This is a genomic window from Dongia sp. P2_B8 (assembly GCF_056404715.1).
Window position 1 is genome coordinate 395,910 of record NZ_JBFUDM010000002.1, and the last position, 56,252, is coordinate 452,161.

The 56,252-nt window shown below is 61.6% G+C and carries 53 protein-coding genes and 1 tRNA gene (2 of these 54 cut by a window edge); 34 read left to right on the forward strand and 20 right to left on the reverse strand.

From position 1 onward, the window contains the following. Positions 1–570, reverse strand: partial view of a quinone-dependent dihydroorotate dehydrogenase gene (locus AC1DWZ_RS06705; RefSeq protein ID WP_477168278.1) — the 5' portion only. It extends 513 nt beyond the left edge of the window; 570 of the gene's 1,083 nt are visible here — the first part of the coding sequence; it begins with the start codon at positions 568–570; its stop codon lies off the left edge, out of view. Between the two features lie 550 nt (positions 571–1,120). On the opposite strand from AC1DWZ_RS06705, the gene AC1DWZ_RS06710 reads away from it, so the two are divergent. The 3 genes from AC1DWZ_RS06710 to AC1DWZ_RS06720 all read left to right on the forward strand — a co-directional run bounded on the left by AC1DWZ_RS06710 (position 1,121) and on the right by AC1DWZ_RS06720 (position 3,602). Next, complete coding sequence (locus tag AC1DWZ_RS06710) at positions 1,121–1,837, forward strand: S24 family peptidase (RefSeq protein ID WP_477168099.1); 717 nt, start codon at positions 1,121–1,123, stop codon at positions 1,835–1,837. Between the two features lie 116 nt (positions 1,838–1,953). Then, positions 1,954–2,502, forward strand: a complete 549-nt coding sequence (locus AC1DWZ_RS06715; RefSeq protein ID WP_477168100.1) for a hypothetical protein — start codon at positions 1,954–1,956, stop codon at positions 2,500–2,502. 248 nt (positions 2,503–2,750) lie between these two features. Further along, positions 2,751–3,602 (forward strand): branched-chain amino acid aminotransferase, encoded by an 852-nt coding sequence (locus tag AC1DWZ_RS06720; protein WP_477168101.1) that lies wholly within the window; start codon positions 2,751–2,753, stop codon positions 3,600–3,602. 208 nt (positions 3,603–3,810) lie between these two features. Here AC1DWZ_RS06720 and AC1DWZ_RS06725 read toward each other — a convergent pair whose 3' ends face one another. From AC1DWZ_RS06725 to AC1DWZ_RS06735, 3 genes are all read right to left on the reverse strand, one after another. Continuing rightward, on the reverse strand, positions 3,811–4,221 hold the full coding sequence (locus AC1DWZ_RS06725; protein ID WP_477168102.1) for a tellurite resistance TerB family protein: 411 nt from the start codon (positions 4,219–4,221) through the stop codon (positions 3,811–3,813). Positions 4,222–4,303: 82 nt separating this feature from the next. Then, positions 4,304–7,150: an ATP-dependent DNA helicase gene (locus AC1DWZ_RS06730; RefSeq protein WP_477168103.1), complete on the reverse strand. Its 2,847-nt coding sequence runs from the start codon at positions 7,148–7,150 to the stop codon at positions 4,304–4,306. A gap of 172 nt (positions 7,151–7,322) precedes the next feature. After that, positions 7,323–9,113, reverse strand: coding sequence for a putative bifunctional diguanylate cyclase/phosphodiesterase (locus AC1DWZ_RS06735; protein WP_477168104.1), 1,791 nt, complete (start codon positions 9,111–9,113; stop codon positions 7,323–7,325). Between the two features lie 366 nt (positions 9,114–9,479). Between AC1DWZ_RS06735 and AC1DWZ_RS06740 the strand changes: the two genes are divergently transcribed. The 12 genes from AC1DWZ_RS06740 to AC1DWZ_RS06795 all read left to right on the forward strand — a co-directional run bounded on the left by AC1DWZ_RS06740 (position 9,480) and on the right by AC1DWZ_RS06795 (position 18,525). Further along, the gene (locus AC1DWZ_RS06740; RefSeq protein WP_477168105.1) at positions 9,480–10,013 is read left to right on the forward strand and encodes a hypothetical protein; all 534 of its coding nucleotides are present in this window, start codon (positions 9,480–9,482) and stop codon (positions 10,011–10,013) included. Positions 10,014–10,112: 99 nt separating this feature from the next. Beyond that, on the forward strand, positions 10,113–10,445 hold the full coding sequence (locus AC1DWZ_RS06745) for a helix-turn-helix domain-containing protein (protein ID WP_477168106.1): 333 nt from the start codon (positions 10,113–10,115) through the stop codon (positions 10,443–10,445). Positions 10,446–10,528: 83 nt separating this feature from the next. Further along, a complete protein-coding gene (locus AC1DWZ_RS06750) occupies positions 10,529–11,824 on the forward strand; it encodes an AmpG family muropeptide MFS transporter (protein WP_477168107.1) in 1,296 nt (431 codons plus the stop codon). Further along, a complete protein-coding gene (locus tag AC1DWZ_RS06755) occupies positions 11,821–12,111 on the forward strand; it encodes an Rdx family protein (RefSeq protein WP_477168108.1) in 291 nt (96 codons plus the stop codon). Before AC1DWZ_RS06750 ends, AC1DWZ_RS06755 begins: the two co-directional genes overlap by 4 nt. A 159-nt stretch (positions 12,112–12,270) precedes the next feature. Further along, entirely contained in the window at positions 12,271–12,843 is a 573-nt protein-coding gene (locus AC1DWZ_RS06760; protein WP_477168109.1) for a histidine phosphatase family protein, read from the forward strand. A gap of 265 nt (positions 12,844–13,108) precedes the next feature. Continuing rightward, positions 13,109–13,720 (forward strand): 3-isopropylmalate dehydratase small subunit, encoded by a 612-nt coding sequence (gene leuD, locus AC1DWZ_RS06765; protein WP_477168110.1) that lies wholly within the window; start codon positions 13,109–13,111, stop codon positions 13,718–13,720. Positions 13,721–13,883: 163 nt separating this feature from the next. Continuing rightward, a complete protein-coding gene (leuB, locus tag AC1DWZ_RS06770; RefSeq protein WP_477168111.1) occupies positions 13,884–14,999 on the forward strand; it encodes a 3-isopropylmalate dehydrogenase in 1,116 nt (371 codons plus the stop codon). 232 nt (positions 15,000–15,231) lie between these two features. Then, the gene (locus tag AC1DWZ_RS06775) at positions 15,232–16,113 is read left to right on the forward strand and encodes a universal stress protein (RefSeq protein ID WP_477168112.1); all 882 of its coding nucleotides are present in this window, start codon (positions 15,232–15,234) and stop codon (positions 16,111–16,113) included. A gap of 13 nt (positions 16,114–16,126) precedes the next feature. Then, positions 16,127–16,426: a hypothetical protein gene (locus AC1DWZ_RS06780; protein ID WP_477168113.1), complete on the forward strand. Its 300-nt coding sequence runs from the start codon at positions 16,127–16,129 to the stop codon at positions 16,424–16,426. A gap of 120 nt (positions 16,427–16,546) precedes the next feature. After that, a complete protein-coding gene (locus AC1DWZ_RS06785; RefSeq protein ID WP_477168114.1) occupies positions 16,547–16,687 on the forward strand; it encodes a hypothetical protein in 141 nt (46 codons plus the stop codon). A gap of 132 nt (positions 16,688–16,819) precedes the next feature. After that, complete coding sequence (locus AC1DWZ_RS06790) at positions 16,820–17,848, forward strand: aspartate-semialdehyde dehydrogenase (RefSeq protein ID WP_477168115.1); 1,029 nt, start codon at positions 16,820–16,822, stop codon at positions 17,846–17,848. 194 nt (positions 17,849–18,042) lie between these two features. Next, positions 18,043–18,525 (forward strand): N-acetyltransferase family protein, encoded by a 483-nt coding sequence (locus tag AC1DWZ_RS06795; RefSeq protein WP_477168116.1) that lies wholly within the window; start codon positions 18,043–18,045, stop codon positions 18,523–18,525. A gap of 2 nt (positions 18,526–18,527) precedes the next feature. Here the strand turns inward: AC1DWZ_RS06795 and AC1DWZ_RS06800 are convergent, their stop codons facing one another. From AC1DWZ_RS06800 to AC1DWZ_RS06815, 4 genes are all read right to left on the reverse strand, one after another. Further along, entirely contained in the window at positions 18,528–19,709 is a 1,182-nt protein-coding gene (locus AC1DWZ_RS06800) for a hypothetical protein (protein ID WP_477168117.1), read from the reverse strand. Between the two features lie 82 nt (positions 19,710–19,791). Further along, positions 19,792–21,960, reverse strand: a complete 2,169-nt coding sequence (locus AC1DWZ_RS06805; RefSeq protein ID WP_477168118.1) for a hypothetical protein — start codon at positions 21,958–21,960, stop codon at positions 19,792–19,794. Between the two features lie 170 nt (positions 21,961–22,130). Then, positions 22,131–22,976: a pyridoxal kinase gene (gene pdxY / locus AC1DWZ_RS06810; protein WP_477168119.1), complete on the reverse strand. Its 846-nt coding sequence runs from the start codon at positions 22,974–22,976 to the stop codon at positions 22,131–22,133. 116 nt (positions 22,977–23,092) lie between these two features. Beyond that, the gene (locus AC1DWZ_RS06815; RefSeq protein ID WP_477168120.1) at positions 23,093–23,839 is read right to left on the reverse strand and encodes an SDR family oxidoreductase; all 747 of its coding nucleotides are present in this window, start codon (positions 23,837–23,839) and stop codon (positions 23,093–23,095) included. A 90-nt stretch (positions 23,840–23,929) separates the two neighbouring features. On the opposite strand from AC1DWZ_RS06815, the gene AC1DWZ_RS06820 reads away from it, so the two are divergent. The 5 genes from AC1DWZ_RS06820 (at position 23,930) to AC1DWZ_RS06840 (ending at position 28,683) form a co-directional block, all read left to right on the forward strand. Beyond that, on the forward strand, positions 23,930–24,991 hold the full coding sequence (locus tag AC1DWZ_RS06820; RefSeq protein ID WP_477168121.1) for a MaoC family dehydratase: 1,062 nt from the start codon (positions 23,930–23,932) through the stop codon (positions 24,989–24,991). A gap of 216 nt (positions 24,992–25,207) precedes the next feature. Next, positions 25,208–25,627, forward strand: a complete 420-nt coding sequence (gene sdhC / locus AC1DWZ_RS06825) for a succinate dehydrogenase, cytochrome b556 subunit (RefSeq protein WP_477168122.1) — start codon at positions 25,208–25,210, stop codon at positions 25,625–25,627. Beyond that, on the forward strand, positions 25,627–26,022 hold the full coding sequence (gene sdhD, locus AC1DWZ_RS06830) for a succinate dehydrogenase, hydrophobic membrane anchor protein (protein WP_477168123.1): 396 nt from the start codon (positions 25,627–25,629) through the stop codon (positions 26,020–26,022). The genes sdhC and sdhD overlap by 1 nt, the downstream gene beginning before the upstream one ends. Before the next feature lie 26 nt (positions 26,023–26,048). Beyond that, complete coding sequence (sdhA, locus tag AC1DWZ_RS06835) at positions 26,049–27,896, forward strand: succinate dehydrogenase flavoprotein subunit (RefSeq protein ID WP_477168124.1); 1,848 nt, start codon at positions 26,049–26,051, stop codon at positions 27,894–27,896. 10 nt (positions 27,897–27,906) lie between these two features. Beyond that, the gene (locus AC1DWZ_RS06840) at positions 27,907–28,683 is read left to right on the forward strand and encodes a succinate dehydrogenase iron-sulfur subunit (RefSeq protein ID WP_477168125.1); all 777 of its coding nucleotides are present in this window, start codon (positions 27,907–27,909) and stop codon (positions 28,681–28,683) included. 142 nt (positions 28,684–28,825) lie between these two features. Here the strand turns inward: AC1DWZ_RS06840 and AC1DWZ_RS06845 are convergent, their stop codons facing one another. The 3 genes from AC1DWZ_RS06845 to AC1DWZ_RS06855 all read right to left on the reverse strand — a co-directional run bounded on the left by AC1DWZ_RS06845 (position 28,826) and on the right by AC1DWZ_RS06855 (position 31,726). After that, on the reverse strand, positions 28,826–30,028 hold the full coding sequence (locus tag AC1DWZ_RS06845) for an adenylate/guanylate cyclase domain-containing protein (protein ID WP_477168126.1): 1,203 nt from the start codon (positions 30,026–30,028) through the stop codon (positions 28,826–28,828). Between the two features lie 5 nt (positions 30,029–30,033). Then, complete coding sequence (locus tag AC1DWZ_RS06850; RefSeq protein WP_477168279.1) at positions 30,034–31,080, reverse strand: pentapeptide repeat-containing protein; 1,047 nt, start codon at positions 31,078–31,080, stop codon at positions 30,034–30,036. Between the two features lie 85 nt (positions 31,081–31,165). Then, a complete protein-coding gene (locus AC1DWZ_RS06855; RefSeq protein WP_477168127.1) occupies positions 31,166–31,726 on the reverse strand; it encodes a histidine phosphatase family protein in 561 nt (186 codons plus the stop codon). Positions 31,727–32,012: 286 nt separating this feature from the next. On the opposite strand from AC1DWZ_RS06855, the gene AC1DWZ_RS06860 reads away from it, so the two are divergent. Next, positions 32,013–32,510 (forward strand): DUF6841 family protein, encoded by a 498-nt coding sequence (locus tag AC1DWZ_RS06860; protein WP_477168128.1) that lies wholly within the window; start codon positions 32,013–32,015, stop codon positions 32,508–32,510. On the opposite strand, the gene AC1DWZ_RS06865 is transcribed toward AC1DWZ_RS06860, so the two are convergent. The 5 genes from AC1DWZ_RS06865 to AC1DWZ_RS06885 form a co-directional block, all read right to left on the reverse strand. Continuing rightward, positions 32,488–33,045 carry an RBBP9/YdeN family alpha/beta hydrolase gene (locus AC1DWZ_RS06865; RefSeq protein WP_477168129.1) on the reverse strand — a complete coding sequence of 186 codons (558 nt, stop codon included), beginning with the start codon at positions 33,043–33,045 and terminating at the stop codon, positions 32,488–32,490. The genes AC1DWZ_RS06860 and AC1DWZ_RS06865 overlap by 23 nt on opposite strands. Continuing rightward, positions 33,045–33,518 (reverse strand): NUDIX domain-containing protein, encoded by a 474-nt coding sequence (locus tag AC1DWZ_RS06870; protein ID WP_477168130.1) that lies wholly within the window; start codon positions 33,516–33,518, stop codon positions 33,045–33,047. The genes AC1DWZ_RS06865 and AC1DWZ_RS06870 overlap by 1 nt, the downstream gene beginning before the upstream one ends. 2 nt (positions 33,519–33,520) lie before the next feature. After that, the gene (gltB, locus tag AC1DWZ_RS06875; protein ID WP_477168131.1) at positions 33,521–38,053 is read right to left on the reverse strand and encodes a glutamate synthase large subunit; all 4,533 of its coding nucleotides are present in this window, start codon (positions 38,051–38,053) and stop codon (positions 33,521–33,523) included. Positions 38,054–38,069: 16 nt separating this feature from the next. Beyond that, positions 38,070–38,693, reverse strand: a complete 624-nt coding sequence (locus AC1DWZ_RS06880) for a sugar phosphate isomerase family (RefSeq protein WP_477168132.1) — start codon at positions 38,691–38,693, stop codon at positions 38,070–38,072. A 92-nt stretch (positions 38,694–38,785) separates the two neighbouring features. Continuing rightward, positions 38,786–40,228 (reverse strand): NAD(P)-dependent oxidoreductase, encoded by a 1,443-nt coding sequence (locus AC1DWZ_RS06885; protein WP_477168133.1) that lies wholly within the window; start codon positions 40,226–40,228, stop codon positions 38,786–38,788. A gap of 330 nt (positions 40,229–40,558) precedes the next feature. On the opposite strand from AC1DWZ_RS06885, the gene AC1DWZ_RS06890 reads away from it, so the two are divergent. After that, positions 40,559–41,377 (forward strand): undecaprenyl-diphosphate phosphatase, encoded by an 819-nt coding sequence (locus AC1DWZ_RS06890; protein WP_477168134.1) that lies wholly within the window; start codon positions 40,559–40,561, stop codon positions 41,375–41,377. A gap of 353 nt (positions 41,378–41,730) precedes the next feature. On the opposite strand, the gene AC1DWZ_RS06895 is transcribed toward AC1DWZ_RS06890, so the two are convergent. Beyond that, positions 41,731–42,465 (reverse strand): type 1 glutamine amidotransferase, encoded by a 735-nt coding sequence (locus tag AC1DWZ_RS06895; RefSeq protein ID WP_477168135.1) that lies wholly within the window; start codon positions 42,463–42,465, stop codon positions 41,731–41,733. A gap of 30 nt (positions 42,466–42,495) precedes the next feature. Then, complete coding sequence (locus AC1DWZ_RS06900) at positions 42,496–43,437, reverse strand: complex I NDUFA9 subunit family protein (RefSeq protein ID WP_477168136.1); 942 nt, start codon at positions 43,435–43,437, stop codon at positions 42,496–42,498. A gap of 189 nt (positions 43,438–43,626) precedes the next feature. On the opposite strand from AC1DWZ_RS06900, the gene AC1DWZ_RS06905 reads away from it, so the two are divergent. The 9 genes from AC1DWZ_RS06905 (at position 43,627) to ptsN (ending at position 51,391) form a co-directional block, all read left to right on the forward strand. Continuing rightward, positions 43,627–43,711, forward strand: a tRNA-Leu gene (locus AC1DWZ_RS06905). Positions 43,712–43,832: 121 nt separating this feature from the next. Continuing rightward, positions 43,833–44,456, forward strand: coding sequence for a ribonuclease D (locus AC1DWZ_RS06910; RefSeq protein WP_477168137.1), 624 nt, complete (start codon positions 43,833–43,835; stop codon positions 44,454–44,456). A 304-nt stretch (positions 44,457–44,760) separates the two neighbouring features. Beyond that, a complete protein-coding gene (locus tag AC1DWZ_RS06915; RefSeq protein WP_477168138.1) occupies positions 44,761–45,732 on the forward strand; it encodes a KpsF/GutQ family sugar-phosphate isomerase in 972 nt (323 codons plus the stop codon). Positions 45,733–45,738: 6 nt separating this feature from the next. After that, positions 45,739–46,425 (forward strand): LPS export ABC transporter periplasmic protein LptC, encoded by a 687-nt coding sequence (gene lptC, locus AC1DWZ_RS06920; RefSeq protein WP_477168139.1) that lies wholly within the window; start codon positions 45,739–45,741, stop codon positions 46,423–46,425. Further along, on the forward strand, positions 46,422–47,387 hold the full coding sequence (locus AC1DWZ_RS06925) for an LptA/OstA family protein (protein ID WP_477168140.1): 966 nt from the start codon (positions 46,422–46,424) through the stop codon (positions 47,385–47,387). Before lptC ends, AC1DWZ_RS06925 begins: the two co-directional genes overlap by 4 nt. Positions 47,388–47,512: 125 nt before the next feature. Beyond that, positions 47,513–48,277 carry an LPS export ABC transporter ATP-binding protein gene (lptB, locus tag AC1DWZ_RS06930; protein WP_477168280.1) on the forward strand — a complete coding sequence of 255 codons (765 nt, stop codon included), beginning with the start codon at positions 47,513–47,515 and terminating at the stop codon, positions 48,275–48,277. Positions 48,278–48,289: 12 nt separating this feature from the next. Continuing rightward, positions 48,290–49,882 carry an RNA polymerase factor sigma-54 gene (gene rpoN, locus AC1DWZ_RS06935; RefSeq protein WP_477168141.1) on the forward strand — a complete coding sequence of 531 codons (1,593 nt, stop codon included), beginning with the start codon at positions 48,290–48,292 and terminating at the stop codon, positions 49,880–49,882. 384 nt (positions 49,883–50,266) lie between these two features. Continuing rightward, on the forward strand, positions 50,267–50,863 hold the full coding sequence (gene hpf, locus AC1DWZ_RS06940) for a ribosome hibernation-promoting factor, HPF/YfiA family (RefSeq protein ID WP_477168142.1): 597 nt from the start codon (positions 50,267–50,269) through the stop codon (positions 50,861–50,863). A 60-nt stretch (positions 50,864–50,923) separates the two neighbouring features. Next, entirely contained in the window at positions 50,924–51,391 is a 468-nt protein-coding gene (gene ptsN, locus AC1DWZ_RS06945; protein ID WP_477168143.1) for a PTS IIA-like nitrogen regulatory protein PtsN, read from the forward strand. A gap of 84 nt (positions 51,392–51,475) precedes the next feature. Here the strand turns inward: ptsN and AC1DWZ_RS06950 are convergent, their stop codons facing one another. Next, a complete protein-coding gene (locus tag AC1DWZ_RS06950) occupies positions 51,476–51,709 on the reverse strand; it encodes a DUF1150 family protein (RefSeq protein ID WP_477168144.1) in 234 nt (77 codons plus the stop codon). A gap of 5 nt (positions 51,710–51,714) precedes the next feature. Next, a complete protein-coding gene (locus AC1DWZ_RS06955) occupies positions 51,715–52,197 on the reverse strand; it encodes an Hsp20 family protein (protein ID WP_477168145.1) in 483 nt (160 codons plus the stop codon). A gap of 242 nt (positions 52,198–52,439) precedes the next feature. Between AC1DWZ_RS06955 and AC1DWZ_RS06960 the strand changes: the two genes are divergently transcribed. The 3 genes from AC1DWZ_RS06960 to AC1DWZ_RS06970 all read left to right on the forward strand — a co-directional run. Then, on the forward strand, positions 52,440–52,982 hold the full coding sequence (locus AC1DWZ_RS06960) for an ankyrin repeat domain-containing protein (protein WP_477168146.1): 543 nt from the start codon (positions 52,440–52,442) through the stop codon (positions 52,980–52,982). A gap of 420 nt (positions 52,983–53,402) precedes the next feature. Continuing rightward, entirely contained in the window at positions 53,403–55,085 is a 1,683-nt protein-coding gene (locus AC1DWZ_RS06965; protein ID WP_477168147.1) for a methyl-accepting chemotaxis protein, read from the forward strand. A 165-nt stretch (positions 55,086–55,250) separates the two neighbouring features. Further along, positions 55,251–56,252: the 5' portion of a methyl-accepting chemotaxis protein gene (locus tag AC1DWZ_RS06970; RefSeq protein WP_477168148.1), read on the forward strand. Its footprint extends 690 nt past the window's final position; only the first 1,002 of its 1,692 coding nucleotides appear in the window; its start codon is at positions 55,251–55,253; its stop codon lies off the right edge, out of view.

Genomic DNA, 56,252 nt, shown 5'->3' on the forward strand with positions numbered 1-56,252 from the left:
CGCACGAAGGCCCGGCGTGTTGGGCGAGGAGACGTTGATGACGAGGTAATCGGCCAAGGGGCCGAGCTTTGCCACGCCCAGTTCGTAATCGGCAGCGGCATCAACCGTATCCTTGTTCTTGCCAAGATTGACGCCGACGATTCCGGCGATCCCGGCCCTGCGGTCGCGCGCGACGAGGCGCGCCGCCACGGCTTCCATGCCGTCATTGTTGAAGCCCATGCGGTTGATGACCGCGCGGTCCGCTATCAGGCGAAACAAGCGCGGGCGTGGATTGCCGGCCTGTGGCCGGGGGGTGACGCTGCCGATCTCGACAAAGCCGAACCCCAGGCCCAAGGCGCCGCGATAGCATTCCGCATTCTTGTCGAAGCCCGCGGCAAGACCGATCGGGTTAGGGAAATCCAACTGCCACAGGGTTTGTTGCAATTGCGGGCTCGATGCGCGCGCTGGTGTGCCGCCGAACAGACTGAGGGCGAACGGGCTGAGGCCGAGCAGGCGCACCGCCAGGCGATGGGCATCTTCCGCGTCGCGCGAAAACAGGATGGGCCGGAGAAGCCGATAGAGTTGATCGATGAAGGCCATGATGCCGAAAACCTGGATGGTCAGAGATGCCGGTACCGAGGGGAGGGGCCCCGCGCAGTCACCCGAGCTACAGGCTCCAGCCGGAATGGACAAGAGCCAGCCCCCAAATCACCGGCAGATTGCCCGGTAAGTCATTGGGGCAAGTCATTGGGGAATCCCTGTTGACCCGCAGCAACCTGCCCCACCGTTCATATAACCTGGGCGCTTTGATAGCTAGTCGATACGAATGACCTGAAATAATGGACGCAATTACTGCCGTAATTCTGTCTTCATCTCAACATTCGGCATTCATTCTCATTTTCATTGAGAACTGTTCTGATCTAATTATTTGTAAATGAGAGGTTCTTTCCTTGGGTTTCCTGCGCTAAAATGATTACTGTCATCGCTAGGAACGCATGGTCTTCGGGGGGAGATTATGCACCGGCGGAACATGGTCCTGGATCAGGAATGATTCAGGTCTCTTCGGATAGATAAAGGAGACGCTTCGTCCTGGGGCTGCGGCAAGCGCGTCGTATTGGCTTGAATTTTAGGAGAAGCGATCGTGTCAGTTCCCATGTTGCAGCATGCCGATGTCTGGCGTGGTATCGATAAACTCGCTGCCAAGCACGGTCTCTCGGCCTCGGGTCTCGCGCGTCGCGCCGGCTTGGACCCGACCGCCTTCAATCCCTCGAAGCGCATCACCCGCGAAGGCCGCCCGCGCTGGCCCAGCACTGAATCTCTGTCCAAGATTCTCACCGTCACCGGCGAGCCTTTCGTTGATTTCGTGCTGCTGACCGGTGCCGGCGGTGGTGAAGCCCTGGGCAACGGCCATGGCGGTGCCAGTGGCTTCGACCAGCCTGTGAGCGGCGGACGCGTCATCCCCAAGCCGCAAGCCCGCACCATTCCGGTCATTGCGCTGGAACGGCTTGCCGTCGGCGATTGCTTTGACAGTGCCGGTGTTCCCGTGGGCGCTGGCTGGGGGCATCTCGATTTTGCCGGCACCGTCGGCCGCGAAACCTTCGGCGTCGAAATCAGCGGCAGCGATTTGGACCCGGTCTATCGCGACGGCGATACGCTGGTGGTATCGCGCTCGGCGGAGATCCGCCGCGGCGACCGGATCATCATCGGCACCAGTGCGGGGACGGCCCTCGTCCGCAAGGTCGTGCGCCATGACGCCGACGGCTATTACGTCGAGGCGATCCGCCAGGCCAGCCAGCCGCAATTCGTGCCCCAGGACCAGGTCCGGTTTGCCGCCCGCATTCTCTGGGTCAGCCAGTAAGCGCCCGCGCGATCATCAGACGAGACAAAATGTGACGGGCGCCCCTTGCCCAAAGGATGCTTGATTCCCATATATGTTCCTGATATGTTCTCATGGAACACGACAGGAGCAAGGTCATGGCGCGGAACGCCGGCAGCGACCAGCAGACGATCAGCGAAGATGGCCAGGTTCAGGCTGCCTTCGATTTCATGCCGCAGGAAATGCGCCACCGGCTGCGGTTCGGCGACGTGTTGCGGGCCGGCCGCGCCGATTTGCGCAACCAATCCTGGATGATCGACCGGCAGGTCGTGGGCATTGGCTCGCGCATCGCCGCCGCGCGCCTGCGCGAGATCCTGCGGCCCGCTTCGGACTATGGGGCCGCAGCTTATGAGGCCACAGCTTATGAGGCCGCAGCTTATGAGGCCTCTGAGGCAGGCATGGACTCGTCCCATCAGATGGCGCGGGAGGCATCACAGGATCTGGCGCAGCAGCGCGAGATCCTGCGCGAGATCGGCACGGCGGTGTTTTACTTCCGTGATGAAGAGGAAACACCCGCCGACATCGCCGTTCAATCGCAGCGCCTGCACCCGCGGCCCTTGCCGGCGCGCTACTATGGCGCACCGCCGCAACAGGCCGGCGCCGGCTCGCAGCCGGACCCTTGCCTGTCTCAGCGCAAGATTGCCTAACCGGAATTACCTGACCGGAAGAATATCTGACCGCAAGAGGGGCTGAGCTGCCGCGCGCCTGCGACGCGTTGCGGTGGGCTGCAAATCGACTGATGCGCGCAGCGTGCAGCGCGGATTGTCGCAGCTGCGGCATGCCACGGACCTTGACGTGCCGGGAAGAAGCGTCCTAGCGTTTCACTCTGGTATCCGATGATCCCCCAAGAGGCGCCGACGGCGCGGGCGGGATCCTCCAGAGAGTGAGGCTCGCCATGGAACAGTGGCATTTCGTTGACGGCAAATGGGTGACCGGCAATCCGCCCTTGATGCGCGCGTTCGATCACGCGACCTGGCTGATGGGTGGCATCTTCGATGGTGCGCGCGCCTTTGACGGTGTCACGCCCGATATCGAACTGCATTGCCGCCGCGCTGTCCGCTCAGCCACCAATGTCGGCCTGCGCTCGCCCTTGTCCGCAGGCGAGATCGAAGAAATCTGCCGCGATGGCATCGCGCGTTTCCCGCGCGGGAGCCATCTCTATATCCGTCCCTTCATGTGGTCCGAAGATGGCTGGATGGCGCCCGATCCCGCCAGCACGCGCATCTGCATCTCCGTCGTGCTGACGCCGATGCCCGAGCCGACCGGCGCCAGCGCCATGATCTCGCGCTTCCGCCGCCCCTCGCCGGAAACGGCACCGACCGACGCGAAGGCCGTCTGCCTCTACGCGCAGGCCGGTCGCGCTTCGGCGGAAGCCCGTGCGCGGGGCATCGACGAAGCGGTGATGCTGGATCCCCTCGGCAATGTCGCGGAATTCGCCTCGGCCAATCTGTGGATCGCCAAGGATGGCTGCGCCATCACGCCGGCCGCCAGCGGCTGCTTCCTCAACGGCATCACGCGCCAGCGCCTCATTCGCCTGTTCAACGCGGCGAAGATTCCAGTCTATGAAAAGACACTGACGCCCAAGGACATTCTGGAAGCGGACGAGCTGTTCTCGTCGGGCAATTTCGGCAAGGTGATGCCGATGAGTTCGATCGAGGATCGCAAGCTGGATATCGGGCCGATCTACCGCCGCGCCCGCGAACTCTACATGGACTTCGCCCACGGCAGCCTGCGCTCGGCAGCGTAGCTCATCAGTTGTTCACGAGTAACGCGTGTTGATTTCTTGAAACGCCGAGCTTGATCGTTCCATACCCCCCTCTCCAACTCTCCCCCTCAAGGGGGGAGAGGATTGCTGCGAGGATGTCGCTACAGCTTGCTTCTCTTTCCCTCCCCCCTTGAGGGGGAGGGTGGGGAGGGGGGTGGTGTGCGACTGGGCTGAATGCCCGATCAGAAAACTAGAGCGTCAAATGGCGGGCGCGGGCGCCGCGTTCGATGGCGGCGGCGACCAGTTTGCCGATCTTCAGTTCGAAGCGGATGAGCTCGAGGAGGCGCGCTTCTTCCTCGGTCATCTTGCTGTCGGCGGCGGCCACATCGCAGGCCAGCGCATAGGCGGTTTCGCGCAGCTTTTCCGGCAGGCCTTCGCTGATCTTCTTCAAGACCGCATCCAGCCCATCCGTCCCGCTCAGCACATCGACGCAGGAGGCAGCTGTCTTGGCGATCTTGGCGCGGTCGTAATCGCGGAACACCGGCAGATGGCCAACCATGTCGCCGATCGACGACATCTCTGCGTCCGACATGTCACGGTCCGCCGCGGCCATTAGCACCATGGTGTAGATGAGCGCGGAATGATGATTGAGAGCAGCCATATTGATCAGATCCTATTTCTTAACGAATGAACAGGCGGGACGCCCGAAATCGCCGGAACAATAGCGGTGGCGGCTCGACCGCTCAACCCCCTGGGGATGACGGCAAAAGTTGAGTGTTTTCAGCGAGAAACGCCGCGGTTTGTTCCAGGACCGCCTTGAGGCCGATGCGCTCGACCGTCACATCCGCCGGAAAGGCGGAGAGCAGGCGCGAGGGCATCGCCTTGTCGAGCAGCACGAAGACCCCGTGATCGTCGGCGCGGCGGATGAGGCGCCCGAACGCCTGCTTGAGCTTGAGGCGGGTCAGCTGGTCCTCATAGGCGCTGCCGCCGAACGCCTGTTTGCGGGCGCGGTGGAGAAGGTCGGGCCGCGGCCAGGGCACGCGGTCGAAGACGATGAGGCGCAGCGCGTTGCCTGGCACATCGACGCCGTCGCGCACAGCGTCCGTCCCCAGCAAACAGGCATCGACATCGCCGCGGAAAATGTCGATGAGCGTCGCATTGTCCATGGCATCGACATGCTGGGCGAGGAGATTGAGCCCGGCACCTTCGATCGCGGGGGCGATGCGTCGGTGCACCTCGCGCAGACGCTGGATCGCGGTGAAGAGGCCCAGGGCACCACCGCGTGCCGCCAGGAACAAGGTGCGATAGGCGGAGGCCACCTGCGCCATGTCGTCCTTGTCGAGATCGGTGACGATGAAGACCCGGGTCTGCTTGGCGTAATCGAAGGGCGAGGGGACACGCAGGCGATAGGCCGGCAAGGGCAGATGATTGGTCCCGGCGCGGACCTCGGCACCCATCCAGGATTGTTCCGAGCCACTGCCATCGGTCAGCGTCGCCGAGGTGACGACGATGCCATGAGCCGGCTTCATCACCGCCTCGGCGAAGGGGCGGGTGGGATCGAGGAAGTGACGGTACATACCGACATCAAGCTCGCGTCCCTCGACGCGCTCCAGGCCGAACCAGTCGACGAACATCGGCGCGTCACTGAGCGGGTCCGGCAGCTGGTTGGTCGCCAATGCCTTGAGCATTGCCCGCCAGGCGCCGATTTCCAGATCGCCGCGCCGCTGCAGCCCGCGCGCCATGGCATCGATGCGTTGGCGCTGTGCGCTCTCCAGATCCTCGGCCTCATCATCCAGGCGCCGCATCAATTTAGCCGCCAGCGCCAGCATCGGTTCCATCAACGCGCTGAGCGCGCGGTCAAGGGCGACACTCGCCAAGGCAACGTCGGGCTCCAATGGCCCGCAGGCGCATTCCAGGCTGTAGCCGCTGCGCGGCGCCGTCGCCCGCGCCAGCACCTGGTGCCGCACGGTGATAAGAAACTTCTCGGCAGCTCCCCCCGACTGATTCCCTGGGGGCAGATTGTCAGCAACGCGCTGCTGCCAGCCTTCGCCGGCCAGTGATTTCGCGGCGGCTAGGACAGCATCGACCAGGCCCGGCATGTCGGGATCGTCGAGAATGAGATCGTCGAGCCGGCGCTTCAAGCCGCGGGCTCGGCTGGAGCGGCCACCTTCTGCGCCCAAGAGCCAGCGCCGCAGGTCCGACATCTCCTGGCCCGTGAGATGTGCTGCGAAGGCGCCATCGGTGGCACTGAACAGATGATGGCCTTCGTCGAACACATAGCGGGTGGGCAGGCGCTGGTCTTCACCGCCACCCATCGCTGCCTGAATCATCACCAGCGCATGATTGGCGATGACGATCTCGGCCTTTTTGGCGCGGCGTGCCGACCGTTCGATGAAGCAGCGCGTATATTGCGGACAGGCGGCATAGATGCATTCGCCGCGGCGGTCGGCGAGCGCGAAGCTGCGATTATGGCCGATGAGGTCCGGCAGCCAGCCGGGAAAATCACCGCCCACCATGTCGCCGTCGCGCGTCTGCATCGCCCAGCGTGCGACGAGGCCGAAGGCGATCGCATCCGTCGGCCGGCCGGCAAGCTGGCCGCCCATTTCGGAGAGATTGAGCAGGCAGAGATAATTCTCGCGCCCTTTGCGGATGACGACCTTCTGTGCCTTCTGTGCCGGGTTGGGATAGAGGCGGTCGAGCTCGCCATCGATCTGGTGCTGCAGATGGCGGGTATAGGTGCTGATCCAGACCGGTCCCTGATTGCGCGCGGCCCAGACGCTGGCTGGTGCGATATAGCCCAACGTCTTGCCGACACCGGTGCCGGCTTCGGCGAGCACCACGTTGGGGGCGCCTTCCTCCGAGCGCGGGATGAAGGCCGGGGTGAGGCCGGCCGCGAAATCGGCTTGTGCCGCGCGCTGCTCGGCGTTGGCGCCGATGAGGTCGGCGAGGCGCCGGCGCGTTTCCTCGGCGGTGATGGGGAGATGATCCGGCTCCGGCGGCGGCGCGCCGTCGGCCCATTCCGGCAAATCGTCCCAAACGCCAATGCCCGGTGCGTTCACCCCACCCTCGGCTTGAAAATCGAGAGCACGCAAAACGAACGGTCCCCATAGCCAGCCCGCCTTGGCCATGGCCCAGGCGAGACCGATGGTGCGGCGACGCTGGCGGCTTTGTGCCGACAGCTCGACCAGCAGCAGCCGTGCGATCTCATGAAGGAGTCTCGCTTCGAGGAGCGGATCGTGATGCGCCGGCACGGTGACGCCCAGTACTTCGGCCATGCCCTTGGGCGTCGGCAGGCAGAAGCTCGCCGGCCGAACAAAGGCGTAGAGCTCGAGGAGGTCGAAGGCCGCAAAGCGCTCGACCTTCAGGCGCCGGGCGGTGGCCGGCGCATGCACCAGCAGCGCCGGCCGCGACCGGCCGGACAGAGCTGCCGTCGGATGGCTCACGCGCTGCGGCGCCGCCTCGGCATGGTCCGCCCATGCCGCTTCGGCATGGAAGGCGACCAGAGCCGGCAGATCGGCAAGCGCCCGGGGACCAAGCGCCTGGGGAACAAGCTTGGGGGGGAGCGGGGAAGATGTACCGGTTTCGTTCATCACGCCGCTTTATGGACCAGCGGCGGGCCGGGATCAATGCAACATGTATTCGTCATCCCCGGGGCAAAGACCCKGGGATCCACGGGTGCTTTGGCGAGTGTGGATGGCCCGGCCATTCTTAGTACAAGAGTGGGCCCGGGCATGACGACTTCGTTAAGGGGATAAAGGGAACTTACGCCGACAGGATGCGGCTGCCGATGGCCCAGGGGCGGTCGAATTGCGGGCGGCCGTAATGATAGCCTTGCAGGTAGTGGACGCCGGCATCGATGAGGACCTTGGCATCGGCTTCGTTCTCAACGAATTCGGCGACGGTCTCCAGGCCGAAGGTGCCGGCAAGGCCCATCAGATTGCGGATGAACAGCTGCTGGTCGACATTGTTGGCAAGGTTGCGCACGAAAGAACCGTCGATCTTGACGAGGTCCACGGTGAGCGCCTTCAAATGCCGGAAGCTGGTGAAGCCGGCACCAAAATCGTCAATGGCGACACGGCAGCCGACATCGCGCACCACGTTCACAAAGCGCGCCGATTCCTCGATGTCATGGAGCGCTGCCGTCTCGGTGATCTCGACAATGAGGCGCGGGGCGATGCCCGGGCTCGACTTCACGGCGGCGATGAGCGCGCGCAGCCAGGATTGATCGGTGGCGGTGAGGCCGGAAATGTTGAGCGACAGCACCGCTGCTGGATCGCGGCGCAGTTCGGCAACCGTCATGTCGAGCACATAACGGTCGAGGAGCCGCGTCATGCCCAATTGTTCGACCACGGGAATGAAGGCGCCGGCAGGCAGGATCTGGCCCTCGAGATCCTTCATGCGAATGAGGCATTCATATTTCGAGACCGTCATGGTCTGGGCGTGGATGATCGGCTGATAGGTGAAGATCAGGCGCTGGTCGCGCATCGCCTGCTGTACCTGGGTCCCGATATCCATGGCGCGCCGGTGCAGCAGGGTCTGCTGTTCCGAGGGGCGATAGACATTGTAGCAGCAGCGACCGGCCTTCTTGGCATAGGTGAGTGCCGATTCCGCCTTGGTCATGACCTCATAGGCGGTGTTCACCAGACCCGGGAACAGGACGCAGCCGACGGAGACCGTGATGGGGATCGACTGGCCGTTGATCTCGATCGCCTGGTCGCGCATCGCCTCGATGATGCGGTCCATGCAATTGACGATGCAATTCTCCGGGCAATTGGTCAGTAGCACGCCGAAGCGATCACCACCCAAACGGCCGATGACATCGCTGGCGCGCAGGGTGCGATCCAGGCGCTGGCCGATCGCCACCAGGACGGCATCGCCGATCTCATAGCCATAGGCGTTGTTGACCATGGCGAGCTTGTCGACGCCGATGACGAGGAAGGCGCCTTCGACCTTGAAGCGGCGGCTGAAGGAGAGCGCCTGTTCCAATTCATCGCGCAGGCGCGCACGGTTGAAATGGCCGGTGAGTTCATCGTAATTGGCGATGCGCTCGAGCCGCGCCTCGTTCTGCTTACGCTGCGTGATAATGCGCATGGCGCCGGACATCGCGACCGGCATGCCATTGGCGTCGATCTCGACCCGGCCGCGATCATGCACCCAGATGACGACGCCCTGGCCGTTGCGCACACGGTATTCGCAATCGTAATTGTCGCCCTGGCTGAAATGGTCGGAGAGCGCTTTGAGGCGCCGCGGCAGATCTTCGGGATGGATGCGGTTGTTGAAGCCATGGCCGCTGGCGATGGCGTTCTCGCCTTCGCCCAGCACTTCCTCGATCTCGCCCGCCCAGATCAGGCGGTCGGAGAGAATGTCCCATTTGTAAAGAATATCGCCCGAAGCGCCGATGGCCGTGCGGACCCAGTCGGGGGTGCCTGTTGGCGTCACAGCCGAGCTGGCATGAGCGGAAACCTGCCCCGTTTCCGGGGTCAGGCCACTCAGTCCTTGCTCGTTCCTCAACGCCGTCACGAGCGCTCCTGTGTCGCCGCCACCCGGTACCATCTGGTGACCCTAGCGCCAGAGTCTAAACAAAGTCCTAAAAGCTGACTGTTCGGTCCTTTTTCGAGGCGAAAGTCGGGCGCCGGGCGGCGAGATACAGGGCGGCTGGGGATGACTTTGTGGATAAGTCCGCCGATCAGGTTGATCATGGTAAATGACTGGTCAATTTGAAGAAATCCGTCTCTTTCACACACGTTGATGTGGCGAGAATCAGGCGGATGCCCCTTGAATCGGCTTGTCCCTAGCTCCAATTTATCTAAAATTCTATCTATTCTTGGGATCCGGGGTAATGCCGGTCGCATTGCGCCCGAATAAGCGTCTGAAGCCGCCGCCGTTACCATCGCTCGATAGTGGGGAAGCCCAAACCGCATGGCCGATATCGGTCGCATTCTGCTCCTGCCGCCGCCGGCCGTCCCAGGCCGGAACGCGCCCGCGCGCGTGGGGGCAGGGCGGGATGAAGCGGGGGCCAGCGCCGGATCCGGTGACGAGCAGGGAATCGCCACCAGGGTCGACGAGACCGCCGATTCAACCAGCAATGCCCGGAACAAGCAGTTCCGCTTCCGCGTGGTGGATGGCGGGCGCAGCGATTCGCTCGGCAATGCGGAAGTGCCGGCCCGCACAGACCCCAATGCCACGGACCAGAATGCAACGGCTGCCCGCGATGCCCTTGGCTTTCAGGCCGCCGGCAACCGCGGCACCGCCAGCGGCAACGGTAAGGGCGGTGTGCCGCTCGGCACGCCGACGGCGACCTTCCTTGCGCAATTGATCGCCCAGGAGCAGTTGCCCCAGGGTCTTTACGACCCGCCGGTGAAGGCTGCCGACCGCGCCTATCGCCAGGCCGGCGGCGAACCGGCACTCACCGACGGCGGCACGGCGACCGCGCATTTCCGTATCGCCGTATAACCGGCACGGTCGCCGCCCAGGAAGTGGCGGCATAAATAATTGCGGATATAGGGCTGCGTTCTTTAAGCTCCGGCCGGCATGACACCCTTTGGACAAAAATTGCGCGACCTGCGGCAGGTACAAGGCCGGCAGCTCAAGGACATGGCCAAGGCCCTGAAGGTCAGCTCGGCCTATCTTTCCGCCCTGGAACATGGCCACCGCGCGCGGCCCAAGACCGGCTTCGTGCAGCAGGTGGCGGCCTTCTTCAACCTTGCCTGGGAAGAGGTCGACGAACTTCAATCCCTCGCTGATCTCTCCGATCCCAAGATCACGATCGACACTGGCGGCCTCTCGCCACTCGCCACCGAACTCGCCAACCGCCTCGCCAAGCGCATCGGCGATCTCGACGCGACCGCCCTGGCAGCGCTCAACGAGCAACTGAAGCCGAAATAGCCGCGCATTGCCCAGCACCTCAAGATGATTCAGCATGGCGCTGAAACGCCCGAGTCGGGGCGATCTGCACTGAAGGAATGACAATGGCTGCGGAACGAACAACCGGATGGGCGCAGGCCACGGGTGTCTATTTCACCTCGCACCAGCTGATCATTCTGGTCATGGGCTTTGCCAGCGGCCTGCCCTTGCTGCTGACACTCTCGACATTGTCCTTCTGGCTCTCGAAGCTCGGCGTCGACAAGACCACCATCGGCCTTTTTGCGTTGGTCGGTGCGCCCTATACATTCAAATTCGCCTGGTCGCCCATCATCGATCAGGCGCCGATCCCGGTGCTGACAAAATTTCTGGGGCGGCGCAAAAGCTGGCTGCTGGTTCTGCAGATCGCCCTCGCCGCGGCGATCTTCGGCATGGGCCAGACGGACCCGGTGGCGGCGCCCACGGCGACAGCCATGATGACCATCCTGGTAGCCTTCTTTGCAGCCAGCCAGGACATTGTCATCGACGCCTATCGTATAGAATTGCTGGACGATGAAGAACAAGCGGCGGGTGCGGGTACAACGCAGGTCGGCTACCGTATCGGCATGCTACTGGCCGGCGCTGGTGCCGTGGCCATGTCGGATTTCATCGCCTGGCCAATCATTTTCGCAATCCTCGCCGGCGCTATGCTGCTCTGCGCGATCACAACGCTATTTATTCCGGAGCCGAAGGCCGGCGTGGCCAAAGCCGAAAAGCATGCCCATTATCTCGATTGGATCAAGGACGCCGTCATTCGTCCGTTTGCCGATTTCATCGGTCGGCGCGGCTGGGTCGTTATTCTGCTGTTCATCCTGTTCTATAAATTCGGCGACGCTTTCGGCGGCACCATGGCGACGCCGTTCTATAACGAGCTTGGCTTTACCGGGACCGAAATCGCCGCGATGTCCAAAGTCTACGGCCTCATCGCCTCCTTGGTCGGTGGCGTTCTGGGCGGCCTCGTTGTTGCGCGCATTGGCCTGTTCAAGACCCTGTTGATCGGTGGTGTGTTGCAGGCGATCACCAATTTGCTGTTCAGCTATCTCGCAATGAAAGGCAACAATCTGTTGTGGCTGGGTGTTGCCATCACAGCCGACAATCTTGCCGGTGGGATCGCCGCAGCGGCCTTCGTGGCCTATCTTTCCGGCCTCTGCAATGTCGCCTTCACTGCCACACAATATGCCTTGCTGACTTCGTTTATGGCGCAGGGTCGCACCGTCATGTCGAGCGGCAGCGGCTGGCTTGCCGATCACATGAATTGGATCGACTTCTGGGCACTCACCGCACTGATGGCAGTTCCCGGTCTGCTGCTTCTGCTGTGGATTGCACGGCTTTATCCGCATGGCCTGACATCTAAACAGCAATGACCACCGCCAAGCCCATCGTCGCCATCACCTATTGCACGCAATGCCGCTGGCTGTTGCGGGCTGGCTGGTCGGCGCAGGAGCTCCTGGTGACATTTGAGGATGAGTTGGGCGGTGTCACGCTCATCCCCGGCACCGGCGGTGTGTTCGATGTGACGGTGGATGGCCGGCTCGTCTGGTCGCGCAAGGCCGAGGGACGTTTCCCCGAGATGAAGGAGCTGAAGCAGCGCATCCGCGATGTCATCGCTCCGGAGCGGGACCTGGGGCATTCGGATTACAAGCCGGCATAAGTCTGTGACCTGTCAGCTCGCTGACGGGCCGCTGACAATGTCGTGACCGGAATTCCCTGAATTTTCATAGCGCTGCCCCATTTCCGCCCCGATTGAGGGCGACTCTCCGACCCGTCGCAAGACAGCAGAGAATCGCGTCCAGAGAGAAGGGGAAATCCCATGCCGCTACTTCGCCAAACTTTCTATTTCCTGCGCCATGGCGAAACCGATTGGAACCGCATCGGTCTCGTGCAGGGGCAGGTCAACATGCCGCTGAACGGCACCGGCCTCGCTCAGGCGCGGGCGGCCCGCGATGTATTGGCCCACCAGGGTATCGGCACCATCTGCACCAGCCCCCTCGACCGCGCCTCTCTCACTGCTGACATCATCGCGGCCGGCCTCCACGTGCCGGTGGTCGAGATCGACAATCTCCGGGAATGCGATTTCGGTGCCCGCGAAGGCCATCCCAAGGGCGCCTGGTACGATGCCTGGCGGAACGGCGACACGCCAAGGGGGGCCGAGCGCTTCAGCCATTTCATGGAACGCGCCCTTGATGGCATCAACGAGGCGCTGCAATGCCCCGGCCCGGTCCTCATCGTCGCCCATGGCGGCATCTACTGGGCAATCGAGCGCTTTGCCGGCATCGCGCGGCGCGACCGCATTCCCAATGGCGTGCCCCTGTTCCACGCCCCGCCACCCAAGCCCCTCCTGCCCTGGCACCGGCAGCGCATCGACGGGTTCGCTGCGGCCTAAAAGATAGATATTTATCAATAAGATATTGTCAACGGCACCACAAACCCTCTCCCCTCGCGGGAGAGGGTAGGGAGAGGGGGTCTATCAGCGAGCCTGGTCCATCCACCCCCTCACCCCGGCCCTCTCCCGCGAGGGGAGAGGGGGAAGTAGGGGTGCCCTGCATTCCTGGCAGGCCCCGCAATCTTGCACCTCGCCCCCTCGCGTGACATAACAACCGCCGCCTGTTCCGGCCGCTGCCGGAGCGCCTGAAATAAGTTGGCGGACCATGGACAAATTCACACAGTTGAGCGGGATCGCGGCGCCGTTGCCGATCCGCAATGTCGACACCGACATGATCATCCCGAAACAGTTCTTGAAGACCATCAAGCGCACGGGTCTGGGGAAGAACCTGTTCGACGAGATGCGCTATACGCCCGATGGCAAAGAGATTCCGGATTTCGTGCTCAACAAGCCGCAATACCGGCAGGCGAAGATCCTGGTGACCGGCGACAATTTCGGCTGCGGCTCGTCCCGCGAGCATGCCCCCTGGGCGCTCGCCGATTTCGGCATCCGCTGCATTATCGCCACGAGCTTTGCCGACATTTTCTATAACAACTGCTTTAAGAACGGCATCCTGCCGATCAAGCTCTCCAAGGAAGACGTGGCGAAGCTCATGGATGACGCCGAGCGCGGCGCCAATGCCGTCGTCTCCATCGATCTCGATGCCCAGGAGATCAAGGGCCCGGATGGCGGCACGCTCAAGTTCGAGGTCGATGCCTTCCGCAAGCACTGCCTGCTCAACGGTCTCGACGACATCGCTTTGACGCTTGAGAAGAAGTCGTCCATGGACAGTTTCGAGACGAAGAACAAACTCAGCCAGCCTTGGCTGTGGAACTGACTTAGGTTCCCCTCACCCCGACCCTCTCCCCGCTATCGCGGGGCGAGGGAGTTCCGAGCGAGTTCGCTATGAGCCCCTCGCCCCAACGGGGAGAGGGGTTGGGGTGAGGGGGCTTTCTCCCGCCCCCAAACCTCCACCAACCGCACATTCCGCGAGAAAACACATGTCCAGCAATTCGAAGAAGATCCTGATCCTGGCCGGCGACGGCATCGGCCCCGAAGTCATGGGCGAAGTGAAGCGTACGCTCGGCTGGTTCGAGAAGCGGCGTGGTTCCGGTTTCGAGACGGAAGACGGTCTGGTCGGCGGCTGCGCCTATGACAAGTACAAGACGCCCTTGACCGACGAGACGATGCAGAAGGCGATCGATGCCGATGCGGTGCTCCTCGGTGCAGTCGGCGGTCCGAAGTGGGACAATCTGCCCTTTGCCGACAAGCCGGAACGGGGCCTGCTGCGTCTCCGGAAGGACATGGCGCTCTTTGCCAATCTGCGTCCGGCCCTGGTGTTCGATGCGCTGGCCGAAGCCTCGTCATTGAAGACCGACCTGGTCAAGGGCCTCGACATCATGATCGTGCGCGAGCTCACCGGCGGTGTCTATTTCGGTTCGCCCCGCGGCATCGAGACCCTGCCCAATGGCGAACGTCGCGGTGTCAACACCCAGGTCTATACGACCAGCGAAATCCAGCGCGTGGCGCGCGTGGCGTTCGAGCTCGCCCGCAAGCGCAACAACAAGCTGTGTTCGGTCGAGAAGGCCAATGTCATGGAATCGGGCGTGTTGTGGCGGGAAGAAGTGCAGAAGCTCGGCGACACCGAATATAAGGACGTGCAGCTTTCCCATATGTATGCCGATAACTGCGCCATGCAGCTGGTGCGCCAGCCCAAGCAGTTCGACGTCATCGTCACCGACAATCTCTTTGGCGACCTGCTCTCCGATTGCGCGGCGATGCTCACCGGGTCCTTAGGGATGCTGCCCTCGGCCTCGCTCGGTGCCGCAGATGCCGGCGGCAAACGGAAGGCGCTCTACGAGCCGGTCCATGGCTCGGCGCCGGACATCGCAGGCCAAGGCAAGGCCAACCCCTTGGCCTGCCTGCTCTCGCTCTCGATGATGCTGCGCTATTCGTTCAACCAGGATGAGGATGCGGACCTCCTCGACAAGGCCGCGAACAATGTCGTGGCCAAGGGCTTCCGCACCGGCGACATCATGGCACCCGGCTGCACCTTGGTCTCGACCACGCAGATGGGCGACGAGATCCTCAAGGAACTCGACCGCCTCGGCGCCTGATCGGCCGCGATATTTCTGCAGACACGCCGGGAAGCATCGCTTTCCCGGCGTTTTTGTATCCGCTTGCCACTGCGCAGCAGGCGCCGCATCATCTTGCGCCATGGGAACATTCGCCCCATCTATCTGTTAAGAGAGATAGAATTCCTGTCGGGATTGATCCAGGTCAACCGCCACCGCGTTTGCCCGCGCCACACTATCCGCCGATCTCCGTAACCAATTGGGAGTTTGTGCCATGGCCATCAGACATATCCTCGTTCCCCTGTTCGGCTATGACGGCGACCGCACGTCGCTCGATGCGGCCCTGGTGGTGGCGAAGCGCCACGGTGCCCATATCGCCGCTCTCCATGTCGAAACCGATCCCTTGGAGCAGACGCCGCTCATGGTCGATGTCGGCGTCGCCATCACGGAACTGGTCGAGGCCGCCGAGCGCCACGCCGCGCACCGTGCCAAGAATGCCGCCAAGACCTTTGCCGACTGGCAAGGTGCAACCAATACCACGATCGACCCGGCACCTACCGTGCATCCCGCCGTCACCACCGCTTTCACCAATGTGAAGGGCAATGAGGAAGACCTCATCGGCCGCTTCGGGCGCCTGACCGATCTCGTGGTCCTGGCGCGCCCGAAGAAGAACGAGGCCGCCGATCTCATTGCGGTGCGCATCGAAGATGTGTTGTTTGGCGCCGGCCGGCCGGTGCTCCTGGTTCCCAACGGTATTTCTGCCGATGCCCTGGCGCATCTCGAGGACGGACCGGCGCTCGTCGCCTGGAATGGCAGCATCGAGGCGACACGCGCCGTCACAGCCGGCCTCAGCCTCATCAAGGCGATGGGCAAGGTGCGGGTGATTTCCATCAAGGAAGGCAAGCGCGAAGGCCATCCGGCCACCGACCTCACTCATTTCCTGGCCTGGCATGGTGTTGCGGCCAGCGTCGGCGAGCCGCCCACGGATGGGCACAAGGCGACGGCCGAACATTTCCTCCAGGCCGCGCGCGACGCCAAGGCGACCCTCATCGTCATGGGCGCCTATAGCCATGGCAGGCTCCGGCAGCTAGTCTTGGGCGGCGTCACCAGCCATATGATCGATGCTGCGGATATTCCGGTGCTGATGGCGCATTGATGGAAAGGCGACCATGCGCGGGGGCCTGGGTCTTATCGTTCTGCTAACCGTCCTGGCAGGCCCATCCGGCTTGGCCATGGCCGCCGGCTGCCCCTGCCCGAAATCGCAGATGGTCGAGCTCTACGGGTCGGTTTCCATGTTCCCCAACCAGTTGCCGGGGCCAAGGCTGCATCAGCCTACCCGGAAACAGCCGCTACCCGTCTCGATGACGGCACCGCCCAGCATGGCCGAGGTGGCGAGGTCCCTGAAGACCCCCGCCACCGACCGGGTAGCCAATCCGCTGCTCTGGGACCCGCTGTTCATCGAGAAATAAAGTTGCGCGCCACGCCTGTCCGGCCGGTGTGGCGGCAAAGCCTCTCGACAAGTTGCCGCTCTGCGGTATAAATGGCCCATTTCCGGCGGGAGAAGCTCGCCGGCTTTCAGGATGACGGCGATGCGCTTTGGTGCGGATCAGATGGCGATGAAGACGGACCGGGCGGCGCTGCCGACCGCGGCTGGCTTTGTCATGACCGTCGCCACCACCGCCACCAAAACCACCGGCAAAAAGACCACCAAGAAAACTGCTTGGGGTTGAGACGCGGCCATTTGGGTTCCATCCCAGAACAAAGGCCGCATCCCGATGCGGCCTTTTTGTTTTTGGGCGTTTTGTAGATCGGCGTTGCTGCCCTTTGGTGGGGCGCCATAGCGAGAGAGAAGTGAGGATATCATGGGTTATCGCGTAGCCGTGGTTGGCGCCACGGGCAATGTCGGGCGGGAAATGCTGCAAATCCTGTCCCAGCGCCAGTTCCCCGTCGATGAAGTCATCGCCCTGGCCTCCGAACGGTCGGCCGGCGCCGAAGTCTCGTTCGGCGAGGATGAAGTGTTGAAGGTCCGCCCCCTCGACACGTTCGATTTCAAGGGCACCGACATCGTCCTCTCTTCGGCTGGCGCCAAGATCTCGGCCGCCTTCGCGCCGAAGGCCGCCGCCGCCGGTGCCGTCATCATCGACAATACCAGCCATTTCCGCATGGACCCGGATGTGCCCCTGGTGGTGCCGGAAGTGAATCCGCAGGCGATCGCCGGCTATAAGAAGAAGGGCATCATCGCCAATCCCAATTGCTCGACCATCCAGATGGTGGTGGCGCTGAAGCCGCTCCATGACATCGCCAAGATCACGCGCGTGGTCGTTGCCACCTACCAGTCGGTGTCGGGTGCCGGCAAGGAAGGCATGGACGAACTCTTCAACCAGACGCGCGGCGTCTATATGAACCAGTCGCCCGAGCGCACGAAGTTCACCAAGCAGATCGCCTTCAACGTGATCCCGCATATCGATGTCTTCATGCAGGACGGGTTCACCAAGGAAGAATGGAAGATGACGGTCGAGACCAAGAAGATCCTCGACCCCAACATCCAGGTCGTCGCCACCTGCGTGCGCGTGCCGGTGTTCATCGCGCATTCGGAAGCGGTGCATATCGAGTTCGAAAACGAGATGAGTGTCGAAGCCGCCCGTGCCGCCCTGCGCGGTGCCCCCGGCATCACGGTGGTCGATCACCGCGCCGATGAAGGCTATGTGACGCCCTTGGAAGTGGCCGGTGAAGACAATGTCTATATCAGCCGCATCCGCAAGGACCCGACCGTGAAGCATGGTTTGGCCCTCTGGATCGTCGGCGACAACCTCCGCAAGGGTGCGGCCTTGAATGCGGTGCAGATCGCCGAAGTACTCGCCCAGAACTATCTGAAGCGCCAGGCGGCGTAACGGAGCTCGTTGCAAACGCCCCCTCTCCCTAACCCTCCCCCGCCGTCGGCGAATGCTGACATTCGTCGGCGGGCGGCGGGAGGGAATCCTAGCCAGCTTGATCGCGATGGCTGCGACAACTCGGCGAGCTCCCTCCCCCCAACGTGGGGGAGGGTCGGGGAGAGGGGGAGCAACAACCTCAATATCGGCCCATCATGCCAACCCCACCCATCACCCTCCGCAACGCCACACCCGCAGACCATCCAGTCTTGCGCACCTTCAACGATCGCCTGATCGCTGAAGCAAGCCTCCCCGGCGCCACGCACGCAGACTTTGCAAGATTCCAGGAAACCTTCACCGACACCGCCCTCGCCAACGCCGGCCCCAATACAAAGCTGATCGTGGCCGTCGATGCCACCGGCACCATCCTCGGCTACATCCACCTGCAGCCGACCCACGACGACATCCTCGATCGCGAGATCGGCTATGTCAGCCTCATCGCGGTTGCAGAAAACGCCGCCGGTCAAGGCATCGGCCGTATGCTCATGCAAGCGACGGAAAACTGGGCGCGCGAGATGAGCTATCCCGCGCTGGTACTCGACGTGTTTGCCAGCAATACGCTTGCGCGGAATTTTTATGCGAAGGCCGGATTCGATGAGGATAGCGTGAGACTGCGGAGGACGATGCAGCAAGGATAAATCTACTTTGCGTCCGGCGGCTGCTTGCGACGGACTGCCGGTTTCCGGCGAAGCGCGGCATTGCGCTGTTCAAGCTGCTCGGCACTGACATATGCAGCTTCTCCCATCTCTGCGTACCGCCTAAGAGATTCCTGAGCCCTCCTTTGCTGTTCACTCCAAATATCAGTTTCAGCGAGAACTTTTGGGATAACCGGATCTGCTGGCATCACGAACCCGGGTGTACGCGCCGCGACGTATTCATACATGGCGCGGTTGGCGATCTTATTCTCCTCGACGTGAAAATCATTGGGCACCGCAACGAGATTCGCGCGTGTCCATTTGAGCATTTCATGAGGCCGGAGTTTGGGAATGGACAGCGGAGCCGGCTTTGGTTCCATGGGTAACCCGAGTTCGCGCCGCCATTTCCATCGCTGCGCTGGCGTAGGACCCAAGAAGGCTGGATGGCCTCGATAAGTCCCCAAGAAGTGGTGATAAAGGTGCGGCTCAACGGCGCAACGCTGGCTGAAGCTTTTGCTTATCCGTGGATGCGAGTAGGTAACTAGCGGTTCACCCGTGATCCCGTCGTAGAGACACAGAGTTCTTACGACGACGCGATTGATGATACTCGCGACTGCTTTGACGAAACTGACGACCTCAGGATCGTCTGTGTCGTGCGGCGCTTCGACTTTGAAACCGTCTATTGCACCAAGATAGCGGACAGCCGGCATCCCTCTATGCGGCGTGCCGCAATGAGCAGCCAATAGTTCCGCCGGGGGTTCGATGGTAATGCCGCAGAGAAGCATGTCGCTTTTACTTGAGCGGCTGTCAAAATAGACCGTGCGCCCGAAGCGGCGGAATGCTTCCTTGGAATCGTCGAATGGGCGCCGATGAGGTCGCCCGATCAGGCGTTGCGGGTTCCCAGTCGCGATGTCTTCCGGCCACGGCACGCGGAGAGCGATGGCTCTGCCTGCGAGATATCCGCCTGCAGGGCCGATCTTGGGCAGGAAGTTCTCGATCATATTATCGATGAATTCAGGCTTTCGCGGCTCGTTTCCCAGTTCATGGAAATGATACGATCGCGGAAACATGACCATCGTTGGATACAACCGCCTCAGCTCGGCTTCGATGAGGGCGACATCTTGGTGCGCTAGATAAGGATAGTCCTCTATCCAACTCATGCGGACGAAGGGATTTTTGCGAGTCATACTCTCGTTTTCCAGTGAAGCGATGCAAAGTACCTGAGAAGATCCCATAAAGACGGATTGCCTCTCAGGTCTCAGTCAAGTCTCAACGCGCAGGCGTTTGCGGCAAGTCTGGATCATCCGGATTGTCTATCTTGATGCTTCTACTCTCACCGATAAATTTACAGTCTTTGAAGTCTTTGTCGAATCGCTCTCTGAGCTTCTTGGAGATGAAATCCCGAAGCTCCTGCTCACTCCATTTCGGCTTTTCCGCCATATGATAGAGCGGGCCTTTTCCTAACACGGGGTTCTCCGTGAACCCCCTGGCGGCTGATTCGCCGATGTTCAAATGTTTGCCAGCTTTTACGATGATATCTTTGAGCGCAATCCACTCCCTCACAATTTCGGTGAAGCCGTTTGCCAAGGGAGTCGTAGAATTCCACATTATCTCCGTCCAGGAGCCATCGTGGTTCTCCCACCGTAATCCACCGTCAGGCTGACGGCTGCCAAGATGTCCATCCTGGTCAATATCCGTAATACGCTTCTGAGGTTTCGTGCCGCCGAAATCTTCAACCTTCCGACGGTCATTTGGATCGTTTGGATTGGGTAGGCAGCCTTTCTCTTGAGCAATCTTGATCAATTCAGTTCGAAATATCTCGTCAATCAGAGTCTTGTGCTCGCTTTGTTTAAATAGCGGTATGCCCCCAATCAGCACTTCGAATACTTTGACGCCAGCGAGGCCAGTACTGAGTGCCGCCAATGTCTTTGGCGTAGCGGGGGTTAGCTCCCTCTGTCGCTGCCCTTGTTCTGCGGAGTCGATTGCAGATGCCATTCTGTCGGCAGTCTCATCGCTCTTCACTGAAGACAGGATGTTTTCGATGGCTGACTGCGCCCACTCTCCCGTAATCGAAAGCAGGTCCGGCATGTCGTCGTCTTTCGGGGTGATCAGACTGTCCGTGACGTTGACAGCAGTGGCGAGCCCGCCGAAGGCGTTCCGGATGCGCCCGCTCTTGAGAAGTTCGAGGGATTGTCTCAGTCCTTCCAGCCAACCGATCTGACCGAGTCTTGCCCAGTCCATCGTGCCATTGGCAAGGGATTGGGCCACGCCGGCATTGATGCCCAAGGCCACCAGATGCAAGGGAATATTTGAGTCTTTGCGCGAACTGGCGTGCTGGATCGCCTTGGCGGTTTCGCGCAGATTTTCGAGATTGGCTTTCTTGGGATCGAACAGAATATCGATTTCCGCAAAGCGCTGTTGCACTTGCGCCAAAAGCGAAGTTTCGTCTGGTGCAAGTGCTTGACCAGCTTGCGTCTTCTCGACGAGGCTTACGAGAGATGGCATCCAGCGCGACATCTCTTCCAGTTGCTGACGCGCCAACGCGTCACGCTCCGCATCGCTGGAGACTTTTGGCAACTGAACGTTGGGAGATGGAGTGTCAGCGTGATCGCGCGCGTTGTAATGCTCAACGATCTCGTCCCCTACCGCCTGATCATTGTCGTTGCTGGCACCGGGTGCGCGGTCGTCGCGGGGTTGGATTTGTTTCTGGGCATGTGCCAAGCGGATCTTCTGCACGTCCGGAGTTTCCTGCGTGAACTTGTTCGGCGTGTAGATCCAGCCGTCGTCGAAGCCCTGGTAGAACATGGGCAGGCCGCTGATTTCGGTCTGGTCGCCGGGCAGGAGTTTTGCGATCTCGGCTTTCAGTTTTTCCTGCTCACGCATCGGCAGCGGGTCGCCGAGATGGGCCTTGTTGGGATCGATTCCGGACTTGGCATAGTGGCGATAGAGAGCGATGCGCTCTTCATCTGCATTGGCATCGAGCTGGGAAGAGCCGGGTTGCGGCGGGACTATGCGGGGCGCATGCGGCGTGCCGAACGGATGCTTGAGCGGCACCTTGTCGACGTCGATGAGCGATTCGACAGGCGCGCTACGTGCGGCGGGCGGGTCATGCGGTGTCGCCACATAGGCATCGGCGATGGCCTTGGCCTGTTCCGGCGAAGCGCTGACTGCAGGCGACCAGTCATAAAGCCTACCGCCGACCTCGAACTGGTTGTCACGCGCCTTGCGGCCGGTTTCCTGGAATTCGCGCTGTGCAGCCTGGGGTGCCGGATGTGCCTCGGTCCAGCGCAGCGGATTGACCCCTTGTTCGTGCAGATGCCGGGCGAGTTTTACCTTTTCGGCGTAACCCTCGCGCTTTGACTCAGTGGCTGGCGGATTTGATAGGGCCGCTTCGTTTTCGGCCTCGGCTACGGCGCGCTTCATCATCGGCGGACGCATGGCATTCCTCTCCTCATATGAATGGTCTGTACGTAAATTACCACACGCTTAATCCATATGAAAGAGAAAAGTTCCTATTTTGTTCCTTTCTGAGTTGTAAGCCACAATGGAACACACTTGCGGAAAACCGGAGTTGAATCAGATAATTAGACCCTAGTCCCGATAAGGGATCACCCGCCTAACGCCGCCGACCATCTGTCCTGTGTCTCGATGATCTTCAGCTCATCGGACCCGGTGGCGGCGGTTTCGCCGACGATGTGGCTCATGCCGGCGACGGCCGCGTCGATGGCGGCTTTCAGGTTCTGGTCGCGCATGTAGCGGGCGGTGAAGAGGGCGGCGAAGGCGTCGCCGGTGCCTGAGGCGAAGAGCGGGTGGCGCGGTGTCGTGGCCATCGAGATGGTGCCGGGATCGCTCTTGCCAGTGCGGGCCAAGGCGAGGACGGCGAGTTCATCGGGATGATCGGGGTCGGGAATGCCGGTACCGATGATCGCGCGAGCCTGGCTGCGTTTGGCAAGGGCATGGAGCGCGTCCACTGCCTGGGCGCGCGAGTGCACAACATTGCCGGTGAGATGCCCCAACTCATAGACATTGGGGAGCAGCACATCGGCGATCGGCACCAGGATTTCGCCGAGGGCCGTGGCGAGCTCCGGCTTCACATACATGGCGCCCTGGTCGCCGATGACGGGATCGCAGACATAGATGGCGCGCGGATTGAGCGCCTTTACCTCGGCCACCACCTCGGCCACGAGGGCTGCCGTCTCCGGCGCGCCGAGGTAGCCGGTGAGGATCGCATTGGCGGTGCCCAGCACACCCAGCTTGCGCACCCCGTCGATGAGCTCGCGCACCTCGGCCGCCGGCAGCACGCGGCCTGTCACCGTCTTGTGGGCAAGGTGGTTGGAGAACAACACCGTGGGCGCCGCCCAGACCGGATGCCCCATGCGCTCCAGGATGAACCGCGAGGCCTGGTGGCCGACATGGCCGTAAACGACCTCGGATTGGATGGAGAGAATGGGCATGTGTTCTAACTCTGGGGCGTTGGTCCGGACCGATATGTCGACGAAAGATGCGAGGAGCCTAGGCAATCGCCGAAACCCGCGCAACGCCGATCATGTCTGGATACAGTTGGGGCTTTTCACCGCCCGCCGCTGACATCCAGGAGCGCCCCGGTGACATAGGACGAGCCTTCCCAGAGCAGCCAGAGGATGGCGTTGGCCACCTCATCCGCTGTGCCGGGACGGGCGAGGGGTACTTGTGCGGCGAGGCGGAAGGCGCGGTCGGGGGCGCCGCCGCTGGCATGGATTTCGGTGTCAATGAGGCCGGGGCGGATCGCATTGACGCGGATGCCGACGGGCGCCAGCTCTTTGGAGAGGCCGATGGTCATGGTGTCGATGGCGCCTTTGGAGCCGGCATAATCGACATATTCGTTGGGTGAGCCAAGGCGCGCTGCGGCGGATGAGAGATTGACGAGGCTGCCGCCTTTTCCCCCGCGATCCGTCCCCATGCGCCGCGCCGCTTCCCGCGCCACCAGATAGGCGCCGGTTACGTTGACGGCGAACATGCGATTGAGGCGCTCGGCCGTCATGTCGACGAGCTTCATCCCCGGCGCCACGATGCCGGCATTGTTGACGACACCAGTGATGGGGCCGAACGCCTTCTCGGTCGCGTCGAACATCGTGATGACATCGCGTTCAACGGAGACATCACCCTGGATGGCGATCGCCTTGCCGCCAGCTGCTTCGACGGCTGTCACGGTTGCCATGGCCGCCTGCTCATTGCCGGCATAATTGACCCCAACCGACCAGCCACGCTTGCCGCATTGAATGGCGGCCGCCCGGCCGATACCGCGCGATGCGCCGGTGATGAGGATGGTCCTGCTCATGATGTGGCCCTACGTTGATTTGCGTGCTGCAGCAGCCTATGCGATATGCTGTCAGCCTGACTAGAGACCCTCTGCCCATGGGGAACGCGCGTGACCACACCGAAAACCAATCCAGGTAATTTCTTCGAGGATTTCACCCTCGGGCAGGAGATCCTGCATGCCATTCCACGGACGGTGACGGAAGGGGATGTGGCGCTTTATATCGGCCTGACGGGGTCGCGCTTTGCGCTGCCTTGTTCGGACAGTTTTGCCCAGAGCATCGGCTTTCCGGGGGCGCCTGTCGACGACATGCTGGCTTTCCATCTCATCTTCGGGCGCACGGTTGCCGATATCTCGCTCAATGCCATTGCCAATCTGGGTTACGCCGTGTGCCGGTTCGGGGCGCCGCTTTATCCCGGCGACACGATCATCGCGCAGTCGAAGGTGATCGGGCTCAAGGAGAATTCCAACCACGAGACCGGCATCGTCTATGTGCATTCCATCGGCCGCAACCAGGCGGGCGACGTGGTGCTGGATTTCGTGCGCTGGGTGATGGTTCGTAAGCGCGACCGCGTCGCATCCGCACCACCGGCGTCGGTCCCCGATCTGCCGGCGACCCTCGACGTGGCCGACCTCGACGTGCCGTCGGAACTGGATCTCGCTGCCTATGATGACGAGCTCGCAGGCTCACCCCATCTCTGGGACGATTATGAGGTCGGTGAGAAGATCGACCATATCGATGGCATGACCCTGGAAGAGTCGGATCACATGATCGCGACACGGCTCTATCAGAACAATGCCAAGGTGCATTTCAACCAGCATGCCGAGCGGCAAGGGCGGTTCGGCCGGCGCCTTATCTATGGCGGCCATATCATCAGCCTGGCCCGGGCCCTTTCCTGCAACGGCCTTGCCAACGCATTCAAGATCGCTGCCATCAATGGCGGGCGGCATGTGAACCCCAGTTTTGCTGGCGACACGGTCTATGCCTGGTCGGAGGTGCTGGAGAAGATCACCCTGCCCGGCCGGCAGGATGTCGGTGCGCTCCGCCTGCGGACGATCGCCACCAAGGACCAGCCTTGCGATGGCTTCCCTGGTTCAGACGCGACAGGAAAATATCCTGATTGCGTCGTCCTCGACCTAGATTATACGGTGCTGATGAAGCGGCGCGGCTAGGCTCTTTAATGTCGCTATCAGCTTCAATTCGTTGACGGTGTGGTAACAATTAAGTATCAAGATCGCGCTCTCTGCTGCACCGCAGAAGTATTTGAGCCGTGTCAAAGGCTCAGGACCCAAGGGACCTCGTCGGGAATAGGGTCGAGGCCCTGAGGTAAACCAGCTTGCGTTGTCGCCCTCCCAAGGTGTCGCGCAAGGTACCGGACGGGAAACATCATGGCCGAAAGCCTGTCGAACGGGGCGAAGCCCCATCCAAGACCGCTCTCTCCCCATCTGCAGGTCTATAAGCCGCAACTGACCTCGCTGACGTCGATCCTGCACCGCTTTTCCGGCATCGCGCTCAGCGCCGGCATTCTCTATCTGCTGTGCTGGCTGCTGGCTGTTGCCAATGGCGCCGAAAGCTTCGACCGTTTGCAGGATTTCAACGGCAGTGTCATCGGGCGCTTGCTGCTGTTCGGCTGGTCGGTCGCCTTCTTCTATCATCTGCTCAACGGCATCCGGCACCTGGCTTGGGATGCGGGCTTCGGCTTCGAGCTGCCGACCGCCTACAAATCCGGCTATGCGGTGCTGATCGGCACGGCGATCTTGACCATCGCCGCCTGGGTCATCGGCTATTTCCAGATGGGGGCGTTCTGATGAGCAGCCCCGCAAAATCGCTTCGCTCAAATCTCGGCCGGGCGCGCGGCCTCGGCGCCGCTCATGAGGGTGTCCATCATTGGTGGGGCCAGCGCATGTCGGCGCTGGCACTTATTCCCTTGAGCCTGTGGCTGGTGGCGTCGCTGGTGTGCAATGCCGGCGCCGATTACGCGGTAGTGAGCCAGTGGCTCTCCAGCCCCTTCACCCTCGGTGCCCTCGGCCTCACCATCCTCATCACCGTCTATCACGCGGTGCTGGGCCTGCAGGTGGTGGTCGAAGATTACATCCATGCCCAGCCTGCCAAACTCATCCTGCTCATCCTGCTGCCGATGGGCGGTGTTGCCCTGGTCGTGGCGTCGATTGTCTCGCTGCTGGTGATTGCGTTCGCCGGTTGAGCCGTACACAAATAAAGTGAAACATCATGGCTGATACAGCAAACACCGCCGGAACCACGCAATCGGGCCCTCGGCCGCAGATCACCGGCAATGCCTATGCCTTCGTCGATCATGTCTATGACGTGGTGGTGGTGGGTGCGGGTGGCGCTGGCCTGCGTGCCGCCTTCGGCATGGCGGAAAAGGGCCTGAAGACGGCCTGCATTTCAAAGGTCTATCCGACCCGCAGCCACACCGTGGCGGCACAGGGCGGCATCTCGGCGTCGCTGGGCAATATGGGCCCGGACGATTGGCGCTGGCACATGTACGACACCATCAAGGGGTCGGACTGGCTGGGTGACCAGGACGCCATCGAATACATGGTGCGCGAAGCCGTACCGGCCATCGTCGAGCTCGAGCATTATGGCGTCCCCTTCAGCCGCACCGAGGAAGGCCAGATCTATCAGCGTCCCTTCGGTGGCATGACCACCGAATATGGCAAAGGCATCGCGCAGCGCACCTGCGCCGCCGCCGATCGCACGGGCCACGCCATCCTGCACACGCTCTATCAGCAGGCCTTGAAGCACCGCGCCGAATTCTTCGTCGAATATTTTGCCCTCGACCTCATCATGGACGATGAGGGCGCTTGCGTCGGTGTCGTTGCCTGGAATTTGGATGACGGCAAGATTCACCGCTTCCACGCCAAGCTCGTGGTGCTGGCGACCGGCGGTTATGGCCGCGTCTTCTTCTCGGCGACGTCGGCGCATACCTGCACCGGTGATGGCAACGCCATGGCGCTGCGCGCCGGCTTGCCGCTCCAGGACATGGAATTCATCCAGTTCCACCCGACCGGTATCTATGGTGCCGGCTGCCTCATCACCGAAGGTGTGCGCGGGGAAGGCGGGTACCTCACCAATTCCGAAGGCGAGCGTTTCATGGAACGCTATGCGCCGTCTGCGAAAGATCTCGCCTCGCGAGATGTCGTCTCCCGCGCCATGACCATGGAAATCCGCGACGGCCGCGGTGTCGGTCCCAACAAGGATCATATCCATCTTCACATCGAGCATCTCGACCCGAAGATCATCCATGAGCGGCTGCCCGGCATTTCGGAAACGGCACGCATCTTCGCCGGTGTCGACGTCACCCGCGAACCCATCCCGGTGCTGCCCACCTGCCATTACAATATGGGCGGTGTGCCGACCAACTTCCGCACCGAGGTAGTGACCAAGAAGGACGGCAATCCGGATAGCGTGGTGCCCGGCCTGATGGCGATCGGCGAGGCGGCCTGCGTCTCGGTCCATGGTGCCAATCGCTTAGGCTCCAACTCGCTCCTCGATCTTGTCGTCTTCGGCCGCTCGGCGGCCATCCGCGCTGCCGAGTTGGTGAAGCCGGGCGAGGCGCATCGCAATCTGCCGAAGAATGCCGGCGACTTTGCGGTCGCGCGCCTGGATAGGCTGCGCAACGCCAAAGGCGACATTCCAACCGCGAAACTGCGCCTCGACATGCAGAAGATCATGCAGAACGATTGCGCGGTCTACCGCACCGGCAAGACGCTCAGCGAAGGTGTGGCGAAGATCAACGATATCTGGAACCAGCGCGACCGGGTGAAGGTCGAAGACCGCTCGCTCATCTGGAACAGCGATCTTGCCGAGACGCTGGAGCTCGACAATCTCATGTACCAGGCGAAGGTCTCGATCGAATCCGCCGCCAACCGCGAAGAAAGCCGCGGCGCCCATGCGCGCGAGGATTTCCCCGACCGCAATGATGAAAAGTGGATGAAGCACAGCATTGCGTGGCTGGGCGAAGACGGCAAGACGAAGATCGATTATCGCCCGGTGCATATGACGACCTTGACCAACGACGTCCAGGTCTTCCCACCTAAAGCCCGCGTGTACTAAGGACCACATCATGGCCGAGTTGACACTGCCAGCAAATTCGAAACCCACCACCGGCAAGACCTGGAAGGCGCCGGCGGGGACAAAGAACATCAAGACATTCAAGGTCTATCGCTGGGACCCGGATACCGGTGCCAATCCGCGCATCGATTCATATGAAGTCGATATGGACAGCTGCGGGCCGATGATCCTGGATGCGATCATCAAGATCAAGAATGAGATCGATTCAACGCTGACCTTCCGCCGTTCCTGCCGTGAAGGTGTCTGCGGGTCCTGTGCCATGAACATCGATGGCACCAACACATTGGCCTGCACCAAATTCACGTCCGAGGTGAAAGGCGATGTGAAGATCTATCCATTGCCGCACATGCCGGTGGTGAAAGATCTGGTGCCCGATCTCACGCACATCTTCGCGCAGTATGAAACGATCGAGCCCTGGCTGAAGTCGGATACGCCGCCGGCCACCCGCGAACGGCTGCAATCGCCGGAAGAACGCGCGAAGCTCGATGGTCTCTGGGAATGCATCCTGTGTTTCTCCTGCTCGACCTCGTGCCCCAGCTATTGGTGGAACGGCGACCGCTATCTGGGTCCGGCCGTCCTGCTGCAGGCGTATCGCTGGATCGCCGACACGCGCGACGAAGCGACCGGCGAGCGGCTGGACAATCTGGAAGATCCGTTCCGCCTCTATCGCTGTCACACCATCATGAACTGCACCAAGACCTGCCCCAAGGGGTTGAACCCCGCGAAGGCGATCGGTGAGATCAAGAAGCTGATGGTGGAGCGGCGCTGAGAAGCCCCCTCTCCCTCACCCTCCCCCACGTTGGGGGGAGGGAATGCTAGCCAGTTTGAACGCGATACCTGATCCAAGCTCGATAGAGTCCCCTCCCCCACCCTGTCGGCGAATGCCGACATTCGTCGGCGGTGAGGGAGGGTTAGGGAGAGGGAGATAGGCCGAACACGGCTATCTGATCGTCCATGCCGCGCAATGTTTGCGGCCCGAGCGGCTTCAGCCGCGCATCGCTCTTCGCCGCCAATGCCGCCAACTCCCCTGACACCAAAATAGACTCGCCCAAACTGCCGCACAGCGATTCCATGCGCGCCACTTCATTGACGGCCTGACCGATCACTGTGAAGTCCAACCGCCGGCTGGTGCCGATATTGCCGTAATTGACCGTGCCGACATGGAGGGCGATGTCGAGCGACAAAGGCAGGCTGCTGTCGGCCAAGCGTTTCTGTGCGTCGAGGGCGGCCTCGATCGCCTGATCGGCAACGACACTGTCCGGCTGCCCTTGCTCCAGCATGAAGATGGCGAGCACGCCGTCGCCCATGAATTTCAGAATCTGGCCACCACGTCCTTCGATCGCATCGCCCACGCAATCGAAACTTTGGTTGAGTGTCGTCAATGTGACGTCGATCGGCTGCTCGGCCGAGAAGCGCGTGAAGCCGCGGAGGTCGGCGAACATCAGGACGGCGCGGACTTCCGTGGCGCTGCCGCGCGTGATCGAGCCGCGCAGGACGCGGTAGCCGGCATCCTTGCCGACATAGGCTGAGAGAAGATTGCAGGCGCTTTCCACCACGATGAGCGATTTAACGGCAGCGCCAAGGGCACGCACCAGCGGGCGCAATTGTTCAACCTGGCGATCGGAAAAGCCATCCGAATGGTCGGTTGCCCAGGAGCTGAGCACGCCCATCTCGCCACCTTCGATATGTTCGACGCTCCAATGGAACCTGTGAGCGAACGCAACCCAATCGGTCAGGCCCTGCTCCTTGAGTTCGGCAAACAGTTCGAACTCATCCGTCATGGCGGGATCGGTCAGTCGCTGCCGCATCATGTTCATATGGGTCCGGGCCATCACGGCCAACGGCCCGCGCCGCCAGGCAAGGCTCGATTCACCATGTGGGAAGGTGGCAAGATGCGTGCCGCCGTCCCTTTCCCAAGTCAGCGATTGCGCGCGAACGGAAGGATCAAGTGCGGCCGTCGCGATCAGGCCCCGCGCAAGATTGAAGCCGAGCCGATTGAGGTGCGCGCAGAAGCCGGCCATGAGTTCCTTCAGCGGCACACCTGTCAACGCGGCCTCGGCCAGCCAGGGATAGATGTCGACACTAATATTGGAATCTGACTCCGGGCCCGGCACTGGCGTCAGCCCCGCAGGCCGCGCGTCTTGACACCCAGGCCCGGAATCTCACCGGTCTTGGCTTCAGCCGAGTCCAATCCGCGCTGATGGGCCTCACGTAGATCGGCGCCGCGCAGATCGGCGCCGCGCACATCGGCCTCTGAAAGATTGGCGCCTTGCAGATCCGTGGCCAGCAGCCACGCCCGGCGCAGATTGGTGCGCGTGAGACGACAACCGATGAGGCGGGCTGCCGCAAGATTGGTGCGGGAGAGATCGAGTCCGGAAAGATCGAAGCCTTCCAATTCCAATCGCTGGCCTGCTTGGCCCAGCGTGTCGACCCAGCGCGCATGGAGGCCAAGCCGTTCCTTGACCTCGCCGGGCGAGAGACGGGGGGCGGAGCCGATCGGCAGTTGCGCGGTGCGCACCTGGTCGCGGGTCAACTGGTCGACCGAGGCATGGCTGAAATCCGCATCTTCCAACTCGGCATTGGTGAGGCGGATCGCCTGCATGTCGGCGCTGGCGAAATTGGCCTTGCGCATGTCGGCGCCGGTGAAGTCGGTTTCCAGCATGTAGGAGCCGGAAAAATCGACGCTCACCAGTTTGGCGTCCTTGAAGATCGTCTGGGCGAGCTTGGCACCGCGAAAGCGGCAGGCCGGCGCCTCGTCCCAGTTTTGTCCCCCGGCGCCTGAGCGCTGGCTGAAATCCTGCCGCAGATCAGCTTGTACCATGGCCGTTCGTGTCATGTCGGTGCCATGGAACACGGCCCCGCGCATGTCGGCGCGTTCGAAATTGGCGCCGGTCAAATCAGCCTCGTCGAAGACCGACCCGGTGAGGACAGCGCCACGGAAGACGGTACCGCGCAGATTGGTGCGCTCCAGGTTGCACCGCACCAAATACGCGTCAGTGAAATCCATCAGACTGAGGTCGAGCTTGGAGAGGTTGCATTCCGACAGCATCAGCCGCTGGCCATTGACCCGCCCCAGGCGCCAATTGCGGTGCACCTCGGCCAGCCGGCGCAGGGCGCCGGCATTGAGTGTCAATTTCTTCAGAACCTTGGGCGCCTGCGGATCCATCACCGGACCAGATTATGCTGTGTCGCGTCGCTCATGGTGCCGTTCCGGCCCGCGCCCCACAAGCCCCATGTTTGTGACCCCGGATTTACGGCTGATAGGCCACAGTCAATTGCCAGGAAGGGATGGCTGCGGTAGGCGGTTGGAAATGAGCAAGTGCCGTATTGCGCACATCGGTACCGATCGGCAGGCCCATCAGATGCTCGAGCGCCCAGATGAGACCGCCATGGGCGACCACCAGCACCGGGCCCTCAAGGTCGAGCGCCTGCCGCATGCCACCCAGGACGCGGGCAGCAAAGTCGGTAAAACTCTCGACACCGCCGACCGGCTGGCCGTGCCGCCAATCTTCATACCAGGCGCGGGACAGCGTCCCTTCGTAGGGACCGACATCGAACTCCTGCAGGGCGTCGAAGAAATGCATCGGTAGATTGAGATCGTGGTTGAGAATCTCTGCCGTGCGCCGCGCGCGCGACAGGGGCGAGGCGGCGATGCTGCGGAAGCCATGATTGCCAAGATGCGGCCGCAACTTTTCGGCCTGTGCCTCGCCGGTGGCGTTCAACGGGATGTCGCGCCGCCCCTGCATCTGGCCAGTTTTGTTCCAATCGGTCTCGCCATGGCGCACGAAATGGAATGGGATATGGGGGATCATGGGTCTATTGCTGCTTGTCGTGTGAAAACGCGCCAGCAACTTGACGTAATCCGCTTCTTTGTTAAAGTCCTCTCATGACCTTGCGCCGCCATAGCGCTTACATCGCGCGAATTATAGACCCGGCCTGATACGTTCAGGCCGGGCCCGGTCGCGCGCCCAAGGTTCTCCGTCGATCTCGCTCTTCCGATCCGATCGACCTTCCTGGCGCCTTTAAGAGACATGCTGGACAAGCGAGCGTTTGCGCCAAGATGCGCGGGCGGCTTTCCGCAAGCCAAGGTCAGATATCATGTATGCCGAACCGACGTCATTCCACCGCGTGGAAGCGCGCGCCTATCGTTCAACACCGGCCCGATTGCCCGACGTGAAGGGCGATCTCCAGCTTCTGTTCAAATCTTACGATGCCGCCTGCCTCGATTTCGATGCCGATGCGGTGGCAGCCTTCTACGACCTGCCCTGCCTGATCTCGACCGTGGACGGCAATGGCAGCTTCACCGCGCGGGGCGAGGTGCGTGCAGCCTTTGCCAGGCTCTTTTCGGGGTATCGCCAGCAGGGACTGGTCAGCGCCAGCCTTGCGTCGCTGCAGATCGAGGCTCTCTCCGACGGGTTTGCACAGGTGCAGGCGATCTGGTCGCTGGCCAACAATCGTGGTGCGGAGGTCGGCAACCTTACCTGCGCCTATACGTTGCGCCATGCCACGGGCAAGTGGCGCATCTGCCATGCGGTCTCGCTGGGCGACGCGCGACCTCTGCGCCGATCGACCCTCAGTTTGACATCGGTGCGCTAGCGAGGCCCAGCACGTCATCCAGCAGCAGGCGGCCGAACGGCCAGGCACCGAAGCCCGACGCTGTGTTGATATGGCCCGCGGCACCGATGTCGACGAAGCGGCTGCCCCAGGCCTTGGCGAAGGCGGCTGCCCGTGCGCGGGCGACATAGGGGTCGTCGCTGCTGGCGATGACGATGCTCTGGAAGGGCAGCGTCATCATCGGCATTGGCCGGAAGGCACGGGTCTCGGGCGGCGTGTGAGCGTCCGAATCGACATCGGCCGGCGCCACCAGCATGGCACCGGCGACGGCGTGGCTTTGATGAACCGCCCAATGCGCCACGAGGGCACAGGAGAGGCTATGCGCCACCAGCACTGGCGGTTCCGGGCAGGCGGCGATCACGGCATCGAGGCGCGCGAACCAATCGGCAAAGTCCGGCCGGTCCCAATCCGCCTGTTCGACCACGCGCGCCTGCGATCCCAGTTCTGCCTGCCACAGGCGCTGCCAATGCTGCGGTCCCGAATTGCCAAGGCCGGGAATGATGACGACATGCGGCATCAGGGCACCTGCCGGAACGGGGCTGGCACGCGCTGCACGAAATCGTGCCAGATATCAGCCACTGCGCGGCGTTGCCCGGCAAAGCTCATCAGGTCCTGGGCTTCGGCAAGATCGCACCAGCGATAATCATCGCTGCCATGATCCAGGGTGATCGGCGGCTGAGACGGCAGCAGCACGGCGAATATCGGCATCAGCTCGACGACATTGTCGGCGGCAAAATAAAAAGTCTCGGTGAGACCCGTCGTGAAAAGATCGCCGGCCACAAGGCCTGTCTCTTCGGTGATCTCGCGTCGGATGGCGCCGGCGGCAGGCTCGCCGGCCTCGATGCTGCCCGTCACCAATCCCCAGGCACCGCTGGCAACGGCGCCAGCACGGCGCAGCAACAGGATGCGCGCAGCAGGGCCGGATCCGGCGATGATCGCCGCCGCCACGGCGCGGCACCGCAAGGGTACATCGCCATAGCGGTGGCTCATGATCACTTCGCCTTCTTGGCGGCGGGCTTCGCCGGCTGGTCGGTGAGCGGGTGGGCGAGCTTGTCCAGCATCTCCTTCGGCGCCACCTGCCAGAAGCGCTTCTTTTCCTCGGCCCAATCATTGAGGATGCGGCCAGCGAATTTCGACTGCGTCTCGGTGGCATGCTCCTCGATGAGCGCTTTCAATTGGCTCTCCCAATAGGCGCTCTCCAGCCTCTGCGAGATCACCGTGTCGCCGTTGATGCGTAAGGGAAAGCGGCCGTCTTCATCATAGACGAAGGCCATGCCGCCCGACATGCCGGCACCGAAATTGTCGCCGACGGCGCCCAGGATCACGGCGGTCCCGCCCGTCATATATTCGCAGCCGTTGGAGCCGCAGCCTTCGATCACCACATCGGCACCGGAATTGCGGACAGCGAAGCGTTCGCCGGCCTGGCCGGCCGCGAACAGTTTGCCGGCCGTGGCACCATAGAGCACCGTGTTGCCGATGATGGTGTTGCGGTTGCTCTCCAAGGGCGAGGAGGGCAGGGTGCGCACCACGATGGTGCCGCCCGACAGGCCCTTGCCGACATAATCATTGGCATCGCCGAAGACTTCGAGCTTCAACCCTTGCACCGCGAAGGCACCCAGCGACTGGCCGGCGCTGCCGCGCAACCGCACGGTGAGATGATTGGGCTTCAGTCCCATCATGCCGAAGCGCTTGGTGATGTGTGAGGAGAGACGCGTGCCGATGGCGCGGAACGTGTTGCGGATATTGTATTGAAGCTGCATCTTCTCGCCGGCCTGGAACAAAGCCGCGGCATCATTCACCATGCGCGCATCCAGCGTGTCCGGCACCTCGTTGCGGCCTTCCAGCGTGCAGTAGCGCGCCTCGTTGCCGGGATCGGCCTGGGAGAGGATCGGATTCAAATCGAGATCGTCGAGATCGGCGGCACCACGGCTCACCTGTTCGATAAGTTCCGTGCGGCCGATCACCTCGTTCAACGTCTTGACACCGAGTTGTGCCAGCACTTCGCGCACTTCCTCGGCGATGAAGCTGAAGAGGTTGACGACTTTTTCCGGTGTGCCGGTGAACTTCTCACGGAGCGCCTTGTCCTGCGTGCAGACGCCGACCGGGCAGGTGTTGGAATGGCATTGCCGCACCATGATGCAGCCCATGGCGACCAGTGATGCCGTCCCGATGCCGAATTCCTCGGCACCGAGGATCGCGGCGATCACCACGTCGCGGCCGGTCTTGATGCCGCCATCGGTCCGGAGCTTCACCCGGTGCCGCAGGCGATTGAGTGTCAGGACCTGATGCACTTCGGCAAGGCCCATCTCCCAAGGGATGCCGGCATATTTGATGCTGGTATGGGGCGAGGCACCGGTTCCACCCACGTGACCGGAAATGAGGATCACATCGGCCTTGGCCTTGGCGACGCCGGCAGCAATCGTGCCGATGCCGGAACGCGCCACCAGCTTCACGCAGACCTTGGCCTCCGGGTTGATCTGCTTCAGATCATAGATGAGCTGCGCCAAATCCTCGATCGAATAGATGTCGTGATGGGGCGGCGGCGAAATCAGCGACACGCCGGGTGTGGCGTGGCGGAGCTTGGCGATTTCGACCGTGACCTTGAAGGCCGGCAGCTGGCCGCCTTCGCCGGGCTTTGCCCCTTGCGCCACCTTGATCTCGATCTCGCGGCAATTGACCAGATATTCCGCGGTGACGCCAAAGCGGCCCGAGGCGATCTGCTTGATCGCGGAATTGGCGTTGTCGCCATTGGGTTGCGGCTTGAAGCGGATCGGGTCCTCGCCACCCTCACCGGAATCGGATTTGGCGCCGATGCGGTTCATGGCGATGTTGAGCGTGCCATGGGCTTCGGGCCCCAGCGCACCCAAGCTCATGCCAGGTGTCACGAAGCGCTTGCGGATCTCGGTGATGCTCTCGACCTCATCGGTCGAAATCGGATTGGTGCCGGGCACGAAGTCCAGGAGATCGCGGATGGCGACTGGCGGCAGCTTTTGAACCGCTTCCGAATAGCGCTTGAAGCTTTGATAGGATTCGCTGGCCACCGCGGATTGCAGCGTGTGAATGAGCTCCGGACCCCAGGCATGGGTCTCGCCCGACTTCCTGAACTTGTAGAAACCACCGACTGGCAGCGCCACAACGCTCTCGTTCCAGGCACGCTGATGGAGTTCCACGACGCGGTGCTGGATGCCGGTCATGCCGATGCCGGAAATGCGGCTGGGCATGGAGGGGAAATATTCGGCAACGAGTGTGCGCGACAGGCCCAGCGCCTCGAAATTGGCGCCGCCGCGATAGGAGGAGACAACCGAAATGCCCATCTTGGACATGACCTTGAGGAGACCCTGGTCGACCGCCGAGCGGTAATTGTCGAGGCAATCTTCCAGCGGCAGCTCACCGAACAGGCCACGGCGGCGGCGGTCCTCGATCGCGGCTTCCGCCACATAGGCATTGACCGTGGTGGCACCGACGCCGATCAGCACCGCAAAATGATGCACGTCGAGACATTCGCCGGACCGCACATTGAGGCTGGTGAAGGTGCGCAATTGCTGGCGCAGCAGATGCACATGGACGGCACCGGTCGCCAGGATCGTCGGAATGGCAGCACGCGCCTCACTCACCTGCTCGTCGGAGAGGACCAGATGCGTCGCCCCACCGCGCACGGCGTCTTCGGCCTGGCGGCGGATGAGCTGGATCGCTTCACGCAGGGCATTGTCGCTGCCGTTCACATCGAAGGTGCAGTCGATCTCGGCAACAGAGGTGCCCATATAGGCGCGCATCGCCTGAAACTCGGCGGTGGTCAGCACGGGGCTCTCCAGCTGGAGGAGCCGGCACTGGCTCTCATCCTGGTCGAGCACGTTGCCGAGATTGCCCAAACGCGTTTTGAGGCTCATCACCCGCTTCTCGCGCAGACTGTCGATCGGCGGGTTGGTGACCTGGCTGAAATTCTGCCGGAAGAATTGATGGAGGCCCCGATAGCGGTCGGAGAGGACGGCCAAGGGCGTGTCGTCGCCCATCGAGACCACGGCTTCCTTGGCCTCCTCGACCATGGGCTGCAGGACCACTTCCATGTCTTCCATGGTGAGGCCGGCTGCCACCTGGCGGCGACGCAGATAGTCCTTCTCGAAGATCGCCGGTTCGCCCCGGGTCTTCTTGATGAGATCGTCGATGACGGTGATGTTCTTGACCCAGGCGGAAAAGTCGGCGGTCGCCGCCAATTTGTCGAGGATCGAATTGTTGTCGTAGAGCTTGCCTTCCGAGAGGTCGAGCGCCAGCATCTGGCCCGGCCCCAACCGGCCCTTGGTCTTGAGGCGCGTTTCATCAAGACGCACCATGCCGGTCTCGGAACCGGCGACCAGGATGCCATCCTCGGTGATGGCATAGCGCAGCGGCCGCAGACCGTTGCGGTCGAGGCCCGCCACCACCCAATGGCCGGCAAAGCCGCAAATGGCGGCCGGCCCGTCCCAGGGTTCCATCACCGAATTGCAGTAGGAGAACATGTCCTTGATGTTCTGCGGCATGGTCACGCGCCCGTCCCAGACATCGGGAATGAGCATGCTTTTCACCATCGGCAAAGGCCGTTCCGATGTGGTGAGAATCTCGAACACATTGTCGAGCTGCGCCGAATCCGAACCGCCCGATTGGATGACCGGCTTCAAATCGCCCATGCGGTCGCCATAGACGCTGGAATAAAGCCGCGTCTCATGGGCGCTCATCCAATTGACGTTGCCCTTGATCGTGTTGATCTCGCCATTGTGGGCGATGACGCGGAACGGCTGGGCAAGGCTCCAGGTCGGGAAGGTGTTGGTCGAATAGCGCTGGTGATAGATGGCGAAGTTCGAGACGAACCGCTCATCGAGGAGATCCGGATAGAAGGAGGTCAGCTGCTCGGCAAGGAACATGCCCTTATAGATGATCGAGCGGCAGGACATGGAGCAGATGTAAAGCTCGCTCACCTGCGCTGCGATGGCAGCGCGCTCGATGCGGCGGCGGATCACGTAAAGATCGGTCTCGAAATCCTCCTCCGAGACGCCGCGGGAATTCGCGATCATGATCTGCTCGATCTCGGGTCGCGTCGCATTGGCCTTCTCGCCGATGATGGTGATATCGATCGGCACCTGGCGCCAGCCATAGATGGTGTAGCCGGCGTTGAGGATCTCCTGCTCGACAATGACGCGGCAGCTCTCCTGCTTGCCCAGATCGTTGCGCGGCAGGAAAATCTGTCCGACCGCGAATTTCCCCGGCTGCAGCGCCTGGCCGGCGCGGCGGATGAAATCCTCGAAGAAGGCGTGCGGAATCTGCACATGAATGCCGGCGCCATCGCCGGTCTTGCCATCGGCATCGACGGCACCGCGGTGCCACACGGCCTTCAGGGCCTCGACACCCATCAGCACCACTTCACGCCGTGGCTTGCCGTCAAGCGTCGCAATCAGCCCCACGCCGCAGGCATCGCCCTCATCGCCCGGGTCATACATGCCGGTGGCAGCGAGGTGCGCAGCGTTGCGGAGATAGTCTTGGACGAAATCGGTCATAGCTGACTTCCTGGATCTAGAGCTTGTCGCAGCCGAGTCTGGGCGAGAGTTTAGGAGCTATGCTGTTCCAGCCATTGGTCTGCAAGTAGGGCTGGACTTGCGTATCCGCATGCTCTGTATGTTCGGGGTAAGCTCTAAGGTTACGCGCCTTGAGTTCCGCAGCCGTATTTCCGAAGAGGTAGTAATATTCGAGGAAGGTCAAAAATCCGTGATCGTCAAATTTCCCCAACTCCGACGTAGGGATAAAAGAAGCAGCGTACATCTCCGTCAAATAGCAAAGGTATTGCCTGCGATGAGACTTGACGAAAGGAATGAGTGTATCATTTAGATAGCTGAAGATGGCATCTTCATCCGAATTGAGGCCCCATAATTCATAAGCAATCATATCGATCAGAGAGTTCGGATGCATGTAGTTGTATTCGGTGGGGTCTTTCCACGTGGCTTTGTCAAAGTGTGTTGGCATGTTAGCGAAGAGTAGCCGCCACCGGACCTCAGCACGGCCATGGGCCAGTGCCATACGTTCAGATGTAAGGAGGTCTTCCGCAACCGCAACGGGGGCACAGGGTATCGCAGCAACTGACCAGCAAACTGCAATGCCAGCTCCAATCGCACGCACACAGAAACTTGTCGATCTCGTCATAGCCCAGTAATTCTCCTTACGTCGCGATGACGCAGGGTATCGTGCTAATCGATTGCGGCGCGAATGCGGCTGAAGAGCGGCACGCATCTGTCCTACTCCGCCGCGACTTTGCGTGTGTTTTCTTTGAGGTAGGCGTCGATACCGGCAGCGGCGTCCCTGCCGTCGCGGATCGCCCAGACCACCAGGGAGGCACCACGCACGATGTCGCCAGCCGCAAACACGCCGGGGATGGTGGTGGTGAGGTTGCGCCAGTTGACGCGCACCGTGTTCGCCTTGGTGATCGACAAGGCCGGCGCCTTCAGGCGCTGTGGCAGATCCTCGGGCTCAAAGCCCAGCGCCTTGATGACGATCTCGGCCGGCAGGTCGAAGGCCGAATCTTCGATGACACGCGGTGTCTGGCGGCCGGTCGCATCCGCCATGCCAAGATGGATGCGCTCGGCACGGACCGCACGCACTTGGCCGTTATCATCGTCGAGGAAAGCGGCGGGTGCCGATTGCCAGATGAACTCGACGCCCTCTTCCTCGGCATTCTGCACTTCGCGCTGCGAGCCCGGCATGTTGGCGCGGTCGCGGCGATAGAGGCACTTCACCGATTTCGCCCCCTGGCGGATGGCGGTGCGCACACAATCCATCGCGGTATCGCCACCGCCGATGACGACGATGTTCTTGCCCTTGGCGTTGAGCTCGCCATTGGCGATTTCCAGCACCTTGTCGCCGAGCCCGTCGCGGTTGGCGGCAGTGAGGTACTGGAGCGCCGGCACGATGCCCTTCGATCCGGAACCGGGGGCCGCCAGATCGCGCGCCTTATAGACGCCGGTTGCGATCAGCACCGCATCATGGCGCTGCCGGAGATCGTCGAGGCTGATGTCGCGGCCGATCTCGACACCCAGTTCGAACTTGATGCCGCTCTCGCGCAGCAGCTTTTCGCGCCGCGCCACCACCTGCTTGTCCAGCTTGAAATTGGGGATGCCATAGATGAGGAGGCCACCCACGCGGTCATAGCGGTCATAGATGGTGACCTGGTAGCCCTTGCGGCGCAAAGCCTCGCCAGCGGCCAGGCCCGCGGGCCCCGCGCCGACGATGCCGACACTCTGTGCCAGTTCCCGCGCCGGCTTTACCGGCTGCACCCAGCCCTTGGCAAAGGCGGTGTCCGTGACATGGCGTTCGATGGCACCGATGGTGACCGTGCCATGGCCGGACTGCTCGATCACGCAATTGCCTTCGCAGAGGCGATCTTGCGGGCAGATGCGGCCGCAGATTTCCGGGAAGGTGTTGGTGGCGGCCGAGATTTCATAAGCCTCTTCGAGGCGGCCTTCGGCGGTCAGTTTCAGCCAATCGGGAATATTGTTGTTGAGCGGGCAATGCACCTGGCAGAAGGGGACACCGCATTGCGAGCAGCGGCTGGCCTGGGTTTGGGCGAATTTGGCGGCGTAATCGGCATAGATCTCGCCGAAATCCTCGCGGCGTTCGGCGGCGGTGCGCTTGTCCGGCATGGCGCGGCCGACAGACACGAATTTCAGCAACTTCTCCGCCATGGCATTCCCTCGCTTTGGCTTAAAATCCGGACTCTCCAGCGTCGGCCGGGCAGCAACCATATCAGCCCGATTTGTCAGATCAATGGCGAAATGAGCATTAAGGACATTATTACTGACTTATTTTCTGTCCGGCAGGTCAAATTGGTCCAGCTGAGCCCCTCCGGCGTCACCGGAACGTCATAAATAGGACCGAAAAAGGACTAATTATCCAATCGGCAGGAATCCGGTCGCGTGCTATAGGTCAACGCACTGATTCTGCTGATTCTCTTGGAACCGAGACGGGTCTTCCGGCAATGCGCCGGGCAGAACCGTGTGGTGGGGATTGCTCGCGTGCCCAATATCGACATTCTGGTTCTGGCGGTGGTGCAGGGCATCACCGAATTCCTGCCCGTTTCCTCCTCCGGCCACCTCATTTTGGTGCCGCACTTCTTCTGCTGGCCGGACCAGGGCCTGACCCTGGACGTGGCGGCACATGTCGGCACGCTGCTGGCTGTCCTGGTCTATTTCTGGCGCGATGTCGCCAATATGGCCGGCGGCCTCATCAAGCTGGCCCAGGGCAAGCGCGACAACCGGGCGCGCCTGGTGTGGCTGCTGCTGGTGGCCTCGGTCCCGGCGCTGGCCATCGGCTTCGTGCTCGACCGCTGGGCGGGCGATGCCTTGCGCGATTATCGTATCATTGCAGGGACCCTGATCGGCTTTGGCATCCTGCTCTATCTGGCCGACCGCATGGGCCTCACGGTCCGGCGCCTCGAACATATGACCGCCAGTTCCGCCCTCGCCATCGGCTTTTTCCAGTGCCTGGCCTTCATTCCCGGCACCAGCAGGTCCGGCATCACCATGACCATGGCGCGCTTCATGGGGTATGAGCGGCAGGAAGCGGCACGCTTCTCCTTCCTGCTTTCCATTCCCACCATCGCCGCGGCCGGCCTCTATAAAGGCTATCAGCTGGTGGAGAGCGGCAATTTCGCCGACATGGAACGTGCGCTGATGATGGTGGCTTTCTCCGCCGTCACCGGATTCTTTGCCATCACCTTCATGATGTACTGGCTGCGCCGCGCAAGCTTCGCTCCCTTCGTGATCTACCGGATCATCCTCGGCTGCGTGCTGCTCTATTGGATCTATGTCGGCCAGATGCCGACCTGTTCGTAGGCGACGATAAAAGGCCCCTCACCCCAACCCCTCTCCCGCGAGGGGAGAGGGGCGGAGCACGCGCGCATATTTTTGTCCTGATCGGCTTGGCTGAATCCTGCCGGCAAATCTCATTCCCTCTCCCCTCGCGGGAGAGGGTCAGGGTGAGGGGGTGAGCGATGATTCTCGCCGATTATGACCCCCACGAAATTTCTTCGAACCTAATCCGCCCTTATCACGACAGATATCTCGGCAGCCGAGTCCGGCCGGCCGTCCCCTGTGCCAGGGCGGCTGCCTCGGGCGTCGCAACCGGTTCCCCAAGAGCCGGCGGCGGCGCCCGGTCAAATTATTTGGTCAATCTATCCAGATCGTCTCTACTGCGCGGCCTTGGCGGCGGCACCACTCAGGGACATCCAATTGTCGTAGAGTTGCTTTGCTGTGCGGTTGAAGCCCGGCATCCGTTTGGCAGCGTCGTCGCGCAGGCGCGGCAGAGCGCCATCTCCCAATGTTGCATCGAGCGCGCAGGCATAGGCCGGCACTTCGCCCCATTCCGGCACCGTGCGGCTGGTCAGCTCGACATGATATTGGAGGCCATAGGCGTGGGCGCCGATTCGCATCGCCTGCACGGCGCAGAGCGGTGATGAGGCCAGCACGACAGCACCTTGCGGCAAGCGCTTCACTTCGGCACCGTGCCATTGCAACGCGGTCTGGTGTGCCGGCAATCCCGCCATCAGCGGATCGTTGCGGCCGGCCTCGGTAAGGTCCACGCCGAGCAGGCCAACTTCCGATGTTGTCATCTTGCCAACCTCGCCACCCAAGGCGGCTGCCAGCAATTGATGACCCAGGCACAGGCCGAAATAGGGCAGGCGCCGATCGACGACAGCTTCGCGGATCGCGGCCTTCTCTTTTATCAGCCACGGATGCTGGTCTTCTTCCCACACATCCATCGGCCCGCCCATGACCCAGAGGGCGTCGTATCTGTCGAGCGATGGAATGGGTTCGCCAGCATCGAGCTCGACGGCATCATATGTGAAACCATCGGCCTTCAGGAAATCGCGGAAGATGCCGGGATGCTCGCAGGCGATGTGTTGGAACACCAGGATGCGCATGCGTAGCTCCCCCTTATCGATCTGGCTGGATCAGGCCCTGTTGTAATAGCCGAGCGGCCGGAATTTATCGAGATAGGTCGGCAGGACGGATTCAACCGTGGTGGGCGCGATCCCCAATTCCTTGAAGCCGAGCGCACCGGCGCCGACGACATTGTCCACCTTCAGCATGCGCACCTGATCGACGGTGAGTGGTGGTATAGGCAGCAATTGCAGGAATGCGGCCTTGAGGCTGGCCAGCGCAAAAGGCAACGGCACCAGCGCGCGGCAGCGGCCGATCTCTTTCAACAGCAGGCTCATCAGATCGCGGAAGGTATAGATGCGCGGGCCGCCCAGTTCATAGGTCTTGCCGGCCGTTGATGCGTCATCCAGCGCCTTCTCGACGGCGGCGGCGACATCAGCCACATAGACCGGCTGGAACTTGGTGTGCCCGCCACCGATCAGCGGCAGCACCGGCGACAGCATGGCAAGGCGTGCAAAGCGGTTGAAGAAATCATCTTCCGGCCCGAACACGATCGAGGGGCGCAGAATGGTGGCGCCATCGAAGGCTGCTTTCACCGCCTGCTCGCCGGCAGCCTTCGACTTCGCATAGGACGCAGTCGACCCGGCGCTGGCACCGATGGCCGAGATCTGAATGAGGCGCCGGGCTCCGGCGGCCTTGGCGGCAGCGGCCACGCGGCCTGCACCCTTGGCCTGCACGGCATCGAATTTCTGACGGCCGGATTCAAAGAGAATACCGACCAGATTGACCACCGCATCGGCGCCAGCGACGGCAGCCGCCACCGAGCGGTCGTCGCGGATATTGGCAACCACCGGTGTTACCTGACCGACATCGCCGGCGGTCTTCAGGAACAGGGCTTCGTCCGGGCGGCGCACGGCGACGCGCACCTGCCAGCCGGCGCGCGCCAGGCGCTGCACGACATAACGTCCAATGAAGCCCGAACCGCCGAACACGGTCACCAAGCCGCGTGCCATGATCTCATCCTTATTCATCGTCAACTGCCAGAAACTGCGCTTAAAATACGGATATCGAACCTGATTTGGCAATGAAATCGGTGCCCACATCGTCACCCCCGGGGTGCGGCGTAAATACTTGGAAAAAGTCCCAAATCAGGGTTGACTTTCAGTCGCCCGTGACGAGAATGCGCGGGCTTTCGGCCCCCTGCCCAGGTGGCGGAATTGGTAGACGCGCAGGTTTCAGGTATCTGTGGGGCAACCCGTGGAAGTTCGAGTCTTCTCCTGGGCACCATTCTCCAGCTTTATGTTGGGGGGCTTCTCTCCCCGCGGGGTTTGCAGCCCCCTACCATCGGCGGGAGCAGCCGAAGCCTTGGCTCCGTTCAGGACCAAGGATCATCAGGTTGGGAGGCGATATGAGCATCCATCTCCATCAGGGCGATCTGCCGGAAGGCCTTGATTTCGGCGCCTCTGTGGCCATCGACACCGAAACCATGGGGCTCAATGCCCACCGCGACCGGCTGTGCCTGGTTCAGCTCTCGTCCGGCAATGGCATCTGCCATCTGGTCCAGATCCCGCTCTGCCGCCCCGATAAACCGCACCGCGCGCCGCGTTTGCAGGCGCTCCTCGAAGATCCGGCGGTCTTGAAGCTGTTCCATTTCGCGCGCTTCGACCTTGGCGTGCTGTGGCACTATCTCGGCATCGACTGCCGTCCGGTCTATTGCACCAAGATCGCCGCCAAGATGACCCGCACCTTCACCGACCGCCATGGCCTGAAGGATCTGTGCAAGGAATTGCTCGGCGTCGAGATCTCGAAGCAGCAGCAGAGCTCCGATTGGGGCGCGCCGCAGTTGAACGAGGAACAGCTGAAATATGCGGCCTCCGACGTCCTTCACCTCCATCGGCTGAAGGAGAAGTTCGACGAGCTGCTGGCGCGCGAGGGGCGTACCGAATTGGCCCGCGCCTGTTTCGACTTCCTGCCGACCCGCGCCAGGGTCGATCTGCTGGGCTATGACGAGCCCGACATCTTCGCGCACTGAAGCCGCCAGAACACGCCTAACCCCTTGGTGGATATGGGGGCTTTTCCTTGACAGAGCAAAGGCCTCACCCTAGTTAGGGGGTGGGCAGCGCTCTTGGTGGATTCGCCCTTCATTTGGCGTTAGTTTGTGTGCCTGCCGCTAAAATTTTGATGATTTTGACCTTTTGAGATTTGCCTCGGTGCCGAGAATGAGCCAAGCGAGCGCCACGACGGCTGGGAAAGTGCCGCGCGGGACCATTCCGGCGGGCGGTTCCGTGCCGAAAAACGACGAAAAAACCGGGATTCCGGCACGTTCGGAGGCCGACTTGTCTATACAAGGCCTGAAGGCGGCCCTCGGCGTCCTGCAGCAGGAAGCGGACGCGCTGGCGCAGCTCTTTGCTGCCTTCGATGCCGCCGATGGCCGTCCCCTGGTCGACCGTGCCTTGGAACTGCTCCACGGTGCCACCGGGCGGGTGATCGTGACCGGCATGGGCAAATCCGGCCATGTTGCGCGCAAGATCGCCGCCACCATGGCCTCGACCGGCACCCCGGCGCAGTTCGTCCACCCGGCCGAAGCCAGCCATGGCGACATGGGCATGATCACCTCGGCAGATGCGGTACTGGCTCTGTCCAATTCCGGCGAGACGGCCGAGCTTAACGACCTCATTGCCTATTCCCGCCGTTGGCGCATTCCGCTCATCGCCATCACGTCGCGGCGCGTGAGCACGCTGGGCAGTGCCGCCGACGTCACCCTGGCTCTGCCGGCGACCGGCGAAGCGGGCGCTTTGGGCCTCGCCCCCACCTCCTCGACCACCATGATGCTAGCGCTGGGTGATGCGCTGGCCTTGGGCCTTCTCGAGCGCAAGGGTTTCTCGGCCGAGGATTTCCATCAGCTGCATCCGGGCGGCAAGCTGGGGCAGCGTCTGCTGCGCGTTGCCGACCTCATGCACCGCGATCGGGAAGTGCCGCTGGTCGAGAAATCAACGCCGATGTCCCAGGCGCTGATCGAGATGTCCAGCAAGACCTTTGGCTGCGTCGGTGCCATCGATGCCCAAGGCCGGCTGGTCGGAATCGTCACCGATGGCGATCTTCGGCGGCATATGGGCGCCGATCTCCTGGGCCAGACGGTCGAAGCCGTGATGACGGCAAAGCCGCTCACCATTTCCGCAACGGCGCTTGCCGCCGAAGCCGTGCGCATCATGAACGAACGGCAGATCACCACCTTGTTCGTGGTCGATGACGACAAGCCGGTCGGCATCATCCGCCTGCATGACTGCCTGCGCGCCGGGGTGGCATAGGCAATCATGGCAGTGCGCGAATTCATCGATCGACTTCGCAACCGGCAGGACGTCACGGCGGATATGCCGGCCTTGTCCGGCCCGCGCGCCTTGTTCAACCGCAAGCGCAGCCGCCTGCTGTGGCTTAAAGTATCGTTGCCGGTCCTGGCGCTCGGCATCGTCGGTTATCTCACCTATCGTTCCTATGAAGGGCAGACCGACACGCGGGTCAGCATCGACGTGGTCGAAGATGTGGTGAAGCTCGATGCCGGCATGAAGGTCAGCGGCATCGCCTTCGAAGGCAAGAGCAAGACGGACCGCCCCTTCTCGGTGACCGCACTTTCGGCCACGGAGACGAACGGCGACAAGGACCTCGTCAAGTTGGAAGAGCCGCAGGCGCAGATTGAGCTTTCTGACATCACCTGGATCGCGATCACGGCGGAGCGCGGGCTTTATAACCGCAAGCTGGACCAGGTCGAACTTGATGGCGACGTGACGGTCTATCATGACAATGGCATGAAATTCGTGACCGAGCAGGCGGCGATGGATTTGACGACCAACTCCGCCTCCGGTTCGAAGCCCGTCACCGGCAGCGATGATTACAAGCAGATATCGGCCGAAGGTTTCGAGATGCTCGATGACGGCGCCACGGTGCTGTTCAAGGGCAAGTCGCACATGAAGATCCTGCCCAAAGAGAAGGGAAGCGGCGGATGAGTTTGGTTCGTATTGCAGGAACACCCGTTGCAAGGACATTAGCACCCCGCTACCGGCAGATCCTGGTGCTGGGCGCTATGCTGGCATTGCCATGCTGGCTGACGATGGAGAGCGCCGCACGGGCCCAGGATGCGGCCGCCGAGCAGCCTGCCTTGTCCACGGGCGATGGCGCGGTGGTGCCAACCCCGGCAGCGCCTGGCAGCGGCAGCTCCGCCATGCAGTTCGGCGATGACACGCAGCCCTTCGAACTCAGCGCCGATCAGGGCATTGAATGGCGCAGCAAGGAAAAAACCTATACCGCCCGCGGCAATGCCGTGGCGACCCAGGGGAGCTCCTCGATCGGTGCTGACACGCTGGTTTTCTATACCAGCGGTGAAGGCGAGGAAGGCTCGTTCGACCGGATCCTGGCCACCGGCAACGTCAAGGTGATCTCCGGCAGTTCGACCGGCTATGGCGACAAGGGCGATTACAGTGCCGCTGAAAAACTGCTGCTGCTGACCGGCAGCAACCTGAAGATCGTCAGCGACAACGACACTGTGACTGCCCGCGACCGCATCGAATATTGGACCGGCCGCAGTGCCATCACGGCGCGCGGCAATGCGCTGGTGGTGCGCAACGACACGCGCATCAACGGCGACACGGCGACGCTCTATTTCGTCGACGATGCCGATGGCAAGAGCAAGCTCAGCCAGATCGAAGCCGAGGGCAAGGTCAAGGTGTTGTCGGGAACCCAGACCATCTACTCGAAGCATTTCGCCTACAATCCGGATACCGACATAGCGCTCATGACGGGCGATGTGCGCATCCTCGACCAGGGCAACGAATATACCGGCCAGCGTGCTGAGATCGACAACAAGAACAAGATCAGCCGCATCCTTGGCGGCGGCAGCACCAGCCGCGTGCACACCTTCATCAAAGCCAAACCGTCCGGCAGCACAAACGCGGGTACCACGACACAATGATCGACGGCGCAGACAATGCTCAGCAGGGAGATTCCCAGCCGGAAGATCGACGGCCGGAAGATCAGCGGCCGACCGATGCGACCGTGCCGCCTGCTGCTGCGGCACAGGGCGCCGTGAACGGCCACATGGCCTTTGTCGTCAATGGGGTTGCCATCAACCCCACTGTGGTCGAGGGGCTGTGCGCCTATCATCTGGGCAAGCAGTACAAGAAGAAACCGGTGTTGCGGGATGTTTCCGTGGGCGTCCAGCGGGGCGAGGCTGTGGGCCTGCTGGGTCCCAATGGTGCCGGCAAGACTACCTGCTTCTACATCATCACCGGGCTGATCAAGGCGGATGCCGGCGCCATCTTCCTTGATGGCAGCGAAGTGACCGACCAGCCGATGTTCGAGCGGGCGCGCAGCGGCATTGGCTATCTGCCGCAGGAGGCCTCGATCTTCCGTGGCATGTCGGTCGAAGACAATATCATGGCCGTCCTCGAGGTCGTCGACACGGTCGCCGCCTCGCGCGAGGCGCGGCTGGACCAGCTGCTGACCGATTTCTCTATTGCCCATTTGCGCAAAGTGCCGGCCCTGGCCCTGTCGGGCGGTGAGCGCCGCCGGGTGGAGATCGCCCGCGCACTGGCGACGCGGCCGAGCTACATCCTGCTTGACGAGCCGCTGGCGGGCATTGATCCCATTGCCGTCAACGACATCCGCGACATCATCTCGCACCTCAAGGACCGCGGCATCGGCGTTCTCATTACGGACCATAACGTCCGCGACACCCTGGAAATCGTCGATCGCGCGTATATCCTGCACGAAGGCGAGGTTTTGCGCGAAGGTAGCCCCGCCGACATCGTTGCCGACGAGGATGTCCGCCGCGTTTACCTTGGAGAAAGATTCTCGCTGTAGTACGCTTGGGTCATGGCGATAACGCAGCGCATGGATTTACGCCAGGCCCAGAGCCTGGTGATGACGCCGCAGCTTCAGCAGGCAATCAAGCTGCTTGAGCTTTCCAATCAGGAGCTCGCGGCCTATGTCGAGCAGGAGCTCGAGCAGAATCCGCTTCTCGAACGCGGCGAGGATGAGCGTGTCCTCAGCGGTGATGCAGCGGACGATGGCAGTCGCCTGGCCAGCGTCGAGGCGATGACCAGCGAGCCAGCCCTCGCACCCGCGCCGGACCGGGTCATGGACAGCAGCGAATATGTCCAGAGCGAGAATATGGATGACGGGCGCGGGTCGTCGCAGGAGTCCGATTACGACAATCTCTACAACACGGCCGAAGACCGCAGCAGCGAACGGAGCAGCGGCGAAGGTGCTGTCTCGCAGGACTCAGGCTTTGCCGACAATTGGTCCGGCACGGGCTCCGGCGGCGGCCGCAGCGATTTCTCCGATTCCGAATTCGGCCTGGAACAGACGCTGAGCAAGCCCGAGACCTTGCGCGAACATCTCGAACGCCAGCTCTATCTCGATATCCAGGATCCCACTGAACGGCTCATCGGCATGCAGCTGATCGACCTGGTCGATGAGGCCGGCTATATCGCCGGCGACCTTGCGCAGCTTGCCGAGCGCCTGGGCTGCAGCCTCGCGGATGTCGAAGCCGTCCTTGTCCGCGTGCAGCAATTCGATCCTTGCGGCGTGTTTGCGCGCAATCTGGCGGAGTGCCTGGCGCTGCAATTGAAGGAACGCAACCGGCTCGATCCGGCGATGCAGGCGCTGCTCGACAATCTGGAATTGCTGGCCAAGCATGACCGCCATCAGCTGATGAAGATCTGCGGCATCGATGCCGAAGATCTCGCTGACATGGTGACGGAGATCCGCGCCCTCAATCCGAAGCCCGGTGCCAGTTTCGAACAGGCCGATGTTCAGGCCGTGGTGCCCGATATCATGGTCTGGCGCCGCCAGGACGGATCCTGGTCGATCGAACTCAATTCCGAACAATTGCCGCGGCTGCTGGTCAACCAGCAATATCACGCGCGCATTCTGCCGAAGGCGCACAACAAGGTGGAGAAGGATTATCTCAATGAGCGTCTTGCCACGGCCAACTGGCTGGTGAAGACGCTGCACCAGCGCGCCACCACCATCCTCAAAGTGGCATCCGAGATCGTGCGGCAGCAGGAGGCTTTTTTCCTGCACGGCGTGCAGCATCTGAAGCCGCTCATTCGACGCGATATCGCCGACGCTATCGGCATGCACGAAAGTACGGTGAGCCGCGTTACCACCAATAAATTCATGGCAACGCAGCGCGGCGTGTTCGAGTTGCGGTACTTTTTCACGGCCGCCATTCAGGGTGCCGACGGCCAGGCCACCCATTCGGCCGAAGCGGTCCGGCAGCGCATCAAGGAACTGATCGACGCCGAGGGCGCCGCCGACATCCTGTCAGACGACAGGCTGGTCACGATTCTCCAGGGGCAGGGTGTCGACATCGCTCGCCGGACTGTGGCTAAGTATCGAGAATCACTAAAAATTTCATCATCAGTGCAGCGCCGGCGCGAGAAAGCCTTGCGTTCCGCCTGAGAGGAGCCACATCATCCTTTGAGGGGTTTTGAGACCACCATGCGCCCGGGACCCGATAGCAGCGATTCCTTAACGCCCAGCGATGTATAGGAGGTGTTAACACCAGAAGGATGAGGCCCTGATTGCCGATCCTTGACCCTGTCCCGTGGGACGTTGACATCGCCAAGAAGGTCGCTATGGTCCCGGCCGCGCCGCCGGACCTCCCTGGAGACCGGCGGCGTGACGCTTCTGGAGGGATTTCCTAGATCTTGGGGTCCGGGATATCCGTTGGTTGGTAGGGCGGTCGCGTGTCACGCGGTCGCGGTGATTGCCAACTGAAGTGTCGATGGGTTCGACGGCTGGACAGATTTTCTTCCGTCGCACCACGTTTGCAGGAACACGCCCATGAACCTGACCGTCAAAGGTAAGAACATCGATGTCGGCGATGCGTTGAAGACGCGCGCCTCGGAAAGCCTTGATCATATCTTCGGGAAGTATTTCTCGAATCCGATCGATGCCAACGTCACGATGTCTCGCGAAGCGCATCTCTTTACGGCGCAGATCTCCGTCCATGTCGGCCGGGGCATCCTGCTGCAGTCGGAAGGTGCGGCCGAGCACGCGAATTCGGCTTATGACATGGCGGCGGAAACGCTGGCCAAGCGTCTGCGCCGTTACAAGCGCCGACTCCGGGACCATCATCGCGCCGAGACGGAAGATCGTCGTGTTTCGCAATATACCGTGCTGGCGGCGGAAGCCGACGAAGGTGAAGAGCCGGAAGCCGTCAACGGCCATGGCGAGAACCATCCGGTGGTCGTGGCGGAAATGCAGACCACCATTCCAACGCTCACGGTGGGTGAGGCGGTCATGCGCCTCGACCTCGCCAATCAGCAGGCCATGATGTTTCTCAACCGGGCCCATGGCGGGCTCAACATGGTCTATCGACGCAACGACGGCAATATCGGCTGGGTCGATCCCGGTCTCGAAGCCGGTACGCGCCAATAGTCGCGTTTCTTATCTACGTTCTCCGGCCTTTTCCTGCCGGCGGCGTGTACGAGGCAAAAAATGGAAATCGAAGATTTGCTCTCTAACCCCGCGCATGTCATGGCGCGGTTGAAGGCCAGCAACAAGAAACAGGCCCTGCAAGAAATGGCGCGACGTGCTGCCGAACTTTCCGGTCTGCACGAACGCGCCATCTTCGATGTGCTGCTGGAGAGAGAGCGTTTGGGCACGACCGGTGTCGGCAACGGCATTGCCATCCCGCATGGCAAGCTGCCGGAAGCCAAGAAGATGTTCGGCCTGTTCGGCAGGCTGGATACACCGATCGACTTCGATGCCATCGACGAACAGCCGGTGGATCTGGTGTTCCTGCTGCTGGCGCCGGAAGGGGCGGGGGCGGATCATTTGAAAGCTTTGGCGCGGGTCTCGCGCCTGCTGCGGGACCGGGCGATCTGCGAAAAGCTGCGCGGCACCGACCAGGCGGATGCGATCTATGCCTTGCTGACCGACGGAGCGCATTCGCACGCCGCGTAGAGGTCACATAGTCTGTCGTCCATCACAACGCCCCGCTTAAGCGGGGCGTTGGCCGTTCTAGCTGATCTTCAGTGCAGCGTCACCTCAGTGTAGTGTTACCGGCGCCAAACCGTTTTCCCAGGCGGCGGCGATGGCTGCTTCGCGGTCCGGCATCACGGCAAGCTGCTGGCCGTTGGCGGCGAAGATGCCGAACGCAGTCGACCCGTCGACATCGATGTCGCGCACATACGCCACGTCATTGAGACCCAGCGCCAGCAATTGCTGGCGCGAGATTTCGCGCGCCGCTTCGATATCGCTCTTGGTTTCGGATTTGGTCATGCTGGTTACTCCTCTCGTGCCGCACGGATGCCGGCACTGTTGCCGTCAATGGCGACACGGCCTTCATGCTTTTCGTCATTGGCCCGCTTGATAGGAACGGTCCGGATCTGCGTTTCGATCTTGGGCCGATCGAGATCGATGGAGAGCAGGCCGTTATCGAGGGTGGCGCCGGCCACCTCGATGCCTTCGGCCAATACAAAGCTGCGCTGGAACTGGCGCGCTGCGATGCCGCGATAGATGAAGGTCCGCGCCGGATCGTCTTTCTGCTTACCGCGAATGGTGAGCGTGTTGTCTTCCAGCTGGATGTCGAGATCCGAGATGGCAAAGCCAGCCACAGCAAGCGTGATGCGCAGCCGGTAATCGCTGACCTGTTCGATATTGTAAGGGGGATAGCCTTCGGCGCCGGCTTTGGCGACCCGGTCGAGCGTGCGCTCGAAATGATCAAAGCCCAGCAGCAAGGGGCTGTTGAAAAGCGACAGGCGCGACATGGCTCCTCCTTTCGAGCGAGCACGATTCTCATGACATCCCGGTACCCGCAGGCGGCGCACCGGTTTCTCGATCTCGTAGGGCAACCCGCTGGACGACCCGGCGTTCCATCCCTATAGGGCATCTTAGAGGAAGAAATAGTAACCGAGGTTAAGAAATCAAGGTCGACCTGGCTTTGAACGCACTTGCGTGTGTCGATTGCGGCGCTAAACTATTCAGGGGACAAGAAATTCGGGGGAATCGCATGTTTGATGATTTGCGGCGTAGACGATTGTTGTCCGGCTTGGCTTTGCTCGGCGTTTTAGGGGGTGCCGGCACCCTTCTTGCGGCCTGTGCTGGCCCTGGTGGCGGTGGCGGGGCCGATAGCGGCCTTGGCCACCTGGAAATCCCCGAAAAGCCGGCAACCCAGGCCACCAAGGATTTGTGGCACGCAGCGAGTACCGGCAATGTGGCAGGGGTCAAGTCGGCCCTGGCGGCCGGTGCCGATATCGAGGGGATCGATTTCTCCGAAAATAAGAACGGTCGTCGGGCTCTGAATTATGCCGCCCTCAACGACCGCGCCGATGTGATCGAGGTGCTGCTGGCGGCTGGTGCCAACATCGAATCGCAGAACCGCACCCGCTTCACGCCGCTGCACCATGCTGCCGAAGCCGGGTCGATCGACGCCATCAAGATGCTGCTGAAGCATGGCGCTGACAAACGCGCCAAAATGTATCGCGGCGGCATCCCGCAGCAGATTGCCGAATTCAAAGGGCATCGGGACGCTGCCTTGCTCCTGGTGCCGTAACGCGCCCGGCCTAGCCGTCGGCGTGCCGAACCTTGCGTTAGACCTGGCCGCCGGCGGCTGCGCCTGCCGGCCAGCGTCTTGCATTGACGCATGAGAACACGCCCACCGCCGGCGATCTTGCCTGATCGTTCACGGACTATAAGCGGCGCTGAGGATGGCATACCTACAGCCGTCCATCAGCGGCGTTAATCCCCCTTTAGTCGATTGTCCGCCTTGACGGCGAATGCCTCGGGCATGGGGTGCCATATATTTTAGCGCGGTCTTAATCTCTTACGATTACTATTACGTTCATCTGCTTGGGCCGGCATGAACTGCCGGGCCTATCGCAGACATTATCGGTGCGTAAGACACCCAATCAATCGAAGCAACAGGCAATAGAAACAACGGGCGAATCGCATAACAGAGTCGGGAGAGCTGGCCATGCGCAACATCAAGATCGGCGGCAAGATTGTAATTGCGCTCGCACTTCTCGTTATCACGATCATCGGCCTCGGCCTCTTCAGCATCTCCAAGCTCAACATCGTCAACGAACAATCGACGATCATCGCCATCAATTGGCTGCCCAGCGTTGAGGCCGTCGCGAAAATCGATGCCAGTATCAGCGAATATCGTATCAATGAATCGCAGCACATCCTGACGACTGAGGAACCGGCGATCGCCAAGATCGACGAGACCCTTGTCGCGCTTAAATCTCGCATCGATTCAGAAATGAAGATCTATGAACCGCTCATCTCCAGCGACGAAGAGCGTCAGATCTATCCCAAATTTCAGAGCAAATGGCATGACTATCTTGCCGTCAGCGATCAGCTCCTGACGTTGTCGCGGGTCAACAGCAATGTTGAGGCTGCGGAACTTTACAAGACGAAATCCGCCGATACCTATCGCGATGCTACCGGGCAATTGTCGCAACTGATCGAGATCAACGCTGCTGGCGCGGATGCCGCCAGCGCGCTGGGTGACGAGATATATGCCGATGCCCGAACCTTGCTCATCATCGCGATGGTTGTGGTTGGCGCGTTTGCTGCCCTGATGGCTATCCTTCTCACGCTCGGGATCGCTGGCCCAATCAAAGCGCTCTCGGCAACCATGTTGCGATTGGCCGGCGGCGACAAGACGGTCGATATCCCTGGTGCGCAGCGCGGTGACGAGCTTGGCGGGATGGCGAAGGCTGTGCAGGTTTTCAAGGACAACATGATCGAAACGGAGCGCTTGCGCGCCGAGCAAGAACTGGCCAAGCAGCAATCGGAAGCGGAACGACGTAAGGCGATGCTCGATCTTGCGGACAGGTTCGAGGGGACGGTTGGCGGGGTCGTGACTGCCGTAAGCGAGGCTGCCCAGGAACTGCAGCAAACTGCGAAATCGCTGTCGGCAACCGCCGAAGAAACGTCGCAGCAATCAACCGCGGTTTCGGCCGCGTCGGAGGAGATGACGCAGAATATCCAGACTGTTGCTTCGGCGACAGAGGAATTGTCGGCATCGATCAGCGAGATTTCCAATCAAGTGTCGGAATCGAATCGAATCGTCGACGGTGCTGTTACCCAGGCGACTGACACCAACGACAAAGTAAAGAGCTTGGCTGCGGCGGCGCAGAAAATCGGCGATGTCGTGGTCCTGATCAATGATATCGCTGGCCAGACAAATCTGCTTGCACTTAATGCGACGATCGAAGCGGCGCGGGCCGGCGAGGCCGGCAAAGGCTTCGCCGTTGTGGCATCCGAGGTCAAGACGCTGGCCACCCAGACGGCACGGGCGACGGAGGAGATCGGTTCGCAGATTCGGGCCATTCAGGAAGCGACAGACAGTTCGGCGACAGCTATTGCCGGCATCACTCAAACGATCGGGCGAGTCAGCGAAATATCCACGGCCATCGCCTCGTCGGTCGAGGAACAAGGCGCTGCCACGCAGGAGATTTCACGCAACGTACAGCAGGCTGCGCTGGGTGCGACCGAGGTCTCGTCCAACATCACCGGCGTGACCGAAGCGTCGCAATCGACCAGCGCCGCCGCCGGTCAATTGCTGGTATCGGCTAGCGAACTTGCCCGACATGGAGAAAAGCTGCGTGGCGAAGTTACGACTTTCCTTCACACGGTCCGGAATTCTTAACTCCGACACTGGCTCCCAAAGGACAGTAAGCCTAATCGCGATATCGCAATGTTAATCAAGCCTTAGAAGATGCGGCCTATGGTGCTTTGCAGAAAAATGCGGAGTGCCGTGGGCAGGTCAGCAGCATCGGCCCTGCACTCATTTCGACATTGCGGGGTATTGCATATGCGTTTCCAGAATTTCCGCATCGCCACGCGCCTTGCCTTGGTCGTGCTCGTCGCCATGCTCGGCATGGTCACCATCGGCATCATTGCCGGCTATGAACTGCGCGCGACGTTGCTCGAAGATCGCAAGGTCAAAACCCAGCATGTCGTCGACGTGGCCTACGGGGTGGTCAATTACTTTGCCGAGCAGGTCAAGGCCGGAACGCTCACCGAGGAGCAGGCCAAGGCGCAGGCGATGGTGGCTCTCGAACAGCTGCGTTATGACGAGAAGGAATATTTCTGGATCAACGATATGACGCCGCGGATGCTGATGCATCCCTTCGCCAAGAAGCTGCTTGGCCAGCCGACGCTGGCCGACCTCAAGGATCCCAACGGCAAGCCGATCTTCACCGACATGCTGAACATCGTAAAAGCGCAAGGGGCAGGCTTCGTCGATTATCTGTGGCCGCAACCGGGTGCCGAGCAGCCGGTCCCCAAAATCTCCTATGTGAAGGGCTTTGCGCCCTGGGGCTGGATCATCGGGTCCGGCATCTATCTTGACGACGTCAACACCATCTTCTGGAACCAGATGCTCACGCAAGGTGCGGTCATCGTCGGCATCATGCTGCTGACCGCCCTCATCAGCGTGGTCATCGCGCGCAGCATTTCAGGGCCCCTGGCGCGCACTACCGGCAACATGATGCGCCTTGCCGACGGCGACAAGGGCATCATCGTCGACGGCACCGACAACAAGGCCGAGATGGGAGCTCTGGCGCGGGCTCTTGCCGTGTTCAAGGACAATGCGCTCGCCATGGATCAGTTGGCCGTGGAACGGACAGCGCAGGACGAACGAGCGCGCAGCGAAAAGCGCCAGGCGATGCTCGATCTCGCCGACAATTTCGAAAGCTCGGTGCAGCAGGTGGTGGGCCAGGTGTCCGCCGCCTCAGTCGAATTGCAATCCTCGGCGCAATCCATGGCCGGCAACACCGACCAGACCACCAGCCGCGCCGCTCTTGTTTCCAAT

Excerpts from the sequence above, each read along its gene's own strand:
- AC1DWZ_RS06720 (WP_477168101.1), top strand. The coding sequence starts at position 2,751 with ATGGAACAGTGGCATTTCGTTGACGGCAAATGGGTGACCGGCAATCCG.
- AC1DWZ_RS06950 (WP_477168144.1), bottom strand. The coding sequence starts at position 51,709 with ATGACCAAATCCGAAACCAAGAGCGATATCGAAGCGGCGCGCGAAATC.
- AC1DWZ_RS06860 (WP_477168128.1), top strand. The coding sequence starts at position 32,013 with ATGTATGCCGAACCGACGTCATTCCACCGCGTGGAAGCGCGCGCCTAT.
- AC1DWZ_RS06755 (WP_477168108.1), top strand. The coding sequence starts at position 11,821 with ATGACCACCGCCAAGCCCATCGTCGCCATCACCTATTGCACGCAATGC.
- sdhD (WP_477168123.1), top strand. The coding sequence starts at position 25,627 with ATGAGCAGCCCCGCAAAATCGCTTCGCTCAAATCTCGGCCGGGCGCGC.
- AC1DWZ_RS06885 (WP_477168133.1), bottom strand. The coding sequence starts at position 40,228 with ATGGCGGAGAAGTTGCTGAAATTCGTGTCTGTCGGCCGCGCCATGCCG.
- leuD (WP_477168110.1), top strand. The coding sequence starts at position 13,109 with ATGGACAAATTCACACAGTTGAGCGGGATCGCGGCGCCGTTGCCGATC.
- AC1DWZ_RS06790 (WP_477168115.1), top strand. The coding sequence starts at position 16,820 with ATGGGTTATCGCGTAGCCGTGGTTGGCGCCACGGGCAATGTCGGGCGG.
- AC1DWZ_RS06840 (WP_477168125.1), top strand. The coding sequence starts at position 27,907 with ATGGCCGAGTTGACACTGCCAGCAAATTCGAAACCCACCACCGGCAAG.
- sdhC (WP_477168122.1), top strand. The coding sequence starts at position 25,208 with ATGGCCGAAAGCCTGTCGAACGGGGCGAAGCCCCATCCAAGACCGCTC.
- AC1DWZ_RS06725 (WP_477168102.1), bottom strand. The coding sequence starts at position 4,221 with ATGGCTGCTCTCAATCATCATTCCGCGCTCATCTACACCATGGTGCTA.
- AC1DWZ_RS06795 (WP_477168116.1), top strand. The coding sequence starts at position 18,043 with ATGCCAACCCCACCCATCACCCTCCGCAACGCCACACCCGCAGACCAT.
- AC1DWZ_RS06730 (WP_477168103.1), bottom strand. The coding sequence starts at position 7,150 with ATGAACGAAACCGGTACATCTTCCCCGCTCCCCCCCAAGCTTGTTCCC.
- sdhA (WP_477168124.1), top strand. The coding sequence starts at position 26,049 with ATGGCTGATACAGCAAACACCGCCGGAACCACGCAATCGGGCCCTCGG.
- AC1DWZ_RS06870 (WP_477168130.1), bottom strand. The coding sequence starts at position 33,518 with ATGAGCCACCGCTATGGCGATGTACCCTTGCGGTGCCGCGCCGTGGCG.
- AC1DWZ_RS06925 (WP_477168140.1), top strand. The coding sequence starts at position 46,422 with ATGAGTTTGGTTCGTATTGCAGGAACACCCGTTGCAAGGACATTAGCA.
- rpoN (WP_477168141.1), top strand. The coding sequence starts at position 48,290 with ATGGCGATAACGCAGCGCATGGATTTACGCCAGGCCCAGAGCCTGGTG.
- AC1DWZ_RS06880 (WP_477168132.1), bottom strand. The coding sequence starts at position 38,693 with ATGACGAGATCGACAAGTTTCTGTGTGCGTGCGATTGGAGCTGGCATT.
- AC1DWZ_RS06740 (WP_477168105.1), top strand. The coding sequence starts at position 9,480 with ATGGCCGATATCGGTCGCATTCTGCTCCTGCCGCCGCCGGCCGTCCCA.
- AC1DWZ_RS06865 (WP_477168129.1), bottom strand. The coding sequence starts at position 33,045 with ATGCCGCATGTCGTCATCATTCCCGGCCTTGGCAATTCGGGACCGCAG.
- lptB (WP_477168280.1), top strand. The coding sequence starts at position 47,513 with ATGGCCTTTGTCGTCAATGGGGTTGCCATCAACCCCACTGTGGTCGAG.
- AC1DWZ_RS06960 (WP_477168146.1), top strand. The coding sequence starts at position 52,440 with ATGTTTGATGATTTGCGGCGTAGACGATTGTTGTCCGGCTTGGCTTTG.
- AC1DWZ_RS06965 (WP_477168147.1), top strand. The coding sequence starts at position 53,403 with ATGCGCAACATCAAGATCGGCGGCAAGATTGTAATTGCGCTCGCACTT.
- AC1DWZ_RS06775 (WP_477168112.1), top strand. The coding sequence starts at position 15,232 with ATGGCCATCAGACATATCCTCGTTCCCCTGTTCGGCTATGACGGCGAC.
- AC1DWZ_RS06855 (WP_477168127.1), bottom strand. The coding sequence starts at position 31,726 with ATGATCCCCCATATCCCATTCCATTTCGTGCGCCATGGCGAGACCGAT.
- AC1DWZ_RS06715 (WP_477168100.1), top strand. The coding sequence starts at position 1,954 with ATGGCGCGGAACGCCGGCAGCGACCAGCAGACGATCAGCGAAGATGGC.
- AC1DWZ_RS06815 (WP_477168120.1), bottom strand. The coding sequence starts at position 23,839 with ATGAGCAGGACCATCCTCATCACCGGCGCATCGCGCGGTATCGGCCGG.
- lptC (WP_477168139.1), top strand. The coding sequence starts at position 45,739 with ATGGCAGTGCGCGAATTCATCGATCGACTTCGCAACCGGCAGGACGTC.
- hpf (WP_477168142.1), top strand. The coding sequence starts at position 50,267 with ATGAACCTGACCGTCAAAGGTAAGAACATCGATGTCGGCGATGCGTTG.
- AC1DWZ_RS06895 (WP_477168135.1), bottom strand. The coding sequence starts at position 42,465 with ATGCGCATCCTGGTGTTCCAACACATCGCCTGCGAGCATCCCGGCATC.
- AC1DWZ_RS06735 (WP_477168104.1), bottom strand. The coding sequence starts at position 9,113 with ATGGTACCGGGTGGCGGCGACACAGGAGCGCTCGTGACGGCGTTGAGG.
- gltB (WP_477168131.1), bottom strand. The coding sequence starts at position 38,053 with ATGACCGATTTCGTCCAAGACTATCTCCGCAACGCTGCGCACCTCGCT.
- AC1DWZ_RS06785 (WP_477168114.1), top strand. The coding sequence starts at position 16,547 with ATGCGCTTTGGTGCGGATCAGATGGCGATGAAGACGGACCGGGCGGCG.
- AC1DWZ_RS06910 (WP_477168137.1), top strand. The coding sequence starts at position 43,833 with ATGAGCATCCATCTCCATCAGGGCGATCTGCCGGAAGGCCTTGATTTC.
- AC1DWZ_RS06900 (WP_477168136.1), bottom strand. The coding sequence starts at position 43,437 with ATGGCACGCGGCTTGGTGACCGTGTTCGGCGGTTCGGGCTTCATTGGA.
- AC1DWZ_RS06780 (WP_477168113.1), top strand. The coding sequence starts at position 16,127 with ATGCGCGGGGGCCTGGGTCTTATCGTTCTGCTAACCGTCCTGGCAGGC.
- ptsN (WP_477168143.1), top strand. The coding sequence starts at position 50,924 with ATGGAAATCGAAGATTTGCTCTCTAACCCCGCGCATGTCATGGCGCGG.
- AC1DWZ_RS06800 (WP_477168117.1), bottom strand. The coding sequence starts at position 19,709 with ATGACTCGCAAAAATCCCTTCGTCCGCATGAGTTGGATAGAGGACTAT.
- AC1DWZ_RS06750 (WP_477168107.1), top strand. The coding sequence starts at position 10,529 with ATGGCTGCGGAACGAACAACCGGATGGGCGCAGGCCACGGGTGTCTAT.
- AC1DWZ_RS06805 (WP_477168118.1), bottom strand. The coding sequence starts at position 21,960 with ATGCGTCCGCCGATGATGAAGCGCGCCGTAGCCGAGGCCGAAAACGAA.
- leuB (WP_477168111.1), top strand. The coding sequence starts at position 13,884 with ATGTCCAGCAATTCGAAGAAGATCCTGATCCTGGCCGGCGACGGCATC.
- AC1DWZ_RS06760 (WP_477168109.1), top strand. The coding sequence starts at position 12,271 with ATGCCGCTACTTCGCCAAACTTTCTATTTCCTGCGCCATGGCGAAACC.
- pdxY (WP_477168119.1), bottom strand. The coding sequence starts at position 22,976 with ATGCCCATTCTCTCCATCCAATCCGAGGTCGTTTACGGCCATGTCGGC.
- AC1DWZ_RS06955 (WP_477168145.1), bottom strand. The coding sequence starts at position 52,197 with ATGTCGCGCCTGTCGCTTTTCAACAGCCCCTTGCTGCTGGGCTTTGAT.
- AC1DWZ_RS06850 (WP_477168279.1), bottom strand. The coding sequence starts at position 31,080 with ATGGATCCGCAGGCGCCCAAGGTTCTGAAGAAATTGACACTCAATGCC.